The sequence below is a fragment of the Rhizobium sp. NLR10b genome (assembly GCF_019685435.1).
GTDB lineage: Bacteria > Pseudomonadota > Alphaproteobacteria > Rhizobiales > Rhizobiaceae > Rhizobium.
In genome coordinates, this window is sequence record NZ_JABDWV010000007.1 from 281,207 (window position 1) to 337,675 (window position 56,469).

General features: G+C 61.8%; 52 protein-coding genes and 1 pseudogene (2 of these 53 only partly in view). 38 read left to right on the forward strand and 15 right to left on the reverse strand.

Annotated features, from left to right (window positions below; genetic code table 11):
- Together HJB91_RS14130 and HJB91_RS14135 are read left to right on the forward strand one after the other, a co-directional pair.
- Positions 1–691 carry the 3' portion of a carbohydrate ABC transporter permease gene (locus tag HJB91_RS14130; RefSeq protein ID WP_210631417.1) on the forward strand. The gene continues 158 nt to the left of window position 1, outside the view, so the window shows 691 of its 849 coding nt (coding positions 159–849); its start codon lies off the left edge, out of view; its stop codon occupies positions 689–691.
- Between the two features lie 22 nt (positions 692–713).
- Positions 714–1,787, forward strand: a complete 1,074-nt coding sequence (locus tag HJB91_RS14135) for an ABC transporter ATP-binding protein (RefSeq protein ID WP_210631416.1) — start codon at positions 714–716, stop codon at positions 1,785–1,787.
- 114 nt (positions 1,788–1,901) lie between these two features.
- Here HJB91_RS14135 and kdgD read toward each other — a convergent pair whose 3' ends face one another.
- From kdgD to HJB91_RS14150, 3 genes are all read right to left on the reverse strand, one after another.
- Entirely contained in the window at positions 1,902–2,825 is a 924-nt protein-coding gene (gene kdgD, locus HJB91_RS14140) for a 5-dehydro-4-deoxyglucarate dehydratase (protein ID WP_221155033.1), read from the reverse strand.
- A 35-nt stretch (positions 2,826–2,860) separates the two neighbouring features.
- On the reverse strand, positions 2,861–3,835 hold the full coding sequence (locus HJB91_RS14145) for a mannonate dehydratase (protein ID WP_221146584.1): 975 nt from the start codon (positions 3,833–3,835) through the stop codon (positions 2,861–2,863).
- Between the two features lie 64 nt (positions 3,836–3,899).
- Positions 3,900–4,610, reverse strand: a complete 711-nt coding sequence (locus HJB91_RS14150) for a FadR/GntR family transcriptional regulator (protein WP_210631413.1) — start codon at positions 4,608–4,610, stop codon at positions 3,900–3,902.
- Positions 4,611–4,742: 132 nt separating this feature from the next.
- On the opposite strand from HJB91_RS14150, the gene HJB91_RS14155 reads away from it, so the two are divergent.
- Genes HJB91_RS14155 through HJB91_RS14175 form a run of 5 tightly spaced genes read left to right on the forward strand, consistent with a single transcriptional unit; the run spans position 4,743 to position 9,873 of the window.
- Complete coding sequence (locus HJB91_RS14155) at positions 4,743–6,338, forward strand: ABC transporter substrate-binding protein (protein ID WP_221155035.1); 1,596 nt, start codon at positions 4,743–4,745, stop codon at positions 6,336–6,338.
- Between the two features lie 20 nt (positions 6,339–6,358).
- Positions 6,359–7,387: an ABC transporter permease gene (locus tag HJB91_RS14160; RefSeq protein WP_221146586.1), complete on the forward strand. Its 1,029-nt coding sequence runs from the start codon at positions 6,359–6,361 to the stop codon at positions 7,385–7,387.
- Positions 7,384–8,286 carry an ABC transporter permease gene (locus tag HJB91_RS14165; protein WP_221155037.1) on the forward strand — a complete coding sequence of 301 codons (903 nt, stop codon included), beginning with the start codon at positions 7,384–7,386 and terminating at the stop codon, positions 8,284–8,286. The genes HJB91_RS14160 and HJB91_RS14165 overlap by 4 nt, the downstream gene beginning before the upstream one ends.
- Position 8,287: 1 nt before the next feature.
- Positions 8,288–9,133 carry an ABC transporter ATP-binding protein gene (locus HJB91_RS14170; protein ID WP_221146588.1) on the forward strand — a complete coding sequence of 282 codons (846 nt, stop codon included), beginning with the start codon at positions 8,288–8,290 and terminating at the stop codon, positions 9,131–9,133.
- Positions 9,130–9,873, forward strand: a complete 744-nt coding sequence (locus HJB91_RS14175) for an ABC transporter ATP-binding protein (RefSeq protein ID WP_221155038.1) — start codon at positions 9,130–9,132, stop codon at positions 9,871–9,873. The genes HJB91_RS14170 and HJB91_RS14175 overlap by 4 nt, the downstream gene beginning before the upstream one ends.
- A 22-nt stretch (positions 9,874–9,895) precedes the next feature.
- Here the strand turns inward: HJB91_RS14175 and HJB91_RS14180 are convergent, their stop codons facing one another.
- Entirely contained in the window at positions 9,896–10,426 is a 531-nt protein-coding gene (locus HJB91_RS14180) for an NADPH-dependent FMN reductase (protein ID WP_221155041.1), read from the reverse strand.
- A gap of 13 nt (positions 10,427–10,439) precedes the next feature.
- Positions 10,440–11,504 carry a LacI family DNA-binding transcriptional regulator gene (locus HJB91_RS14185; protein WP_210631406.1) on the reverse strand — a complete coding sequence of 355 codons (1,065 nt, stop codon included), beginning with the start codon at positions 11,502–11,504 and terminating at the stop codon, positions 10,440–10,442.
- 180 nt (positions 11,505–11,684) lie between these two features.
- Between HJB91_RS14185 and HJB91_RS14190 the strand changes: the two genes are divergently transcribed.
- The 5 genes from HJB91_RS14190 (at position 11,685) to HJB91_RS14210 (ending at position 18,722) form a co-directional block, all read left to right on the forward strand.
- Positions 11,685–14,204: a hypothetical protein gene (locus HJB91_RS14190; protein ID WP_221155043.1), complete on the forward strand. Its 2,520-nt coding sequence runs from the start codon at positions 11,685–11,687 to the stop codon at positions 14,202–14,204.
- Positions 14,205–14,269: 65 nt separating this feature from the next.
- A complete protein-coding gene (locus HJB91_RS14195) occupies positions 14,270–15,529 on the forward strand; it encodes an ABC transporter substrate-binding protein (RefSeq protein WP_221155045.1) in 1,260 nt (419 codons plus the stop codon).
- Between the two features lie 11 nt (positions 15,530–15,540).
- A complete protein-coding gene (locus HJB91_RS14200) occupies positions 15,541–16,578 on the forward strand; it encodes a carbohydrate ABC transporter permease (protein ID WP_210631403.1) in 1,038 nt (345 codons plus the stop codon).
- Positions 16,575–17,624 (forward strand): carbohydrate ABC transporter permease, encoded by a 1,050-nt coding sequence (locus tag HJB91_RS14205; RefSeq protein WP_221146593.1) that lies wholly within the window; start codon positions 16,575–16,577, stop codon positions 17,622–17,624. Before HJB91_RS14200 ends, HJB91_RS14205 begins: the two co-directional genes overlap by 4 nt.
- An 18-nt stretch (positions 17,625–17,642) precedes the next feature.
- Positions 17,643–18,722, forward strand: a complete 1,080-nt coding sequence (locus tag HJB91_RS14210; RefSeq protein ID WP_221146594.1) for an ABC transporter ATP-binding protein — start codon at positions 17,643–17,645, stop codon at positions 18,720–18,722.
- A gap of 540 nt (positions 18,723–19,262) precedes the next feature.
- On the opposite strand, the gene HJB91_RS31145 is transcribed toward HJB91_RS14210, so the two are convergent.
- Positions 19,263–19,445, reverse strand: a complete 183-nt coding sequence (locus HJB91_RS31145; RefSeq protein ID WP_221146595.1) for a hypothetical protein — start codon at positions 19,443–19,445, stop codon at positions 19,263–19,265.
- Positions 19,446–19,821: 376 nt separating this feature from the next.
- Between HJB91_RS31145 and HJB91_RS14220 the strand changes: the two genes are divergently transcribed.
- The 7 genes from HJB91_RS14220 (at position 19,822) to HJB91_RS14250 (ending at position 24,590) form a co-directional block, all read left to right on the forward strand.
- On the forward strand, positions 19,822–20,031 hold the full coding sequence (locus HJB91_RS14220; protein WP_064708964.1) for a hypothetical protein: 210 nt from the start codon (positions 19,822–19,824) through the stop codon (positions 20,029–20,031).
- Positions 20,032–20,040: 9 nt separating this feature from the next.
- The gene (locus HJB91_RS14225; RefSeq protein WP_210631398.1) at positions 20,041–20,415 is read left to right on the forward strand and encodes a GFA family protein; all 375 of its coding nucleotides are present in this window, start codon (positions 20,041–20,043) and stop codon (positions 20,413–20,415) included.
- A complete protein-coding gene (locus HJB91_RS14230; RefSeq protein ID WP_210631397.1) occupies positions 20,405–20,617 on the forward strand; it encodes a hypothetical protein in 213 nt (70 codons plus the stop codon). Before HJB91_RS14225 ends, HJB91_RS14230 begins: the two co-directional genes overlap by 11 nt.
- Before the next feature lie 11 nt (positions 20,618–20,628).
- Entirely contained in the window at positions 20,629–21,921 is a 1,293-nt protein-coding gene (locus HJB91_RS14235) for an efflux RND transporter periplasmic adaptor subunit (RefSeq protein ID WP_210631396.1), read from the forward strand.
- A gap of 12 nt (positions 21,922–21,933) precedes the next feature.
- On the forward strand, positions 21,934–22,650 hold the full coding sequence (locus tag HJB91_RS14240; RefSeq protein WP_210631395.1) for an ABC transporter ATP-binding protein: 717 nt from the start codon (positions 21,934–21,936) through the stop codon (positions 22,648–22,650).
- Positions 22,640–23,842, forward strand: coding sequence for an ABC transporter permease (locus HJB91_RS14245; protein ID WP_210631394.1), 1,203 nt, complete (start codon positions 22,640–22,642; stop codon positions 23,840–23,842). Before HJB91_RS14240 ends, HJB91_RS14245 begins: the two co-directional genes overlap by 11 nt.
- A gap of 133 nt (positions 23,843–23,975) precedes the next feature.
- On the forward strand, positions 23,976–24,590 hold the full coding sequence (locus HJB91_RS14250) for a GntR family transcriptional regulator (RefSeq protein ID WP_221155049.1): 615 nt from the start codon (positions 23,976–23,978) through the stop codon (positions 24,588–24,590).
- Positions 24,591–24,638: 48 nt separating this feature from the next.
- Here the strand turns inward: HJB91_RS14250 and HJB91_RS14255 are convergent, their stop codons facing one another.
- Positions 24,639–25,451: a ferredoxin--NADP reductase gene (locus HJB91_RS14255; RefSeq protein ID WP_064806129.1), complete on the reverse strand. Its 813-nt coding sequence runs from the start codon at positions 25,449–25,451 to the stop codon at positions 24,639–24,641.
- A gap of 353 nt (positions 25,452–25,804) precedes the next feature.
- Between HJB91_RS14255 and pcsA the strand changes: the two genes are divergently transcribed.
- From pcsA to HJB91_RS14325, 14 genes are all read left to right on the forward strand, one after another.
- Complete coding sequence (gene pcsA, locus HJB91_RS14260; protein ID WP_210631631.1) at positions 25,805–26,533, forward strand: phosphatidylcholine synthase; 729 nt, start codon at positions 25,805–25,807, stop codon at positions 26,531–26,533.
- A 10-nt stretch (positions 26,534–26,543) separates the two neighbouring features.
- Positions 26,544–27,524, forward strand: coding sequence for a quinone oxidoreductase (locus HJB91_RS14265; RefSeq protein WP_221124390.1), 981 nt, complete (start codon positions 26,544–26,546; stop codon positions 27,522–27,524).
- A 39-nt stretch (positions 27,525–27,563) separates the two neighbouring features.
- A complete protein-coding gene (locus HJB91_RS14270; RefSeq protein ID WP_221155051.1) occupies positions 27,564–29,132 on the forward strand; it encodes an ABC transporter ATP-binding protein in 1,569 nt (522 codons plus the stop codon).
- Positions 29,122–30,207 carry an ABC transporter permease gene (locus HJB91_RS14275; RefSeq protein ID WP_221155053.1) on the forward strand — a complete coding sequence of 362 codons (1,086 nt, stop codon included), beginning with the start codon at positions 29,122–29,124 and terminating at the stop codon, positions 30,205–30,207. Before HJB91_RS14270 ends, HJB91_RS14275 begins: the two co-directional genes overlap by 11 nt.
- Positions 30,204–31,124 carry an ABC transporter permease gene (locus tag HJB91_RS14280; protein WP_221155055.1) on the forward strand — a complete coding sequence of 307 codons (921 nt, stop codon included), beginning with the start codon at positions 30,204–30,206 and terminating at the stop codon, positions 31,122–31,124. The genes HJB91_RS14275 and HJB91_RS14280 overlap by 4 nt, the downstream gene beginning before the upstream one ends.
- Before the next feature lie 55 nt (positions 31,125–31,179).
- Positions 31,180–32,256, forward strand: coding sequence for a BMP family ABC transporter substrate-binding protein (locus HJB91_RS14285; RefSeq protein WP_221102539.1), 1,077 nt, complete (start codon positions 31,180–31,182; stop codon positions 32,254–32,256).
- Between the two features lie 144 nt (positions 32,257–32,400).
- A complete protein-coding gene (gene ytfQ / locus HJB91_RS14290) occupies positions 32,401–33,363 on the forward strand; it encodes a galactofuranose ABC transporter, galactofuranose-binding protein YtfQ (protein WP_168296910.1) in 963 nt (320 codons plus the stop codon).
- A gap of 120 nt (positions 33,364–33,483) precedes the next feature.
- Positions 33,484–35,007 (forward strand): galactofuranose ABC transporter, ATP-binding protein YtfR, encoded by a 1,524-nt coding sequence (gene ytfR / locus HJB91_RS14295; protein ID WP_221146597.1) that lies wholly within the window; start codon positions 33,484–33,486, stop codon positions 35,005–35,007.
- Positions 35,004–36,008 (forward strand): ABC transporter permease, encoded by a 1,005-nt coding sequence (locus tag HJB91_RS14300; RefSeq protein ID WP_210631386.1) that lies wholly within the window; start codon positions 35,004–35,006, stop codon positions 36,006–36,008. Before ytfR ends, HJB91_RS14300 begins: the two co-directional genes overlap by 4 nt.
- A 5-nt stretch (positions 36,009–36,013) precedes the next feature.
- A complete protein-coding gene (gene yjfF, locus HJB91_RS14305) occupies positions 36,014–36,982 on the forward strand; it encodes a galactofuranose ABC transporter, permease protein YjfF (protein WP_011425356.1) in 969 nt (322 codons plus the stop codon).
- 14 nt (positions 36,983–36,996) lie between these two features.
- A complete protein-coding gene (locus HJB91_RS14310) occupies positions 36,997–37,773 on the forward strand; it encodes a FadR/GntR family transcriptional regulator (protein ID WP_184456708.1) in 777 nt (258 codons plus the stop codon).
- Between the two features lie 83 nt (positions 37,774–37,856).
- Positions 37,857–39,218, forward strand: coding sequence for a bifunctional UDP-N-acetylglucosamine diphosphorylase/glucosamine-1-phosphate N-acetyltransferase GlmU (gene glmU / locus HJB91_RS14315; protein WP_221146599.1), 1,362 nt, complete (start codon positions 37,857–37,859; stop codon positions 39,216–39,218).
- 108 nt (positions 39,219–39,326) lie between these two features.
- Entirely contained in the window at positions 39,327–41,153 is a 1,827-nt protein-coding gene (gene glmS / locus HJB91_RS14320; protein ID WP_221155057.1) for a glutamine--fructose-6-phosphate transaminase (isomerizing), read from the forward strand.
- Between the two features lie 133 nt (positions 41,154–41,286).
- Complete coding sequence (locus tag HJB91_RS14325; protein WP_210631383.1) at positions 41,287–41,994, forward strand: DUF502 domain-containing protein; 708 nt, start codon at positions 41,287–41,289, stop codon at positions 41,992–41,994.
- Here the strand turns inward: HJB91_RS14325 and recG are convergent.
- Positions 41,991–44,096, reverse strand: a complete 2,106-nt coding sequence (gene recG, locus HJB91_RS14330; protein ID WP_210631382.1) for an ATP-dependent DNA helicase RecG — start codon at positions 44,094–44,096, stop codon at positions 41,991–41,993. The genes HJB91_RS14325 and recG overlap by 4 nt on opposite strands.
- A 92-nt stretch (positions 44,097–44,188) precedes the next feature.
- On the opposite strand from recG, the gene HJB91_RS14335 reads away from it, so the two are divergent.
- From HJB91_RS14335 to HJB91_RS14345, 3 genes are read left to right on the forward strand one after another with little or no spacing between them, the layout of a single operon-like run.
- On the forward strand, positions 44,189–44,494 hold the full coding sequence (locus HJB91_RS14335) for a succinate dehydrogenase assembly factor 2 (protein ID WP_210631381.1): 306 nt from the start codon (positions 44,189–44,191) through the stop codon (positions 44,492–44,494).
- Complete coding sequence (mfd, locus tag HJB91_RS14340) at positions 44,491–47,997, forward strand: transcription-repair coupling factor (protein WP_221155059.1); 3,507 nt, start codon at positions 44,491–44,493, stop codon at positions 47,995–47,997. Before HJB91_RS14335 ends, mfd begins: the two co-directional genes overlap by 4 nt.
- 12 nt (positions 47,998–48,009) lie before the next feature.
- On the forward strand, positions 48,010–48,468 hold the full coding sequence (locus tag HJB91_RS14345) for an OsmC family protein (protein WP_259672816.1): 459 nt from the start codon (positions 48,010–48,012) through the stop codon (positions 48,466–48,468).
- On the opposite strand, the pseudogene HJB91_RS14350 reads toward HJB91_RS14345, so the two are convergent.
- A pseudogene (locus HJB91_RS14350) lies at positions 48,395–48,844 on the reverse strand (DsbA family oxidoreductase); the annotation flags it as partial. The gene HJB91_RS14345 and the pseudogene HJB91_RS14350 overlap by 74 nt on opposite strands.
- 60 nt (positions 48,845–48,904) lie before the next feature.
- Entirely contained in the window at positions 48,905–50,707 is a 1,803-nt protein-coding gene (locus HJB91_RS14355) for an extracellular solute-binding protein (RefSeq protein ID WP_221155061.1), read from the reverse strand.
- 275 nt (positions 50,708–50,982) lie between these two features.
- Between HJB91_RS14355 and HJB91_RS14360 the strand changes: the two genes are divergently transcribed.
- Positions 50,983–51,636 (forward strand): invasion associated locus B family protein, encoded by a 654-nt coding sequence (locus HJB91_RS14360; protein ID WP_221155063.1) that lies wholly within the window; start codon positions 50,983–50,985, stop codon positions 51,634–51,636.
- Positions 51,637–52,009: 373 nt separating this feature from the next.
- Here the strand turns inward: HJB91_RS14360 and hspQ are convergent, their stop codons facing one another.
- The 4 genes from hspQ to HJB91_RS14380 all read right to left on the reverse strand — a co-directional run bounded on the left by hspQ (position 52,010) and on the right by HJB91_RS14380 (position 54,675).
- Positions 52,010–52,339: a heat shock protein HspQ gene (hspQ, locus tag HJB91_RS14365; RefSeq protein ID WP_210631375.1), complete on the reverse strand. Its 330-nt coding sequence runs from the start codon at positions 52,337–52,339 to the stop codon at positions 52,010–52,012.
- Between the two features lie 157 nt (positions 52,340–52,496).
- Positions 52,497–53,906: a type I glutamate--ammonia ligase gene (gene glnA / locus HJB91_RS14370; RefSeq protein WP_221155065.1), complete on the reverse strand. Its 1,410-nt coding sequence runs from the start codon at positions 53,904–53,906 to the stop codon at positions 52,497–52,499.
- A 78-nt stretch (positions 53,907–53,984) separates the two neighbouring features.
- Positions 53,985–54,323 (reverse strand): P-II family nitrogen regulator, encoded by a 339-nt coding sequence (locus HJB91_RS14375; RefSeq protein ID WP_003539626.1) that lies wholly within the window; start codon positions 54,321–54,323, stop codon positions 53,985–53,987.
- Positions 54,298–54,675, reverse strand: coding sequence for a hypothetical protein (locus HJB91_RS14380; RefSeq protein ID WP_221155107.1), 378 nt, complete (start codon positions 54,673–54,675; stop codon positions 54,298–54,300). The genes HJB91_RS14375 and HJB91_RS14380 overlap by 26 nt, the downstream gene beginning before the upstream one ends.
- Here HJB91_RS14380 and HJB91_RS14385 point away from each other — a divergent pair.
- A complete protein-coding gene (locus HJB91_RS14385) occupies positions 54,668–56,140 on the forward strand; it encodes an NAD(P)H-hydrate dehydratase (protein WP_221155067.1) in 1,473 nt (490 codons plus the stop codon). The genes HJB91_RS14380 and HJB91_RS14385 overlap by 8 nt on opposite strands.
- A gap of 21 nt (positions 56,141–56,161) precedes the next feature.
- Here HJB91_RS14385 and HJB91_RS14390 read toward each other — a convergent pair whose 3' ends face one another.
- Positions 56,162–56,469, reverse strand: partial view of a DUF72 domain-containing protein gene (locus HJB91_RS14390; RefSeq protein WP_221155068.1) — the end only. It continues 499 nt past the right edge of the window; 308 of the gene's 807 nt are visible here — the last part of the coding sequence; its start codon lies off the right edge, out of view; the stop codon is at positions 56,162–56,164.

Genomic DNA, 56,469 nt, shown 5'->3' on the forward strand with positions numbered 1-56,469 from the left:
CCTGCCGACGGAGTGGCAATGGGCGAACTATACCGACATCCTCTTCGGCGAGCGCTATTGGCTGCAGATCGGCAATTCGCTTGTCATCGCGGCGCTGACCGTGCTCTTGACGCTGATCGTCTCGTCGATGGCGGCCTTCGCCTTTGCCCATGTCCGCTTCTTCGGCTCGTCCTTCCTGCTCAATTATTTCCTGCTCGGGCTGATGTTTCCGGCCGCCACCGCGATCCTGCCGCTGTTCATCCGCATCCGCGATCTCGGCCTGTTGAACACCTATTGGGGCGTGGTTCTGCCGCAGGTCGCCTTCGGCCTCGGCATGAGCATCCTTCTGTTCAGAAACTATTTCCGCAATCTTCCGGAAGAGTTGTTCCAGGCGGCTTTCGTCGACGGCTGCGGTTATATGAGATTCTTCTGGCATATCTCGCTGCCGCTCTCCCGCCCGATCGTCGCCACCGTCAGCATCATCTCCTTCGTCGGCAGCTGGAACAGCTACATCCTGCCGCTGATCATGCTGAACTCGGAATCCAAATATCCCTGGCCGCTCGGCATCATGGTCTATCGCGGCGAATTCGGGACGGAATGGCAGCTGGTGCTCGCCTTCATCACCCTCACCATCCTTCCCACAATCATCGTCTTCTTCGTCGCCCAGAGACACATCATCGCCGGATTGACCGCCGGTGCCGTGAAGTCCTGAGCCGAACCATTGGAGCTGCATCATGGCATCCGTTGAGCTGAACAATATTCGCAAGGCCTATGGCGCCGTCGACGTCATCCACGGCATCTCGCTTCATATCGAGGATGGTGAATTCGTCGCCCTGGTCGGCCCGTCCGGCTGCGGAAAATCGACACTGCTGCGGATGATCGCCGGCCTCGAGGAGATCACCGACGGCGAGATCGCCATCGGCGGCAATGTCGTCAATGCGATGACACCGCGCGAGCGCAACATCGCCATGGTCTTCCAGTCCTATGCGCTTTATCCGCACATGACGGTGGCCGAAAACATGGGTTTCAATCTGAAGCTCGCCGGCGTTGCCAAACCCGAGATCGAGGCTCGTGTCGCTGAAGCCGCCCGCATGCTCGATCTCGCCAAGCTGCTCGACCGCAAGCCCGCCCAGCTTTCCGGCGGACAGCGCCAGCGCGTCGCCATGGGCCGCGCCATCGTCCGCAACCCGGCCGTCTTCCTGTTCGACGAGCCCTTGTCAAACCTCGATGCGAAACTGCGCGTGCAGATGCGTTCGGAGATCAAGACGCTGCACCAGAAGGTCAAGACGACGTCGATCTACGTCACCCACGACCAGATCGAGGCGATGACACTCGCCGACCGCATCGTCGTGCTCAATCACGGCAAGGTGGAGCAGCAGGGAACACCGCTCGAACTCTACCGGAAGCCGGCCAATCTCTTCGTCGCCGCCTTCATCGGATCGCCGGCGATGAACATGCTGGAGGGCACGGTAGACGGCGAAAATGGCGAGCCCGCTGCCCGCCTCGAAGACGGCACGGCGATCCGCATCGCGCCCGACCGCAAGGTCAAGGCCGGCCAGGCCGTGACTATCGGCCTGCGCCCCGAACATCTGGTTCCCGGCCTGTCGGGCGGCACGCCGCTTGCCGGCCGAACCATGCTGGTGGAACCGACAGGCGCCCAGACCCACGTGGTCTTCGACCTTGCCGGACAACAGGTGACCGCGATCGTCGACGGCGAATATCCCGCCCGCTACGGCGCCGTCTTCGAGGCCAGCATCGCCAGCGACCAGGTGCACATTTTCGACCGCGGGACTGGTGTGGCGCTGTAGCGAATCCTCGGCCCAGGAGATCGCCGAGAACAGCCCTTTATCCTAGATCTCTCCCCGTGAACGGCGCGAGGGGACGTGCCATGCGGTCCAGGCACGTCCTCAATCATTAACCTATTATTCCGCCGCGATCCGTTCCACGCCGTTGGCCTGGATGATCTTCTCCAGCAGCGCCAGCTCTTCCTGCGTGAGATCCGTCAAAGGCGGACGCACCGGCCCCGGATTCTGGCCGAGTACCCGAAGCCCGGCCTTGATGATCGAGACGGCATAGCCCTTTTTGCGATTGCGCAGGGCGACGAAGGGGAAGAAGAAGCCCTTCAGGATTTCGTCGACGGTCGCCTGGTCGCCGGTGCGCAAGGCGCCGTAAAAGCGCTGGGCGAGCGCCGGGACGAAGTTGAAGACGGCCGATGAATAGGTCGTCACGCCGGCGGCGAAATAGGCCTGGGCGTAGACTTCATGGGTCGGCATGCCGCCGACATAAACGAGGCGGTCGCCGAGCAGGGTGGTGATCTCGATCACCTTGTCGGCGTCGCCGACTCCATCCTTGAAACCGATCAGGTTCGGGCATTCGGCGGCCAGGCGGGCGATGCTGTCGGTGGTCAGCACGGCATTGTCGCGATTATAGACGATGACGCCGATGCCGACCGATTGGCAGACCGCCTTGACATGGGCGATCAGTCCGGCCTGTTCGGCAAACATCAGATAAGGCGGCAGAAGAAGCAATCCGTCCGCGCCGGCCCTCTCGGCCGCCTGTGCGATCTCGATGGCGAGCGACGTGCCGTAGCCGGTTCCCGAGATGATCGGCGTCTTGCCAGCCGATGCCTTGGCGGCTTTGACGACCTCAGGGATCTCGCTCGGATTGAGAGAGAAGAATTCACCGGTGCCGCCGGCGGCAAACAGAGCCGCGGCGTCGTAACCGGCAAGCCATTCGACATGGCGGCGGTATTTCGCCTCGTCGAATTTAAGCTGATCGTCGAAATGCGTGACCGGAAACGAGAGCAGGCCACTGCCGACGGCCTTCTTCAATTCAATCGGGTTCATCTTCAAGTCCTGTTCCTTAGGTGTTGAGAATCGTGTCAGGCGCTCTCGAGCACTTGCAGAAGTGCCGCGATGTAGCCGTAACAAAAGGCAAATGCGGTGGCGGACGGGTCCTTGCCGCTGACGGTCGGCACATGGTCGGGCATCAGCATGTACTTGTATCCGACCTCCTTGTAGATCCTGGCCGAGCGGACCATGTCCATGTCGCCCTCGTCCGGGAAGGTCTCCATGAAGGAGAGCTTGCCGCCGCGAATATTGCGGAAGTGGACGTTGAAGATCTTGTTGCGCTCGCCGAACCAGCGAATGATGTCGTCGATCTCTTCGCGCGGATTTTCGAGCATCTCGCCGACCGAGCCCTGGCAGAAATTGAGGCCGTGATAGGGGTTTTCGCGCATCTGCACGAATTTCTTCAGCCCTTCCACCGTGCCGAGCACGCGCGTGACGCCGCGATAGCCGGGCGGCGTGTAAGGGTCGTGCGGATGGCAGGCGAGCCTGACGCGATTGCTTTCGGCGACTGGCACGACCCGCTCGAGGAAGTAATCGATCCGTTCCCAGTTTTCATCCTCGGAGAGCACGCCGGCAAGACCGGGGGCTGCCTGCTGATCGGTCTTCTCCCAGCGGAAGCTCGCATTCATCGAGCCGCCGCGTCCCGGTTCGTCGGGCGTGCGGGGAATGCCGATCAGGTTGAGATTATATTTGACGGCCGGAATGCCGGCGGCCGCGACATTCTCGATCATCTGGCAGACCGCATCGATCTGCCGGACACGCTCAGGCCCGGCAAGCAGGATGTCGGGATAGGAAGCCTTCTCGATCGGCTGCGAGGGCAGGGGCAGCTGGATCATGTCGAGGATCAGGCCGAAGCTTTCGACCTTGTCGCGATGACGCTCGATATCGGCAAGCGTCCAGCTGCTCGGCGCTCCCGGCGGATCGGCGCTGATATGCTTCACTCCCAATTGCGCGAAGATCCGATAATCGTCATCGTCGCGCGCCGCCACCTGTGTTCCAAGATACATCAGAGACCTCTCCAGATTCAACAATGTCATATGACATAATATGAATTCCTGAGGGTGTCGAGCCCTATTGCTGTTCGGCGAGCATCCGATAACGGCGTTGGCTCGCCATCAGATGCGCGCGCATCGCCTGGCGGGCACGGTCGGGATCCTGATCGGCGATCGCCGACAGGATGTCCACATGCTCGGCATAGACCTTCTGCAGATACTCGCGGTCATTGGCGTCCGGCAGCGTCGGAAACTGCCCACGGGGGATGGCGCGCGGGCCGAAATGACGGAGAACATCGACATAGAACCGGTTGTTGGTGGCGGCGGCGATCGCCATGTGAAAGGCATAATCCGCCTCGACGGTCTGCTGTCCGCTTTCGATCAGTTGCGCCATTCGGCGGTTGGCCTCCCGGATCGCCGCTTCCTGCTCGGCCGTGCGGCGATAGGCGGCAATCGCTGCCGCTTCACCCTCGGTGGCCATGCGAAACTCCAGCAATTCCAAGGTTTCCGGGATGCTTTTGATTTCCACCGGCGTCAGCGACATGACCGAATGAACCTTCGGATCCGCAACGAACACGCCTTTGCCTTGGATCGGCCTAACGAAACCTGCAGCCCTCAAATCCGCAATCGCCTCGCGCACCACGGTGCGGCTGACGCCGAAGGTCGATTCGAGCTGCGGCTCGGTCGGCAGCTGGTCGCCAACGCGCAATTTCCCCGTCTCGATTTGTGCTCGCAGTTGATCGATGACCTGCTGCGCCAGTCTTTGCCGACCACGGCCAAGTGTCGTCATTCTCGTTTCCCCAGTTTCTGTGCCTCACGTCTTCCGCACGGGTCTTGCAAATCAAATCGGACTTCGATAAATCATAATACGACATACGGACGACATAATATGTCTCCTATAGTAATCCAGGGAGGAGTTACAATGAAGCATTTTTCGAAAGGCCTGTTCGTCGGCGCCGTCATCGGCGCGCTGACGATCGCTGCGCCGCTCTCGTACGCCGCCACCCCAAAGGACCAGCTTGTGCTCGGGACATCGCTGGCGCAGGTCCTGTCGCTCGATCCGCATCAGGCGACCGAGGGCAAGGCGGTCGAGATCATGTCGAATCTCTACGACCGGCTGGTCAACAGCACGCCGGATGGCAAGATCGTGCCGCAGCTGGCCGAAAGCTGGAAGGTCGATGACAAGGGCATCACCTTCACGCTGCGCCAGGCCAACTTCGCCTCCGGCAATCCGGTGACGGCGAAGGACGTCGTCTATTCGCTGGCACGGCTCCTGAAGCTCGACCAGGCTGCCGCCGCCAACCTCAAGCGCGTCGGCTACGACAAGACCAATGTCGACAAGCTCGTCACGGCAGTCGACGATAAGACGGTGCGCATTGATTTTTCCCGCCAGGTGACCGCCGAAATGCTGCTTTACCGGCTGACGACCTCGACCACCAGCGTCGTTGACAGCGTCGAAGTCGAGAAACATGTCGCTGACAATGATTACGGCAATGCCTGGATGCGCACGCATTCGGCCGGCTCCGGCCCGTTCACTCTGAACCGGTGGTCGCCGAACGAACTCGTGATTCTCGACGCCAACAAGGATTATGTCACCGGCGCTCCGAAGATGAAGCGCGTCATCGTCCGCCATGTGCCTGAAAGCCAGGTCGAGCGGCTGATGCTCGAACGCGGCGACATCGATATCGCCAGCGCCATGACCGCAGCCGATCTCGCCACCTTCAAGGACAAGCAGGGCTTTACCATCCAGCGCATTCCCACGGGCGGCTTCTACGTGCTGTCGATGAATGCCGGCAACCAGTACCTGTCCAACCCGAAGGTTCGCGAGGCCATTGCCTACGGCATCGATTATAAGGGCATTGAAAAGACCATCATGGGGCCCTACGGGCGGGCGAGAAACGTTCCGGTTCCGGAGAATTTTGAGTCTGCGATCCCGAACCCCGACTGGCATCTCGATGTCGAAAAGTCCAAGCAGCTGTTGGCCGAAGCAGGGTTCAAGGACGGATTCTCGCTGACGCTGAAGACGATCGCGCAGACGCCGCGCATCGATCTTGCCACGGCTATCCAGGCGTCGCTTGCCCAGGTCGGCATCAAGATCGACATCCAGCAGGGCAACGGCTCGGAAATCATTGCCGCCCACCGCGCCAGGGATTTCGATCTGCTGATCCCGCAGACCAGCGCCTACATGCCGAACGTGCTCGGCTCGATGGAGCAGTTCTCCTCCAATCCCGACAATTCGAAGGAAGCCAACAACGCCGGCAACTTCGTCTGGCGCTCGGCCTGGGACATCCCGGAGCTGACGGCTCTGACGGCCAAGGCGTCGGTGGAGCCGGACGCCAAGAAGCGCGGCGAGCTCTATGTCGAGATGCAGAAGATGTTCGTCGAACAGAAGCCGGCGGTGCTGCCGATGTTCGAACGCTTCGAGCCGATCGTCCTGTCGAGCAAGGTGCAGGGATATGTAGGGCATCCGACCCAGCTGACGCGTCTCGAGAACGTCACGAAGTCTGAAGCCCAGTAATACTCCCGAGGCAGCCGATCATGAAGGAACTCTCTGTAGCCGAATTTGGCCGACGCCTGGCGCATCTGCTCGTCAGCCTGTTCATCCTCTTATGTGTGACCTTCGTGATCGGCCGCGTCCTGCCCACGGATCCCGTCGGCGCGATCGTCGGCGAACTCGCCGATCCCGCCGCCTATGCGGCGATGCGGACGCGTCTGGGGCTCGATCTGCCGATCTATCAGCAGTTCTTCCTCTATCTGAACGGGTTGGCGCATGGTGATTTCGGCACGGCCGTGCTCACCGGCAATCCCGTCTCTTCGGACCTCGCTCAGGCCTTTCCGGCGACATTCGAACTTGCGACGCTGGCGGTGATCATTTCGACCTTTGTCGGTGTTCCGCTCGGCCTGGTCGCGGCACTGTTTCGCGACAGCCCGATCGACAAGGTCGCCCGCGTCGTCTCCCTCGTCGGTCATTCGATCCCGGTGTTCTGGTTCGGCATCGTCGGCCTCGTCATCTTTTATGCCGGCCTGAACTGGGTCGGCGGGCCCGGCAGGATCGATGTGTTTTACGAAGGCCTCGTCACCCCGCAGACCGGCCTGCTGCTGGTCGACAGCCTCCTGCAGGGCGAGACGGAAATCTTCTGGAATGCGCTCGGCCATATCATCCTTCCGGCCATCATCCTCGCCTATGCCGCGATGGCCTACATCACCCGCATGACCCGCAGTTTCACGCTCGAGCAGTTGAGCCAGGATTATGTCATCGCCGCCCGCGCCAAGGGTGTCAGCCCGATCGGCACGATCCTGCGCCATGTCCTGCCGAATATCGCGGTGCAGCTCATCACCATCCTTGCCATTTCCTATGGCGGGCTGCTCGAAGGCGCAGTCGTCACCGAGATCGTTTTCTCCTGGCCGGGGATCGGCCAATATATGACGAACGCGCTGATGATCGGCGACATGAACGCAATCGTCGCAGCCACCATCATCGTGGGATTCATCTTCATGTTCCTGAACTTCCTGGCCGATGTTGCCTACGCCTTGCTCGATCCGCGCATGCGGGAGGCAGCCCGATGAGTGGCGCCGTCCACAGCGAGATCCGCATCCGTCCGCCGAGCATCCCAAGCCGCGTTGCCGCCTCGTTCGGGCGCGCCGGCCGCAAGCTGGCCGACGAGCCGCTCGGCCTTGCCGGCTTCGTCATTCTCGGGCTCCTTTGCGTAGTTGCGATTTTCGCGCCGCTTCTGGCCCCCTACGATCCCACTATTCAGTCGCTTGGCGATGCTTTGCAGCCTCCGAGCGTTGCCCATCTCGCCGGCACGGACGAATTTGGCCGGGACATTTTGAGTCGCCTGATCTTCGGCACGCGCATCACCATCCAGACCGTGTTGTCGGTCTCCCTGATCGTCGGCCCGATCGGGCTGCTGATCGGCGTCGTCGCCGGCTTCTTCGGCGGCAATACCGATGCTTTCCTGATGCGCGCCACCGATATCGTGTTGTCCTTTCCATCGCTGATTCTGGCGCTTGCCTTTGCTGCCGCCCTGGGCGCCGGCCTGGGCACGGCCATCATCGCCATCTCGCTCACCGCATGGCCGCCGATTGCAAGGCTTGCCCGCGCCGAGGCGCTTGTCGTCAGAAATGCCGACTACGTGGTCGCCGCCCGCCTTTACGGCGCTTCGCCCCTCCGCATCCTGCTTCTCTATATCGCGCCGATGTGTATTCCGTCGGTCATCGTGCGCCTGACGCTCAACATGGCGGGCATCATCCTGACGGCGGCCTCGCTCGGCTTCCTCGGCCTCGGCGCCCAGCCGCCGGCACCGGAATGGGGCGCGATGATTTCCAACGGCCGCAAATTCATGCTCGATTATTGGTGGGTCGCCGTCATGCCCGGTATCGCCATCCTGCTGACGAGCCTTGCCTTCAACATCGCCGGAGATGCTCTGCGCGACATTCTGGACCCCCGCCATGCAAGGTCGTGACATGCAAGATCGTGATCAGCAGCCCGTTCTTTCGGTCAAGGAGATGAGCGTCCGTTTCGGGCGCGGCGCCGTGCCCGCCGTCTCCAATGTCAGTTTCGACGTCGGGCGCGAACGTGTGGGAATCGTGGGCGAATCCGGTTCCGGCAAGTCGACCACCGGTCGTGCCGTCATGCGTCTTCTGCCGCCGGCCGCCATCGTCTCCGCCGGGCGCATGGATCTTGCCGGCAGCTCGCTGCTTGCAAAGACCGAGCGCCAGATGGGCGCGCTGCGCGGCAAGGACATCGCGCTGATCATGCAGGATCCGCGCTATTCCTTGAATCCGGTGCTGTCGATCGGCAAGCAGATCGCCGAGGCCGCCCGCCTTCATCTCGGCCTGCGCGGCAAGCCAGCGCAGGATGCGGCTCGCGCCATGCTCGAGCGGGTGCGCATCACCGATCCCGAGCGGGTCATGGCGCTTTATCCCCACCAGATCTCGGGCGGCATGGGCCAGCGGGTGATGATCGCCATGATGCTGCTGGCGCGGCCGAAGCTTGTGATCGCCGACGAGCCGACCTCGGCGCTCGATGTCAGCGTTCGCAAGGACGTGCTGCTGCTGCTCGACGAGCTGGTGCGCGAGAACAATTCGGGCCTGCTGTTGATCAGCCACGACATTCGCATGGTCGCGGCCTTCTGCGAGCGTATCATCGTCATGTATGCCGGACGGATCGTCGAAACGCTGACCAGCCTTGCAGAGGCCCGTCATCCCTATACGCGCGGGCTAATAGCAGCGCTGCCCGATCCGAAAAATCCGGTTCGCCGGCTTGCCGTTCTCGACCGGGCGAAATTCGATCCGGAGGCGGCGCAATGATCAAAGTCCGTGACCTCGATGTTGTCTTCACCTCGGGCAAATCAAGCAACCATGTCGTCAGGGGCATCAGTTTTCAAGTCAATCAGGGCGAGACGCTCGGTATCGTCGGCGAATCCGGCTGCGGCAAATCGACGGTGCTGCGCTGCCTCGCCGGCATGGAGGCTGGTTGGACCGGTCAGATTGAGCTTCGCGGCAAGCCGATCCGCAAGAAGCGCTCCCACGAGGAACTGACCTCAGCCCAGATGGTGTTTCAGGATCCTTACGGCTCCCTGCATCCGCGCCATCGCATCGGCACCGCGCTTGCCGAACCGCTGCGCGCCATGCGCCATTCCGACATCTGGTCGAAGGTCGAAAGGGCTTTGATCCAGGTGGGCCTGCCGGCAAGCTTCGCCAACCGTTTCCCGCACGAACTTTCCGGCGGCCAGCGGCAGCGCGTGGCGATCGCCCGGGCGCTGATCCTGTCGCCGCCGATCCTGCTGCTCGATGAGCCGACATCGGCGCTCGACGTCTCGATCCAAGCCGAAATCCTCAACCTGCTTGCCGACCAGCGCGAGGAGAAGGGACTGACCTATCTGCTCGTCAGTCACGACCTCGCGGTCATCGCCCATATGTGCGACCGGGTGCTGATCATGAAACACGGCGGCTTCGTCGACGAACTCACAAAGGCGGACCTGCAGGCCGGCACGACGCATGATGCCTATGCGCAGGAGCTGTTCGAGGCGAGCTTCTTGGAGGCTTGACGGGTCGTTGCGCCGCCGAGACTCACGCTGGGCTGCAATAGCGGGCGAAAGCCTCGAGGAAACGGCGCATCTCCTGCTGATGCCGAGGCGCGGAAAGATGCTCGGCAATTTCTTCCGGGGAAAGCTTCATCAGATGGAAGCGAAGGAAGAGATGCTCGTTGAAGCGCTCGCTCAGCGTGGCGAGAACGGTGCGAAGCTGCTGCAGCATGTCGTCGCCGCGATGCGACGCGTGCGCAAGCACGATCGGTTTGCCGATCACTTCGTTACGGGAGACGAGCCAGTCGATGGCGTTCTTCAGCCCGCCGGGGATTGACCTGATATATTCGGGGCTCGCCAGGATCAGTCCATCCGCATCCGTGATCGCCTTTGCAAGAGCCGCCACTTCGGAAGGAGGCTCGGGAAGTTCGAGATCGGGCGAGAAGACCGGGAGCTGGCCAACACGATCATAGACCGAGAGCGTATGCGCCGGCCCGGCAGCCGACTGGAGGGCATATAGCACGGCGGTATTGGTCGAGGCTCTGCGGGCGCTTCCGGATATTGCCAGGAATTTCATGACCGGCATAACCTCACGCGATTGGCTTGATGTGATCCGCGGCAGCCGGATGGTGGACGGCTGCGACGCTGCTTCTTTCGACGACATGGCAGGCAAGCTCGACACGGCGGCACGGCAAGGCGAGGCCAAGCATCATGTCGCGCAAGAGGTCGAGCGCGGTGGCGCCGAGTTCGCGCATCGGGATGTGCACCGTCGACAATGGCGGATTGAGAAAGGCCGATTGCGGCAGGTCGTCTATGCCCATGACGGAGACATCCTGCGGCACGGCATAACCCATCGCCTGCAGCCCGCGCACGGCGCCGTTGGCGAGACTGTCGCCCGCCGTCAGAACGGCGGTGAAGCAAAGGCCCTTGTCGCCGACGAGACGGGTGATCGCCTCGGCGCCGAGTTCCGGCAACCAGTCCTCGACCTCGAGCACCAGGTCGGCATCGGCCGTCAGTCCATGATGCTGCAGCGCGTCGCGCCAGCCCTCCAGGCGCCGCTCGATGGTCCGCCGTCCCGGCCGCAGCATGAACAGGATGCGTTGATGGCCGGCCTCGATCAACCGCTCGGCGGCAATGAACGCGGCCGATCGGTTGCAGGGCGTCACGCTCGAAAGCCGCATGTAAGGGTCGTCGCTGTTGACGAGCACGACGGGCTTTCCGAGATTGGCGGCCGCCGTCAGCATGTCCTCCTCGTCGACTGTCAGGATCAGCATGCCGCCGAAACTTGCATCATTGCGCATCTCGGCGATGACGCGGGTTTCATCAGCCTTGTCGGTGACCGGGCGCATTGCCATTTCGATGCCGAGGGCGGACGCGCGCGCGTTCAATCCTTCGAGCACGTGGAGCGTGAACTGGTTGCGGACATAGTCGATCATTGCCGCGCCGGATGCGACGAGCATGACCTTCTTGCCGGCGACACTCGCCGGCAGCGCGTAGCTGACAGCGCTCGCCGTTTCCAGCACCAGCTTGCGGATCTCGGGCCTGACGCCCTTTTCGCCGGCGAGCGCGCGCGACACCGTGCTGATCGACACGCCGCACCGGGCGGCGATGTCGTCCAGGCGTGTGCGCCTGCCCTTTTTCTGCTCCGCAGCCATCTCATCTCCTCGCTCGAACGAAGTATGCAAAAATCTTTCAGATTGCGCAAACGGAATGGCTATGCACAATTGACGTGTCAGCGACAGGCGCAGAGCAGGGAGGCTTTGAAGATGCGGTTTGACGGCAAGTCCACGCGTCGGCGTTTTGCTCGGCGTGTTAAAGCTCAAGCGGGCTGAAGCATGGCCGCCGAAGAATCCTATCTCCGCCGCAAGACCGGGAAACAGAGCCCGATCGTCTACTGGCAACTCGGCCCCCTCGCGCAGGCACGCTACGATGTCGCCGACCGGCCGATGGAAGGGAGCATGGATCCGTTTTTCTTCGTCACCAAGACGAAGAATTTCATTCCGCATGAATATCCCTGCCGCACCGAATTCAAGGCATCCTTTTCCGGCCGAAGACCGCAGCCGGCGACCGAATTCGAGGCCGTCCGCTGGTGGCTTCCCTTTTCATCGCCGCGCGTCGATCTCTCCGGCTTCTGGTTTCGCCCGACGCGCATCGGCTGCTGGGCGCGCACCTTCCTCGATGCGCAGTCGGCGGGACCAGCCACGCTGCGCCTGTCGACCTGCGGCGGCGCCGTCCTCTTCGTCAATGGGGCCGAGCGGGGCTTCATGGCGCCTTACGTGCGCAATCTGGAAGCCCAGCAGACCTTCGAAGTGGAGTTGACGGCGGGGCTCAACGAGATCCGCATCTATTTCGACGATCTCGCCGAGCGCGACGCCCGCTTCTATTTCCAGCTGGATTATCTCGATGGACCGGAGGTCGAAACATCGGTGCCTGTTCCCATCGCCGCCGGTGACGCGGACGGGCTGGAGGCAATCCTCGAAGGCATGCGCTTCGACCGCGCCGCCTATCTCGGCGAGGACGTGACGATCCTGTTTCCCGCGCCGCTGCCGGTGGCGTTGAGCTGTCATGTCGAGATCGAAGGCGACTTCATGTCGGTCGAGCGCTTCGACTATGATTTCGCGCTGGAAAAAGGCGCGACCCAGCTGGAACTCGGCCCCTCGGCTGATATGCCCGCTGATTTCCGCCATTTCCGGATCACGTTTAAAACGGGCGGCCTATCGCTCGGCCGCACGCTCGGCGTCGAAATCTGTCACGTCCAGCGCCAGGGGCAGGCGCCCGCCGCGCTAGACGATCGCGTCGCCGAGGCGCTTGCCGAGGTCGCCGCCCATTCCGAGCCCGATACGGTCTGCGCCTTCGCGCGGCTGGCCTTGGGGCAGGGCGGCGAAGAGACCGAGGCGATGATATCGGCGATGTTGCCGGTGATCGAGGATTGTCACGATTGCGCGGACTTCGTGCTGGTGCCGCTGCTGTTTGCCTATACCCGCTGGAGCGACCTCTTGTCGGAAGGGCTGCAGCAGCGGATCGAGCACGCCGTTCTCAATTACCGCTATTGGATGGACGAGCCCGGCAACGACGTTCAGTGGTATTTTTCGGAAAACCACGCGCTGCTCTTCCACACCGCCGCCTATCTCGGCGGCAGGCTGTTCCCTGATGCCGTCTTCGTCCGTTCCGGCCGTACCGGCGCCGAGCAGATGAAGGTCGGCGACGAGCGGGTTCGCGCCTGGCTCGATCATTTCGAGCGCTGGGAGATGGCTGAGTGGAATTCCGTTCCCTATTTCCCGATCGACCTCAAGGGGCTGACGGCGCTTGCCGCCTGCGCGCCGGATGAGACGATCCGTGCTCGCGCCAATGCCAGCATCGTCCGGCTGATGGAGATCGTCGCCCGCTCGGCCCATCATGGCATGCTGACCGGCAGCCAGGGCCGCTCTTATGAACATACACTGCGGCCGGGGCGCTCGGTCGAGCTGTCGGCCATTGCTCGGCTGCTCTGGGGGCGCGGCTGGTACGGCCGTCGCGTCCACGCGCTGCCGCAGCTTGCCGTCTGCATCCGCGATCATGGCCTCCGTTTCCCGGAAGCGCTTGCTGAAATCGCCGCGCACCACTCCGACGACGCGCAGGAATGGACCTTTTCTCAGGGCGAGAACCGTTTTGCCGCCCTCTACCATTATAAGACACGCGACACCGCGATCGGCACCATCGCCCACTACCGCCCCGGCGCCTGGGGTTATCAGGAGACGGTTCTGCATTTGCGTTTGGGCGAGCGGCCGGAAGCGCAGATCTGGATCAACCATCCCGGCGAAACCATCCAGTTCGGCTACGGTCGGCCGAGCTTCTGGGGCGGCTGCGGAACGCTGCCGCGCGTGCATCAATATCGTGACCTCGCCATTCTCGATTTCGACATCCACGAGGGCCAGCCGGATTTCACCCATGCCTGGTTCCCGCTCGAGGCCTTCGACGAGAAGCTGGTCGACGGCAAGCTGGCGCTCGCCCGCTCCGGCAATGGGCTTGCGATGCTGATCGGCAACGGCCTGCTCGAACCGGTGAAACACGGGCCGACGACGGATGTCGAGTTGCGCCTGGCCGGCCGCACGGGGCGCTGGATTGTCCGTCTCTCCGATCTCGGGCGCGAAGACGGCCTCGAAGGGATGCGGGCGCGCTTCGCCACGCTTACAGCCCGTCGCAACAATGAGGGTGCGCTGATCATCGTCGATCCGGAATATGGTCAGGTCGTCTTCGAAGAGGACGGTACCGTGCGCGCCGAAGGCCGTATTCTGAGACCCTCGGACTGGTCGGTGCGGGGAGAAGCGGTACATCTGGAGATAGCGGGCAGGCAGCGGCGGCGCGCTGCCTCGTAGACGAGATGTCCGGCCGGTGGAGGACCCGGCCGGCGCAGGAATTCAGCGGTCAAGAGGAGGAGACTATGACCAGAATGAAATCGATCGCCGCAGCTTTTGCTGCGGTTCTCTTGAGTTCCGTTGCCGCCCAAGCCGGCGACGTGCGCATCATGTGGTATTCGGATGGCGGCGAAGGCGAGGTGATCAAGGATCTGCTGGCGCGTTTCTCCAAGGCCAATCCTGATGTCAACGTCATCCTCGACGAAGTCTCCTACGACGTCGTCAAGGAACAGCTGCCGGTGCAGCTGGAAGCCGGGAAGGGACCTGACATCGCCCGCGTCACCAATCTGAAGGCGCAGGCGCAGCACTGGCTCGACCTTCGCCCGCTCCTCGCCGATGCGAAATATTGGGACGAGAATTTCGGCGCTCAGGCCGATTGGATGCGTCCTGACGGCTCGAACGCCATCACCGGCTTCATGACCCAGCTGACGCTCACGGGCGGCTTCGTCAACAAGACGCTGTTCGAGCAGGCCGGCGTCGAAATTCCCGGCCCGAAAGCCACCTGGGACGACTGGGCGGCGGCGGCCAAAAAGGTCGCCGACAGCCAGAAGGTCTTCGCCATGGCGATCGACCGTTCCGGCCACCGCGTCTCAGGCCCGAATATCTCCTATGGCGCCAACTATATCGCCGCCGACGGCAAGCCGGCGCCCATCGATCAGGGCGCCAAGGAATTCCTCAGCCGCTTCGTCAAATGGAACGAGGACGGCACCGTCAACAAGGACGTCTGGGTCAGTGCTGCCGGAAGCACCTATCGCGCTGCGGCCGAGGACTTCATCAATGGCGGTCTCGCCTATTATTATTCCGGCAGCTGGCAGGTTTCGGGCTTCGCGCAGAAGATCGGCGACAGTTTCGACTGGATCATGGCCGGAAGCCCCTGCGGCACGGTGGCCTGCAGCGGCATGCAGGGCGGCGCCGGTCTCGTCGCCGTAAAATACACCAAGAACCCGAAGGACGTCGCCAAGGTGATGGACTACCTGGCAAGCGCCGACGTGCAGAAGGAATTTGCCGAGCGCAGCCTGTTCATTCCGGCGCACAAGGGCGTGGCCGCCGGCCAGGTGGACTTCAAGACCGATAATCCGCATGTGAAGGCGGCGCTGAAAGCTTTCGTTGAATCGGCCGGCCAGACGGCCCCTGCTGCGATGAAATTGCCGGGCTGGAAGTGGTCTGACGCCTATTACAGCGCCATCGTTGCGCGCATCAGCCAGGTGATCGCCGGCGAGATGAAGCTCGACGACGCCTACGCCCGCATCGACGAGGACATCAAGGCCAAGGTCGGCGGCAACTGACGGACGAACGAATGGCGGAGAAGACGGTTTCTTCCGAACCTGCGGCGAAAGCCGGTCTGCAGCAGGCGCTCCTTGCGCCTGTCAGGCTCGCCATGGGGATCGTCGATATCCCGATGCGCGCCTGGCAGAAGCTGACGGGGGTGAACGGCATGGCCGGTGTCTTCCTGGCGCCCAACATGCTGATCTTTTCCATCTTCGTCCTCCTGCCGCTGGTCATCAACTTCATTTATTCGACGACGAGCGGCGGCGCCATCTTCCTGCCAAACAGGACCTATGTCGGCGCCGAGCAGTACCGCATCCTCTTCGATTGCCGCTCCTATCTCGACCCCTCGACCTGTGCGGCCGACACCTTCTGGGCCGCGGTGCGCAACACCGCGGTCTTCGTCGTCTTTCAGGTTTCGGCCATGCTGGTCGCGGCACTCGCAACGGCGTTGATTCTCAACCGCGAGCTTTCCAATCGTGGCTTCTGGCGCGCCGTCTTCTTCTTCCCGGTGCTGCTGTCGCCCGTCGTCGTCGGCCTGATCTGGAAGTGGATCCTGCAGCGCCAGGGCCTGCTGAACTATGCGCTGAGCCCCTTCGGCTTCGAGCCCTTCTCCTGGCTCAGCGATCGTTTCTGGGCGTTCTTCTTCGCCGTTTTCGTCTCGGTGTGGGCGCACATGGGCTTTTATGCGCTGATCCTGCTCGCCGGCCTGCAGGCGATTCCGAGGGATCTCTATGAGGCGGCGGCGATGGACAAGGCGAGCCCCACCCGAATTTTCCGGCGCATCACCCTGCCGCTCTTGATGCCGAACCTCATCGTCGTCCTGGTCCTGGCGCTGATCCGCGCCGTGCAGATCTTCGACGAGGTTTTCGTGCTCACCGGCGGCGGGCCCGGCACCAGCACCATGTACATCACCCAGTTTATTTACGAGACCGGCTTTGCCAGTTCGCTGCGCAATCCGGGGCTCGCATCGGCCGCCTCGATCCTGATGGGCATCGTGCTCGTCATCCTGACGCTGATCCAGCTTGCCGCAAGCAGCCGCAACGAGAAGAAGGGGAAACGCCAATGAGCGCTGTCGGCGCCTTCCTGCTACGTCGCCGTGGCCGCGGCTGGCACTGGACGGATGTCGTCACCTGGATCTGGCTGATCTCAGGCGTCATCCTGATGTTCGGCCCGGCCATCTGGCTGGTCTTCTCCTCCTTCAAGACGCCGGCGGCGCTCGCCGAGTTCCCGCCGTCCGTCCTGCCTTATGTCACCGAGCAGGCCGTGGTGCCGGGATACGACAAGCCGTTGCCGCTCTATAACGTGACGATGCCGGATGGCAGCACCCGTGTGCTCGCCGAAGTGCGCCGCATTGGCATCATGGGCCAGATGGTCGATCCGAAACAGCCTGATGAAATCGTCAAGGTCAACATCAAGGACCGCACGCCGGTGCGTGAGGTCGAATTCGCGACCAACAACTACACCGAGCCTTTCCAGCGCTTCGACTTCTTCCTGTTCCTGCGCAACTCGGTCTTCGTGACGGTGGTGGCGACGGCCATCACCCTGTTGGTCAATTCGATGGCCGCCTTCGCGCTGTCGAAATACCAGTTCCCCGGCCGCACCGCCGTCATGCTGATGATCCTGGCAACGCTGATGGTGCCGCTCTCGGTGATCGTCGTGCCGCTCTATTCGGTCATCGGCAGCTTGAACCTCTTCGACAGCCTCTGGGGCGTCATCCTGCCGACCGTCGCCACGCCGACGGGCGTCTTCCTGTTGCGCCAGTACATGCTGACGATCCCCGACGAGCTGATCGACGCCGCGCGCATGGACAAGGCCAGCGAATGGCAGATCTACTGGCGCATCATCCTGCCGCTGTCGGCACCGGCGCTGGCGGTACTGGCGATCTTCTCGGTGGTCTGGCGCTGGAACGATTTCCTCTGGCCGCTGATCGTGCTGTCGCGCAAGGAACTCTACACGCTGCAGGTCGGCCTCAACGTCTATGCCGGCGAGCTCAATGTGCAGTGGCACTATATCCTCGCCATGACCGTCGTCTCGATGATCCCCGTCGTGCTGATCTTCGTTTTCCTGCAGCGCTTCATCACGACGGGTATCGCCGGCTCGGGGCTGAAATAATAGGAAACAGGAGAGCGCATGAGCGGACTCGAGCTCAGGAACATCGTCAAGAATTTCGGCGTCGTCGAGGTGATCCGCGATGTCTCGCTTGAGGTCAACGACGGCGAGTTCGTCGCTTTCGTCGGCCCGTCCGGGTGTGGAAAATCGACGTTGCTGCGCCTGATCGCCGGTCTCGACAAGCCGACGGGCGGTAGCATCGCCATCGACGGCAAGGACGTCACCGCGATCGGTGCGGCCGACCGCGGCCTTGCCATGGTCTTCCAGTCCTATGCCCTTTATCCGCATATGAGCGTGCGGGAAAACCTTGCCTTCGGCTTGGAGAACACCAAGGTGGCCAAGGCCGAGATCGAAGCACGCATCGCTGACGCCGCGCGCATGCTGGAGATCGAGCCGTTTCTGCAGCGCCGCCCCGGCCAGCTCTCCGGCGGCCAGCGTCAGCGCGTCGCGATCGGCCGCGCCATCGTGCGCCGGCCGGATGCCTTCCTGCTCGATGAACCGCTCTCCAATCTCGATGCCGAACTTCGGGTGAGCATGCGCGCCGAACTCGCCGCTCTGCACGCCCGCCTCAAGGCGACGATGATCTACGTTACCCATGATCAGGTCGAGGCGATGACGCTCGCAAACCGGATCGTCGTGCTGAGAGGCGGCAGGATCGAACAAGTGGGGACGCCGCTTGAACTCTACAACAAGCCGGCAAACCGCTTCGTCGCCGGCTTCATCGGCGCGCCGCACATGAATTTTCTGGAAGCCTCGATCGTCGGCCATGACGGCGGTTTCGCGCAAGTCGAAACCGTGGGCGGCCATCGCCTTTCCGTCGTCGCCAGGGAGGCGCGCCCGGCGGGCGAGAGGGTCAGCATCGGCATCCGGCCACAGCACATCACACTTGCGGATGCAGCCGCCGCAGGCAGGCTGGACTCGCGGATCACCCTTGTCGAGGAGCTGGGTTCTGAAACCGTCGTCCATACCGAAGCCGCCGGCAAGAAGCTGATCGCCGTCTTTGCCGGCCAGCAGAAGATGAAATCGGGCGACAGCCTGCCGCTCCATCTCGACCCCGAGGTTCTGCACCTTTTCGGCGAGGACGGCCGGCGTCTGTCTTGATGCTTCAGCGTCCGTCCACAAGGGCGCCATTCGTCAAATCGCAGCTTCGCTCTGCCGTCCGCAAGAGAGCCAAAGTCTCAGAGCGAAGTAAGCGCAGGCAATTAGCGATGACGGCACGGCAAAAATGAAAAAAACAGACAAAAGACGAAGATCAATCTGGCCAATATAATAAAGATAAAACCAAAGAAAAAACAAATGTTAGCGCTGACCAGAAAAATGGACGTGAATGTACTTGTTTATATTTTAAAATATATAAGAAATATATCCCGGCCATGACTGGTATGGAAAAAACAAATTTTAAAAATAATGTTATCAGTCCGATGTTTCCAAAAAACATAGGGACATGGGCCAAAGTCATGCCCACAAAATACGATTGAAAGAGCAGGCCTCTCTGAGGCATTCCGAGATTGAGTTTCTTCATATTCGTGTTCGAGTCGCGTTATAGTCTATGATGCTATCTAAATGCCGACCAGCTTCAAGGTCACAAAAAAGCCCGCGCCGGAATGGAGGGCGCGGGCCAAGTTTAATGTCATCACAGCCTTAGTGGCTGTTCTTGTGGCTTTGTTGACCAGCCTTTACATGCTGCTCATGGCTGCCGCCGCGGGATCCGCTGGACTGCGCGTCACGGCCGCCTGAAGAGGCGCTGCGGGAATTGGAGTCGTTCTTGTGACTCTGCTGCCCAGCCTTGACGTGCTGTTCATGCGTTCCACCTTGGTTTGCCATTTGGTTTCTCCTTGGTTTTGAACTGAGGCCACGTCGACCTCGAGTTCACAACCTCGCTCCGGCGCATGCGTTCCGCATTTTAATATTTCGTGATCTCGCCGGAAAATGAGGATGAGGAAGCGGACCGGGCGGGTCGGGAGCTCGCCTGCCATTTCGTTGGCCATCGGGAGAAAGCGGAAAAATCCCGGTGTTCTCCAGCGCCGCCGCGTCCGCTTGGCGCGGCCCGCAGCCTCGCTTCGACAACCGTCCCTCGACAAAAAGGTTCCAGGAAATCAGCCGCATCCGTTCCGGTTCACGGCTCTGTTGAGGCCGCTCGACTCTTTTCAAATAAATGGTCCGCTCTAACTTACAGGGGAGCTGAGGAAAGGAGAAAACCATGACCGACGCACCGAAAACGGCGACCCCGGCGCGAAGAGTGTTGCGTGGCCGCCCCTACAGCATGAGCGAATTTGCCAGAAAATACCGGTTGGACGACAAGGAGGCCAAGCGCCTCTATGACAAATTTGGCCCCTCCGCCACCGAGCTCGACCTGTTGATGGCTGCCAAGCGCCGTCCGCCGCGGCTCCCCACCAAGCTCGACTCCTGACGGCCGTCCATGAGGATCAGGACGGGAAGCTGCCTTTGCGGAGCGGTCGCCTACCGGGTGGAAGGCGAGCCGCTTCGCGTCGGCCTCTGCCACTGTGCTGATTGCCGCAAATCGAGTGGTTCCGCCTTCGTCTTCTTCGCGCTCTGGTCTCGCTCGGCTTTCTCCCAAAGCGGCGAGATTGCCACTTTCGCTGGCCGCAGCTTCTGTCCCACCTGCGGCAGCAGGCTTTTCTGCCTTCAGGAGGCGGCGGTGGAAATCCGCCTCGGCTCGCTCGATAGCCCGCCGACGGATCTTGAGCCGGACCATGAAGTCTGGATCAAGCGGCGCGAAGCGTGGCTGCATCCGCTGCCGGGTGCCGGGCAATATGCCGAGGATGCCGATTGACGGTCGGCAATTGCTGCCTGTCGGGAGCGCGAAAGCGCTGCAGATTTTTGCGCGAGAGGCGCCGCTGGGCGGAAACTTGAGTTTTCTTACCAATATTTCATTTCACCTGTCCGCAATTCCGTGCCAGTTCGGCGGCAACGCTAATTCCCGGTTCATCTGCGGTGTGATTATTTCATTGCAGGCCGATGCGGCCACTGACTGATCGAGGATGACATGAACAAGATCGTAAGCGGCGACGAAACCGGAGCAAAGGCCGGCGCGACGCCCGATCTCGCCGCGGTGCTTGCCGCTTCGGGACGGCAGAACAGGCGGAGCCGCTGGCGCGCCCGCCTGCTCGTTGTGCTGATCCTCCTCGCTGCCGCCGCGGCGGCCGCTTACTTCTACATCGGCCGAGGGCAAAGTGAGGTGAGCTACACCACGCAGCCGGCAAAACGCGGCGACCTGACGGTGCTTGTCACCGCCACCGGTTCGGTGCAGCCGACCGAGCAGGTGGACATATCGAGCGAGCTTTCGGGCACCGTACGCGACGTCAACGTGGATTATAACAGCATGATCAAGGCGGGCGACGTGCTGGCGCTGCTCGACACCAACAAGCTCGAGGCGGATGTGAAGAGCTCGCGCGCCAAGGTCAATTCGGCCAAGGCAAACGTCGCCAAGGCCAATGCCGATCTCGAATCGGCGAGCACCTCGCTCGAGCGGTTGAAGAGCCTGGTCAGGAGCAACGTCTCCACCCAGCAGAGCCTCGACGATGCCACTTACAAATATGATTCCGCCGTGGCCGCCAAACAGATCAACGAAGCCGAGGTGCTGGCCTCGGAGGCCGACCTGCAGCTTGCCGAGGTCAATCTCGCCAAGGCAAAGATCGTCTCGCCGATCGACGGCGTGATCCTCACCCGGTCCGTCAATCCGGGCGCCACGGTTGCCGCCTCGCTTTCGGCGCCCATTCTCTTCACCATCGCCGGCGATCTGAAGAAGATGGAGCTGCAGGTCGATGTCGACGAGGCCGATGTCGGCAAGATCGCCGTCGGCCAAAAGGCGATATTTACCGTCGATGCCTATCCCGACCGGTCCTTCCCGGCCGAGATCGAGCAGATCCGCTTCGCCTCCGAAGTGGTCAACAACGTGGTGACCTACAAGGCGGTGCTCTCGGTCGACAACGCCGACCTGCTGCTGCGCCCCGGTATGACGGCGACCGCCGATATCACCGTCGAGGCCGTCAAGGATACGCTGATGGCGCCGAACGCGGCGCTGCGTTATGCCCCCCCGCAGGCGGAACGGCGCGGCCGCGGCATTCTCGGGATCTTCGGGCCGCCACGCCGGCGCGGCGGTAATTCCGGTGAGGTGCTGACGGGAGCGCAGCGCCGCGTCTGGGTGCTGCGCAACGGCCGCGCCACGCCCGTCGTCATCCAGGTCGGTTCGTCCGACGGCCAGTTCACTCAGGTGGTCTCCGGCGAACTCAAGGAAAATGACGCATTGGTGACTGACGCCACGGTGCGGACGAATTAGGCGGAGAGACGGATGGCAAGCCCGCCGCTCATCGAATTCAGGAAGGTCTCGAAGATCTACGGCGAGGGCGAGGCGGCGATCCGCGCTCTCGACCATGTCGATCTTGCGATCGATGCCCATGAATTCGTCGCGATCATGGGGCCGTCAGGCTCCGGAAAGTCGACGGCGATGAACATTCTCGGCTGCCTCGATGTGCCGACATCGGGCGACTACATCTTCCAGGGCATCCCGACCAGCGGCTTCGACCGCAGCCAGCTGACGCTATTGCGCCGCCACATGCTCGGCTTCGTTTTCCAGGGCTTCAACCTCTTGTCGCGCACCTCAGCCGCAGAGAATGTTGAGCTGCCGCTGATCTATCGCGGCATGGCAGTGCGTGAACGGCGCGAAAAGGCGCGCGAGGCGCTGGCGCTGGTCGGCCTGTCGGGCCGCGAGCATCACAAGACGCAGGAGCTCTCAGGCGGTCAACAGCAGCGCGTCGCCATCGCCCGCGCCATCGTTACCGAGCCGGCGCTGCTCCTCGCCGACGAGCCGACCGGCAATCTCGACACGAAGACCAGCTTCGAGATCATGGAACTGATGACGCGGCTGAACCGCGAGCACGGCATCACCATCGTCATGGTCACGCACGAGTCCGATATCGCCGCCTATGCCGGGCGGCTGCTGCGCTTCGTCGACGGCCAGCTGGAGAGCGAGGTCGAGCAGGCCAGGAGGACGGATCATGTTCTTTGAGACGTTGAAGCTGGCGTTGCGTGCCATCAACCGCAACATGCTGCGCTCCTTCCTCACTGTGCTCGGCGTCGTCATCGGCGTTGCCGCCGTCATCGCGCTGGTGACGATCGGCAACGGTACGACCGCGCAGGTCTCGACCGAACTGTCGCGGCTCGGCACCAACATGCTGTTCGTTCGTCCCGGGCAGTTCGGCCCCGGCCGGGTGAGTTCCGAGGCCAAACGCTTCAGCCTCAAGGATGTCGCCGCCATCCGCGACCAGATCGGCGGCTTGAGGGCGGTGGCGCCGCTCAACCAGTCAACGGCAACGGTGATTTTTGGCGGCCAGAACCATTCGACCAGCGTCTCCGGCACCACCAACGATTATTTCGTCGCGCAGGACTGGAACCTGGCGCTTGGCCGCAATTTCACCCCCGCCGAGGAGCGCGGTCAGTCCCGCTGCATCATCGGTGAGACAGTGCGCTCGCAACTCTTCGGAGCCGCCGATCCGCTCGGCCAGCAGATCCGCGTCGGCAAGGTTTCCTGCCCGGTCATCGGGGTGCTGGCCAGGCGCGGCCAGTCCGGCATGGGCACCGACCAGGACGACGTGGTCATCATGCCGGTCAAGGTGTTCCAGCGGCGCATCAGCGGCAACAGCAACGTGCCGCAGATCATCATTTCGGCGCGCGATGGTGTCTCGACAGCCAAGGTGCAGGCCGATGTCGAAAATCTGCTGCGTGAGCGCCGCAAGATCATTCCCGGCCGCCAGGACGATTTCAACGTCAACGACATGACGCAGATCGCCGAGGCGATGACCGGCACGACGACACTCTTGACCGGCCTGCTCGGCGCCGTCGCCGCGATCAGCCTGCTCGTCGGTGGCATCGGCATCATGAACATCATGCTCGTCTCCGTCACCGAGCGAACCCGCGAAATCGGTATCCGCCTGGCGATCGGCGCGCTCGAAAACCAGGTGCTCACCCAGTTCCTGGTCGAGGCGGTGGCGCTGTCGCTCTTCGGCGGCATCACCGGCATCGTGCTCGGCCTGAGCCTCGGCCTGGTGGCGGTCACCCTCCTGAAAGTCCCCTTCGTCTTCAGTCCGATGATGGTCGCCGTCGCCTTCCTCTTCTCCGCGGCAATCGGTATGATCTTCGGCTATTTTCCGGCGAGACGGGCAGCGCAGCTCAATCCGATCGAGGCGTTGCGACACGAGTGAAGGGCGGACGCGCGGTTCGGTCGTGCGGACCTGCGAATTTGGGTTTCACTCCTTGGATGTCTGCGTCGCCTTGTCTTCGACTTTTTACCGTGGCAGAATGTGATATATCAGGCCGGCTACGGGATTATCGGCAGTGCAGACGTCACAAAGCCACCTTGCCTATCTAGCACTCGAGCACCTGATCGTTACGCTGGCGCTGAAGCCTGGCGCACTTGTCACCGAAAAGCAGCTGATCGATATGGCGGGCCGCGGGCGCACGCCGGTGCGCGAGGCGATTCAGAAGCTCGCCTGGCAGGGGCTGATCCTGGTGAAGCCGCGGGTTGGGCTGCAGGTTGCCGAGATCGCACCGGAGGATCATGGCAATGTCATGCAGGTCCGCCGCGAGCTGGAGCCGATTGCGGCAAGCCTGGTTGCCGAGCATGCCACGGACGAACATCGTGAGCGCCTCAGCGATTGCGCCGACGCGATGGAGAAATGCGTCGTGACCGGCGATCTCACCGGCTTCTTCGCCGCCGACAAGGCCTTTGACGAAATTCTCGAGAACGCGTGCCCGAACGGCTTCATCATGGCCGCACTCGGTCCGGTGCAGGCGCATGCGCGCCGCCTCTGGTATTCCACAGCAAGCCCCGAGCGCATGGACCGCGCCATCGCGCTGCATGTCGCCGTCATCCGCGCCATTCGGCAGGGCAGGCCGGATGAGGCGCGTGGGGCGATGGCGGTGCTGATCGACTATCTCGCCCGCAAATAAAAACGGCCCCGTTTCCGGAGCCGCTTGCATTTGATCGTTGAAAGAGTGTCAGCCGACGAAAGCGCGTTCGATGACGAATTCGGCGGGCTTGCTGTTGGCGCCTTCATTGAGGCCAGCCTTTTCGAGCAGTTCCTTGGTATCCTTCAGCATGGCCGAGGAGCCGCAGATCATGCCGCGGTCGATTGCCGGATCGAGCGGCGGAACGCCGAGATCGGTAAACAGCTTGCCCGACGAGATCAGGTCGGTGATGCGGCCACGATATTCGAAATCCTCGCGCGTGACGGTCGCGTAATGGCGCAGCTTGTCGCCGACCACTTCCTTCAGCAGTTCGTCATTCTGGATCTCGTGCACGAGATCGAAGCCATATTTCAGCTCGGCGACGTCGCGCGTCGTGTGAGTGAGGATGACTTCCTCGAACTTTTCATAGGTCTCGGGGTCGCGGATCAGGCTGGCGAACGGCGCAACACCGGTTCCGGTCGAGAACATGTAGAGACGGCGGCCAGGGGTCAGCGCGTCGAGCACCAGCGTGCCCGTCGGCTTCTTGCGCATCAGCACCTGATCGCCGGGCTTGATCGCCTGCAGATGAGAGGTGAGGGGACCGTCCGGCACCTTGATCGAGAAGAATTCAAGCTCCTCGGCCCATGCTGGGCTGGCGATCGAATAGGCACGGAAGACCGGCTTGCCCTCGACCATCAGCCCGATCATCGCGAATTCGCCGGAACGGAAACGGAAGCCCTGCGGCCGGGTCATCGTGAAGCGGAAGAGCCGGTCGGTGTAATGCGTCACGCTCAGCACCGTCTCGGCATAGACGCCGGCGGGGATGGACGAGGCGAAGTCTTCGGTCTTTGCAGGCGCGTTCATTTCGGTAGCGGATCCCGTATTCGTCGGATGAACTGTCGGATTGGGAGCGAGATATTACAAATCCGGCCGGAATTAAAGGCATTCCATTCCACGCGACGCTTCAGAAGGGAAATATGCATGTCATGGTCAGGATTCAATGGCGAGCGGCGAATGTCATATTTCCCGCTGGCGAAGCCGGGCAAAGGATGCATATTAGAGCGGCGGACCGCAGCCGAATGCTGATTTTCGGCAAAAGCGGTGCGACAACAAAGACCTACGGCGTCGAACCCAGCCCGATTCAGGAGCAGGGTCCGGTGATGATGGCGAAAAAATACACGCTTGCCGGGGCGAGCGCGACAAGCGGTCGGGGGACTATGAAGATCTTCAACTACAAGCGTGTTCCTTACGCCGAGATGCGCGCCTTTTCCGTCCATATCCTGACGGCGTCCGGCTCGTTCCTTGCCTTTCTCGGCGTCGTCGCCGCGGCCGAGCATCGCTTCATCGACATGTTCTGGTGGCTGGGTCTGGCGCTTCTGGTCGACGGCATTGACGGGCCGATTGCCCGCAAGGTGCGGGTCAAAGAAGTGCTGCCGAACTGGTCCGGCGATACGCTCGACAATATCATCGATTACGTCACCTATGTGCTGCTGCCGGCCTTCGCCCTCTATCAGAGCGGCATGATCGGCGAGCCCTGGTCCTTCGTCGCAGCCGGCATGATCGTCGTCTCTAGCGCCATCTATTATGCCGATATGGGCATGAAGACCGAGGAGTATTTCTTCTCCGGCTTTCCCGTCGTCTGGAACATGATCGTCTTCACGCTGTTCGTCATCGATGCGAGCGCCACGACGGCGCTAGTCGTCGTGACGATTTCGGTGGTGCTGACCTTCCTGCCGATCAATTTCCTCCATCCCGTCCGCGTCAAAAGGTTGCGCCCGCTCAATCTCGGCGTCTTTTTCCTGTGGTCGGCGCTCGGCGTCTATTCGCTGCTGATGCATTTCGAGATGCCGGAATGGGCGCTCATTCTCTTTATCGTGACCGGGCTCTATCTTTACGTCATCGGCGCGGTGCTGCAATTCTTCCCCTCCCTTGGACGCGAAGCTTAGGACAGGCAATATGACGAAGACGCATGCGATTTCATTCTCGCAGACGGGCGGACCTGATGTTTTCGACTACGTCGAAATCGATCTTCCGCCACCCGTGACAGGCGAGGTGCAGATCCGGCAGGCGGCGATCGGCCTCAACTTCATCGATGTCTACTTTCGCAACGGTTCCTATAAGGTGCCGCACCTTCCATTTGTCACCGGCAAGGAGGGCGCCGGAATCGTGACGGCGGTCGGACCTGATGTTGCCGATTTCAAGCTTGGCGATCGTGTCGCCTATGCCAGCGCTGACGGCGCCTATAGCGTCGAGCGCAATATCGAGGCGCGCCATCTGGTGCATGTGCCGGACGGCATCGAGCTGGAAATGGCGGCGGCGATGATGCTGAAGGGCATGACCGCCGAATATCTCCTGAACCGCACGTTCAAGGTGGGCCATCAGACGGTTCTGCTGTTCCATGCCGCCGCCGGCGGCGTCGGCCTGATCGCCGGCCAGTGGGCGAAGGCGCTCGGTGCCACGGTTATCGGCACGGCGGGCTCGGAGGACAAGATCAAGCTGGCGCTGGCCCACGGCTACGACCATGTGATCAACTACAAGAGCGAGGATTTCGTCGGGCGCGTCCGCGATATAACGGGCGGCAAGGGCGTCGATGTCGTCTATGATTCGATCGGCCGCGATACTTTTCCACAGTCGCTCGATTGCCTGAAGCCGCGCGGCCTTTTTGCCTCCTTCGGACAGTCTTCCGGGCCGATCGAGAATTTCACCCTCGCCATGCTGGCTCAGAGGGGATCGCTCTTTGCGACTCGCCCGACGCTCTTCACCTATATCGCCACGCGGGGGGAATTGGACGACAGTGCAAAGGCGCTATTTGATGTTGTGCAAAGCAACAAAGTGCGTATCAATGTCAACCAAACCTATCCGCTGCGTGAGGTTGGGCGAGCTCACGCGGATCTGGAAGCAAGAAAAACAACAGGAACGACGCTGCTGATTCCATGAGATCCGAACGGACCGGTCGGCAGAAGAAATGAGGGGAACGTGTCTGCATTGAATGTGCCGGATCCCGGTGCGTTGTTGTCCGTCCAGAAGCTGACGAAGTTTTTCGGTGGCTTTGCCGCCTGCATTGACATCGATCTCGACATTGCGCCGGGCGAGATTCATGCGCTTCTCGGCGAAAATGGCGCAGGCAAATCCACATTGGTCAAGATGCTGTTCGGCGTGCTGGAGCCGACGCACGGGCAGATCCTGTGGGAAGGAAGCCCTGTCGTCATCGCCTCTCCGGGCGAAGCCCGCAAGCAGGGCATCGGCATGGTTTTTCAGCATTTCTCGCTGTTCGAGGCCCTGACAGTGGCCGAAAACATCGCGCTGTCGCTCGATGACGCCATTCCGATCGATCGGATCGCCGAGGAGGCGAGGGCGCTGTCGCTCGCCTACGGCCTGCCGCTCGATCCGCATGCCCATGTCGCCGATCTCTCCGTCGGCGAGCGCCAGCGCATCGAGATCGTCCGCGCGCTACTGCAGAACCCGAAGCTCATCATTCTCGACGAGCCGACCTCGGTGCTGACGCCGCAAGAGGCCGACAGGCTGTTCGAGACGCTGTTCAAGTTGCGCGCCGAGGGCCGTTCGGTTCTTTATATCAGCCATCGTCTGGAGGAGGTGCAGCGCATCTGCGATCGCGCCACCGTGCTGCGCCATGGCCGGGTGACCGGCGCCTGTGATCCCAGGCAGGAAACGCCGGCCTCGCTCGCCCGCATGATGGTCGGCAGCGAGGTGGCGACCGTCACCCATCCCGAGCGCAGCGACAGGGGCGAGGTGCAGCTTGCCGTTACCAACCTGTCGGTTTCCGCGCGCACGCCTTTTGCCATGCCGCTGCGCGATGTCTCCATGACGGTGCGATCGGGCGAAATCCTCGCGATTGCCGGCGTCGCTGGCAACGGCCAGAGCGAGCTGTTCGACGCGCTGTCCGGTGAATATCCGGTTGCCTCAGCCGAAGCGATCATCATCCGCAAGAAGCCGGTGGGCACTCAGGGCATTACCGCCCGTCGCCTGCTCGGCGCCGGTTTCGTGCCGGAGGAGCGGCACGGGCACGCCGCCGTTTCCGCCATGAAGCTGTCCGACAATCTGGTGCTGGCCCGCAGCCAGTCGGATCGCAAGGCCTTTCTGGGCGTGCTCGGCATCATCAGGCAGGGCGCGGTAAAATCTGCGGCGCGGCGCATTTCCGAAGCAATGGATGTCCGCAAGAGCGGTGACGATCCCGCCGCCGGTTCGCTCTCCGGCGGCAATCTGCAGAAATTCATCGTCGGCCGCGAGCTCGACCGCCAGCCGGCCGTCCTCGTCGTCAACCAGCCGACCTGGGGCGTCGATGCGGGGGCCGCAAGCCGCATTCGCCAGGCGCTGGTCGATCTTGCAAAGGCCGGCTCCGCCGTCGTCGTCATCAGCCAGGACCTCGACGAAATCTTCGAAGTGGCAACCGATATCGCTGTCATCTCCGAGGGGCGCGTTTCCCGGCCCTATCCGGCCGGCGAACTCACCCGCGAAAAGATCGGCCTGCTGATGGGCGGCCTGCATGAAGGCAGCTCGGCCGCGGAGACTGCCCATGCGCATTGAACTGGAAAAACGTCCCGACGTCTCGAAGCTCTTCGCCTTCGTCTCGCCGCTCCTGGCCCTTGCCCTGACGCTCGCCCTCGGCGCCGTCATGTTCGCTATGCTCGGCAAAAACCCCGTCGAGGCGCTCGATGCATTCTTCGTCGAGCCGCTACTCGAGGTCTGGTCGCTGCACGAGCTGGCGATCAAGGCAGCACCGCTGATCCTGATCGCCGTTGGCCTTGCCGTCAGCTACCGCTCGAACAACTGGAATATCGGCGCCGAGGGGCAGTTCACCATTGGCGCCATCACCGGCTCCTACCTGCCGATTGTCTTTTACGACTGGCATTCGCCGCTCGTCCTGCCGCTGATGCTGCTGCTCGGAGCGCTTGGTGGCGCGCTTTTTGCCGCCATTCCGGCGCTGTTGAAGGCCCATTTCAACACCAATGAGATCCTGACATCGCTGATGCTGGTCTATATCGCCCAGCTCTTCCTCGATTGGCTGGTGCGCGGCGCCTGGCGCGATCCGCAGGGCTTCAACTTCCCGGTGTCGCGGGATTTCGCGCCGGAAGCGGTGCTGCCGGCGATCTGGGAGGAATCGGGCCGGGCCCATTGGGCCTTCATCTTCGCCATCATCGCGGCGATCGGCGTCTGGTTCATGCTGCGTTATACGCTGAAAGGTTTCCAGATCGTGGTGCTCGGCCAGTCGGAGCGGGCAGGGCGCTTTGCCGGCTTCTCATCGAAGAAGATGATCTGGTTCAGCTTTCTGTTCTCGGGCGCGCTTGCCGGCCTTGCCGGGATATCAGAGGTCTCCGGCTCAATCGGCCATCTGCAGCCGGCGATCTCTCCGGGCTACGGCTTCACCGCCATCATTGTCGCCTTCCTCGGCCGGCTCAATCCGCTCGGCATCATCGCGTCCGGCCTGGTGCTGGCGCTGACCTATCTCGGCGGCGAGGCGGCGCAGCTGTCGCTCGGCGTCTCCGACAAGGTCACCCGCGTCTTCCAGGGGCTGCTGCTCTTTTTCGTGCTCTCCTGCGATACACTGATCTACTACAAAGTCCGTATCGTCTGGTCGCGGCTGAGGAGCGGTGCGGCATGAGTATTTTTGAAGCCATTCTGCTGACCGTCATCACTGCCTCGACGCCGCTCGTCATCGCCGCGCTCGGCGAACTGGTAGCGGAACGCTCCGGCGTTCTCAATCTCGGCGTTGAAGGCATGATGATCATGGGCGCGGTCGCCGCTTTTGCCGGCGCGCAAGCGTCGGGCTCGCCCTATGTCGGGATCATCTGCGGCATAGTGGCGGGTGCGCTGTTCTCGCTGCTGTTCGCCTTCCTGACGCTGACGCTGGTGGCCAACCAGGTGGCGACGGGACTGGCGCTTACCCTTCTCGGCCTCGGCGCATCCGGCATGCTCGGTGAGCCCTATGTCAGCGTTCCCGGCATTCGCCTCGAAGAGATCGTCATTCCCGTCCTGTCGGATATTCCTGTTATCGGCCATGTTCTGTTCAGGCAGGATCTGATCTTCTACCTGTCGATTGCGCTTGTGATCGGCGTCAGCTGGTTCCTGTTCCGCAGCCGGGCCGGGCTGAAACTGAGAGCGATCGGCGACAGTCATATGTCGGCCCATGCGCTCGGCATCGGTGTCATCCGCACGCGCTATTTTGCGGTGATGTTCGGTGGCGCCTGCGCCGGTCTTGCCGGCGCGCAGCTCTCGCTCGTCTACACGCCGCAATGGGCGGAGAACATGTCGGCCGGCCGCGGCTGGATCACCCTGGCGCTTGTCGTTTTCGCCTCCTGGCGTCCATGGCGGGTTTTTGCCGGCGGTTATCTCTTCGGCGCGGTGACCATATTGCAGCTGCACGCACAGGCCTTCGGTCTCGGGATACCCGCGCAGTTCCTTTCGATGCTGCCCTATGCCGCGACTATTGTGGTTCTCATCATCATTTCCCATAATCGGCGCACGACGTTGATCAACACGCCCGCGTCGCTCGGAAAAGCCTTCGTGCCGGAGCGATAAAGCAACAAGATCAAAGACGGGTTTCCGGAATAACTTCAAACCAACAGGGGTAACCATGAAGAAGTTCGCATTCGCACTCGCCGCCTCGGCTGCTGCCGTGATCGGCATTTCCTCCGCCGCTCAGGCCGCGGACAAGACGAAGGTCTGCTTCGTCTATGTCGGTTCGCACACCGATGGCGGCTATTCGCAGGCCCACGATCTCGGCCGCCAGCAGGTCCAGGCCGAATTCGGCGACAAGATCGAAACGCCTTATCTCGAGAACGTGCCGGAAGGCCCGGACGCCGAGCGCGCCATCGAGCGTCTGGCCCGGTCCGGCTGCAAGCTGATCTTCACGACGTCCTTCGGCTTCATGGATGCGACGGTGAAGGTCGCCGCCAAGTTCCCGAAGGTCAAGTTCGAGCATGGCACCGGCTACAAGACCGGCCCGAATCTCGCGACTTACAACTCGCGATTCTATGAAGGCCGCTATATCCTCGGCCAGATCGCCGCCAAGACCTCGAAGAATCACGGCGCCGCCTACATCGCCTCCTTCCCGATCCCCGAAGTGGTCATGGGCATCAACTCCTTCGAGCAGGGCGCCAAGTCGGTCGACCCCAGCTTCAAGCTGAAGGTCATCTGGGTCAATACCTGGTTCGACCCCGGCAAGGAAGCCGATGCGGCCAAGGCGATGGTCGACCAGGGGGTCGACGTCTTGACGCAGCACACCGATACGACAGCGCCGATGCAGGTTGCCGAAGAACGCGGTATCCATGCCTTCGGTCAGGCGTCCGACATGATCGCAGCCGGCCCGAAGGCGCAGCTGACGGCGATCGTCGACACCTGGGGCGCCTACTACTCCAAACGTGTTCACGCGCTCCTGGACGGCACCTGGAAGTCCGAACAGAGCTGGGACGGCCTGAAAGACGGCATCCTGAAGATGGCGCCCTACACCAACATGCCTGACGACGTGAAGAAGATGGCCGAGGAAACCGAAGCCAAGATCAAGTCGGGCGAGCTGCATCCCTTCACCGGCCCGATCAACAAGCAGGACGGCACGCCCTGGCTGAAGGCCGGCGAGAAGGCAGATGACGCCACGCTGCTCGGCATGAACTTCTATGTCGAAGGCGTCGACGACAAGCTGCCGGCGCAATAATTCCGCAGGCTTTCTGCAACTTTCAAGGGCGTCCTGGCGGGCGCCCTTTTTTTCTTCTGTAACGTTAAAAAAAGCGATTTACAAAAGTAATACTATATGATTTTTTGACCCTGCGCCGCGAAGGAGCGGCATTGGGAGGATATCATGAAATTGAAGACTGCACTTTTGAGTGCCACGATTTTGGCTGCCTGCATGTTCGGTTCGGCTTCGGCCGGCGGCTTGACCGTTGGCTTCTCGCAGATCGGCTCGGAATCGGGCTGGCGTGCGGCTGAAACCACCGTCACCAAGGAACAGGCCAAGAAGCGCGGCATCGATCTGAAGTTTGCCGATGCGCAGCAGAAGCAGGAAAATCAGATCAAGGCTTTGCGCTCCTTCATTGCTCAGGGCGTTGATGCCATTCTGATCGCTCCGGTTGTTGAAACCGGCTGGGACGACGTTCTGAAGGAAGCCAAGGAAGCCAAGATCCCGGTCATCCTTCTCGACCGCACCATCAAGGCTCCGGACGATCTGTACCTGACGGCCGTTACGTCGGATCTCGTTCACGAAGGCAAGGTCGCAGGCGACTTCCTGGTGAAGACCGTCGGCGACAAGAAGTGCAACGTCGTCGAACTGCAGGGCACAACCGGTTCGTCGCCGGCGATCGCCCGCAAGAAGGGCTTCGAAGAGGCTCTCGCCGGCCATGACAACCTCAAGATCGTTCGCAGCCAGACCGGTGACTTCACTCGCACCAAGGGCAAGGAAGTCATGGAAAGCTTCCTGAAGGCCGAGAATGGCGGCAAGGATATCTGCGCTCTCTATGCTCATAACGACGACATGGCTGTCGGCGCCATCCAGGCGATCAAGGAAGCCGGCCTGAAGCCCGGCAAGGATATCCTCGTCGTCTCCATCGACGCCGTTCCGGATATCTTCAAGGCGATGTCCGAAGGCGAGTCCAATGCCACCGTCGAGCTGACGCCGAACATGGCCGGCCCCGCCTTCGATGCCCTCGAAGCCTATCTGAAGGACAAGAAGGCCCCGCCGAAGTGGATCCAGACCGAGTCCAAGCTCTACACGCCTGCCGACGAGCCGATGAAGGTCTACGAAGAGAAGAAGGGCCAGGGCTACTGATTTGAACCTGGAACCGCACTGGCTCATAATGGGCCGGTGCGGAACTGCCGGTGCCGGATCGGGCGTCAGCCCGGTCTTGGTGCGGGCGCACGGCGCAAATATCAGGACACAGCAGCCCTCATGGTTCACAATAACGAGAATATTCTCGCAGCCTCGGCCATATCCAAGTTTTTTCCCGGCGCTGTCGCCTTGGACAAGGTTGATTTCACGCTACGCCGCGGTGAGGTCCATGCGCTTCTCGGCGAAAACGGCGCCGGCAAATCGACGCTGATCAAGTGCATCACGGGCGCCTATCATCGCGATGGCGGCAGCCTGATGCTCGATGGCGAGGAAATCAATCCGGCCAATACGCTCGCCGCCCAGAAGCTGGGTATCGGCACCGTCTATCAGGAGGTCAACCTCCTCGCCAATCTGAGTGTCGCCGAAAACCTCTTTCTCGGACGCCAGCCGAGGCGTTTCGGCATGACCGACGTGCGCGCGATGAACCGCAAGGCGCGCGAACTGCTTGCCGGCTACGGCATCGATATTGACGTCACCGCCGAACTCGGACGTTTCTCCGTCGCCGTCCAGCAGGTCGTCGCCATCGCCCGCGCCGTCGATCTCTCCGGCAAGGTGCTGATATTGGACGAGCCGACGGCGAGCCTCGACAACCAGGAAGTGGCGCTGCTCTTCCGCATCATCGGGGACCTGAAGAAACGCGGGCTCGGCATCGTCTTCATCACCCATTTCCTCGAGCAGGTCTATGCGATCAGCGATCGCATCACCGTGCTGCGCAACGGCAAGCTCGTCGGCACCCGCGACGCCGCCGAACTGCCGCGCCAGGGCCTGATCGCCATGATGCTCGGCCGCGAACTCGCCCAGGCTGAAGAGGCGGTCGGGGAGCGCAGCATTGCAGCCGGCGAGGTCCGGTATCGCTTTTCCGGCTACGGCAAACGCGGCAAGGTCAAGCCCTTTGATCTCGATGTCCGCGCCGGCGAGGTGGTCGGCGTAGCCGGGCTGCTCGGCTCCGGGCGCACCGAAACCGCCGAATTGTTGTTCGGCGTCGAACATGCCGACAGCGGCAGCGCGACGATCGACGGCCAGCCCGTCACCCTTTCCAGCCCGCGCGCTGCAATCGAGAAGGGTTTCGGCTTCTGCCCCGAGGATCGCAAGACCGATGGCATCGTCGGCGACCTGTCGATCCGGGAAAATATCGCGCTGGCGCTGCAGGCCCGCCGCGGCTGGACCCGGCCTCTGTCGCGCGCCGAGCAGAATGCGCTCGCCGACCGCTACATCAAGGCGCTCGACATCCGCACCACCGACCGCGAAAAGCCGATCCGTCTGCTTTCCGGCGGCAATCAGCAGAAGGCGATCCTTGCCCGCTGGCTGGCGACCAATCCCAAATTTCTCATCCTCGACGAGCCGACCCGCGGCATCGATGTCGGCGCCCATGCCGAGATCATCCGGCTCATCGAACAGCTCTGCGCCGAAGGCATGTCATTGATCGTAATTTCCTCGGAACTTGAAGAGCTTGTCGCCTATAGTTCACGTGTCATCGTGCTTCGCGACAGGCAGCATATCGCCGAATTGACGGGCGAGCGCATCACCGCAGCCGGCATTGTCGATGCCATCGCCGCCGCCGAGCACAAGAAGGAGGATGCATGAAGTCCTCTCGCAATGCGCTGGCCTATCGCCTGGCGCCGCAACTGATCGCGCTCGTTGTCATTCTTCTGTTGAATTTCATAACGTCGCCGCAGTTTTTTAATGTCGTTGTTCAAAACGGTCGCCTGTATGGCAGCCTGATCGATGTGCTCAATCGCGGCGCGCCGGTGGCTTTGTTGGCGATCGGCATGACACTGGTGATTGCCACCAAGGGCATCGACCTTTCCGTCGGCGCGGTCATCGCCATTTGCGGCGCCGTCGCTGCATCGTCGATCGTGTCCGGAAATTCAGTCGCTTACACAATTCTCCTGACACTGACGATCGGGCTTGCCTGCGGCGTCTGGAATGGTTTCCTGGTGGCGATCCTCAACATCCAGCCGATCATCGCCACACTGGTGCTGATGGTCGCCGGCCGCGGCATCGCCCAGCTCATCACAGAAGGCGCGATCCTGACATTCAACGATGACGGCCTGATCTTCTTCGGCAGCGGCTCGATGGCGCTCCTGCCGATGCCGGTTGTCATCTGGCTGCTCGTCGGCCTGCTCGTCATCCTGCTCGTTCGCCGCACCGCGCTCGGCATGCTGCTCGAGGCCGTCGGCATCAACCGCCGCGCCAGCACGCTCTCCGGCATTCAAACGCCGGTGCTGCTGATGGCGGTCTATATGCTGAGCGGGCTTTGCGCCTCGATCGCGGGCATTATCGTCGCGGCCGACATCAAGGGCGCCGATGCCAACAACGCCGGTCTCTGGCTGGAGCTTGATGCTATCCTCGCCGTCGTCGTCGGCGGCAATTCGCTGCTCGGCGGAAGATTCAGTATTGTCGGGTCGCTGATCGGCGCGATGATCATCCAGGCTGTGAATACCGGCATCCTGTCTTCCGGATTCCCGCCCGAGTTCAACCTGATCATCAAGGCGGTCATCATCATCGTGATCCTCGTCATTCAGTCGCCGGCGGTGCAATCGTTCGCCATCTTCGCCAGCCGCCGGCAGGGCGGAAGGGAGTAGCCGAAATGAACTCCAAATATCTGCCGCTGCTCGCGACCATCGTCATCTTCGTGCTCGCCTATGCCGGCTGCACGCTGCAATATCCGAACATGCTGTCGACGCGCGTCATCGGCAATCTTCTGACGGATAATGCCTTTCTCGGCATTGCCGCCGTCGGCATGACCTTCGTTATCATCTCCGGTGGCATCGATCTGTCGATCGGTTCGATCATCGCCTTCACCGGCGTCTTCCTCGCGGTGATCCTGCAGAACACCTCGATCCATCCGCTGCTTGCCTTCGCGCTGGTGCTTGTCATCACCACCGCCTTCGGCGCCATCATGGGCGCGATCATCCATTACCTCGAAATGCCGGCTTTCATCGTCACGCTCGCCGGCATGTTCCTGGCGCGCGGTATCGCCTTCGTGCTGTCGATCGACAGCATTCCGATCAACCACGACTATTATTCGACGCTGACGAGCCTCTATTGGCGGCTGCCCGGAGGCGGACGGCTGACGCTGATCGGCGCCGTCATGCTTCTGGTCTTTGCCGCCGGCATCTTCATCGCCCACCGTACCCGCTTCGGCACCAACGTCTACGCGCTCGGCGGCGGGCCGCAGACGGCGCGGCTGATGGGCGTGCCGGTCGGCCGCACCACGATCCAGATCTATGCGCTGTCGGGTTTTCTCGCCGGTCTATCCGGAATCGTTTTTTCGCTGTACACATCTGCCGGATATTCTCTTGCTGCAGTCGGCGTCGAACTTGACGCCATCGCTGCAGTGGTCATTGGGGGGACGCTGCTGACCGGAGGAGCGGGCTTCGTGGCGGGAACCTTGATCGGGATTCTGATCCAGGGGCTCATTCAGACCTACATCACCTTCGACGGCACGCTGTCGAGCTGGTGGACGAAGATTCTGATCGGCCTGCTGCTGTTTGCATTCATTCTGATGCAGAAGGCGATCCTGTTCCTTTCCAGCCTGAACAAGAGGTATGCCTGAGGGGGGCGGCTCGCTTGCGCAACAAATTCATCGAGACACGCAAGACGGGGCGCCGAACCCGGACGAGCCATGCACAGGTGGTCGACGAGCTCGGCAAGGCGATCGTCGCCGGCACCTATCCGGTCGGTTCGATCCTGCCGGGCGATACGGAACTGGCGCAGCGCTTCAAGGTATCGCGCACAGTCTTGCGTGAAACGATGAAGACGCTCGCCGCCAAGGGCATGGTCGTCGCCAAGGCGCGGGTCGGCACGCGGGTGACCGAGAAGAACCTCTGGAACATGTTCGACAGCGAAATCATCGCCTGGCACTTCGATAATGGTGTGACGGAAGAATTCCTGCTGCAGCTTTACGATATCCGCCTTGCCGTCGAACCCTTCGCCGCCGGTCTGGTCGCCGAGCGGGCCAGCGCCGAAGAGATCGAGACGCTTCGCGAACTGGCGCAGGAAATGGCGGCGAGCGGGCATACGGCCGACAGCCTGGCGCTCGCCGACCTGCGCTTTCACCTGGCGATCGCCGAAGCCTCGCACAATCCCTTCATGCGCACCCTCGGCAGCCTCATCGAAGCGGCTCTGGTCGGCATGTTCCGCATCAGCACGCCGCCCTCCGAAAACGGGTTCGCCAATATCGCCGATACCCATATGCGCATCGTCGATGCCATCGTTTCCGGCGACAGCGCCGCGGCGCGGCGTGCGATGGAAGTCGTCATCGTCGACGGCCGCGATCACGTGCACGAAGCTTTCGCGGCCCACGGCTCTCCTGTCGTCCTGGGACCGATTTCGCCCGCAATCTAGTCCTGAAATCGATTTCCGATTTCAGGAATTATGCAGTATGAGGCAGAAAAGCCGCCTCATCGCGCGGATTCGCGGAGCAGATCATGGAACGTACTTGTCTTGCCGTCATCCTTGCCGCCGGTGACAGCACGCGGATGAAATCCTCAAAATCGAAAGTGCTGCATCCGGTCGCCGGCCGTCCGATGATCGCCCATGTCGTCGAGGCGGTCTCCTCCGCCGGCATCTCCTCCGTCGCCCTCGTCGTCGGCCGCAACGCCGAGGAGGTGGCAAAGGCCGCAAGCATCGACGGCGTCGGGATCGAAGCCTATCTGCAGCAGCAGCGCCTCGGCACCGGCCATGCGGTGCTGGCAGCGCGCGAGGCCATCGCCAAGGGCTATGACGATATCCTCGTTACCTATGGTGACGTGCCGCTGCAGACCGAGGGGCCGCTCAAGGCCGCCCGTCAGGGACTCGCGGAAGGCAGCGACGTGGTCGTCATCGGTTTCCATACCGACAGACCGACCGGCTATGGCCGCCTGCTCGTCAAGGACGGCGAACTCATCGCCATCCGGGAGGAGAAGGACGCCACCGACGCCGAACGCACTGTGACATGGTGCAACAGCGGACTAATGGCGATCAACGGCCGCAAGGCACTCGACCTGCTCTCGCGCATCGGCAATGCCAATGCCAAGGGCGAATTCTATCTGACCGATCTCGTCGAGATCGCCCGTTCGCTCGGCGGCCGCGTCACCGCCGTCGACGCGCCTGAAATCGAGATGACCGGCTGCAACAACCGTGCCGAACTCGCCGTCATCGAACGCTTCTGGCAGGAACGTCGCCGGCGCGAAATGATGCTGTCAGGCGTTACGATGATTGCGCCGGAAACGGTGTTCCTCTCCTACGACACTGTCATCGGCCAGGATGCGTTGATCGAGCCGAACGTCGTCTTCGGCCCCGGCGCGGTGATCAACAGCGGCGCCATCATTCATGCCTTCTCGCATATCGAAGGCGCGCATGTCAGTGAAGGCGCGACCGTCGGCCCCTTTGCGCGGCTGCGGCCGGGTGCCGATCTCGCCATGGGATCGAAGGTCGGCAATTTCTGCGAGGTCAAGAACGGCCGGATCGGCGAGGGCGCCAAGGTCAACCATCTCACTTATATCGGCGATGCGGTTGTCGGCGCCGGCAGCAACATCGGCGCCGGTACGATCACCTGCAATTATGACGGGGTCAACAAGAGCGAGACGGTGATCGGCGAAAACGCCTTCATCGGCTCCAATTCCTCGCTGGTCGCGCCGGTGACGATCGGCGACGGCGCCTATATCGCCTCCGGTAGCGTCATCACCGTCAACGTCCCAGCCGATGCGCTGGCGCTCGGACGCGCTCGTCAGGAAATCAAGCCCGGCCGCGCGACGCTGTTGCGCGAGCGCGCGCTCGCCATCAAGGCGGCCAAGAAGGCGAAGGCTTGAGCAGCTTTGCGTAACCGGCGGAAATTGAAAGTGACCGTCGAGGCCATTGAGAAATAAGCGGAAACCGTTAGGAGTGGCCTCATTATCAGAGGCTTATGGGGATATTGCATGTGCGGTATTGTGGGGATCGTCGGAACTCAGCCTGTTGCCGGGCGCCTGGTCGATGCGCTGAAGCGTTTGGAATATCGCGGTTATGATTCTGCCGGTGTCGCCACCATCCACGAGGGGGTGATGGATCGCCGCCGCGCCGAGGGCAAGCTCTTCAACCTGGAAAAGCGCCTCGACGTCGAACCGCTGCCCGGCACGGTCGGTATTGCCCATACGCGCTGGGCAACCCACGGCGTGCCGAACGAGACAAATGCCCATCCGCATTTCGTCGAAGGCGTCGCCGTCGTTCATAACGGCATCATCGAGAATTTCTCCGAGCTTCGCGACGAATTGAGCGAAGCGGGCGCGGTCTTTGTAACCCAGACCGATACCGAGGTCGTCGCGCAACTGATGGCGAAATCTCTGCGCGAAGGCCTGGAGCCGCGCGCTGCCATGCTGAAGATGCTGAACCGGGTAACCGGTGCCTATGCGCTGGCCGTGATGCTCAAAGCCGATCCCGGCACGATCATGGCCGCCCGTTCCGGCCCGCCGCTTGCCGTCGGCTATGGCCGCGGCGAGATGTTCCTCGGCTCGGACGCGATCGCGCTTTCGCCCTTCACCAACGAGATCACCTATCTGGCCGATGGCGATTGCGCCGTTATCACGCGGGAAGGCGTCGCCGTGCTCGATTTTGCCGGAAAGCCGGTCAAACGCGCCCGCCAGATCTCGCAGGCGACCGCCTATGTCGTCGACAAGGGCAATCACCGCCATTTCATGGAAAAGGAAATCTACGAGCAGCCGGAGGTGATCTCACACGCGCTCAGCCATTACGTGGATTTTGCCGAGAACACGATCGGCGCCAATGCCGCCGTAATCGATTTCAAGGCGGCGAGCGGCTTGGCGATCTCGGCCTGCGGCACCGCCTATCTCGCCGGCCTTGTCGGCAAATACTGGTTCGAGCGTTATGCCCGACTGCCCGTTGAGATCGACGTCGCCTCCGAATTCCGCTACCGCGAAATGCCGCTCTCGCCATCGCAGGCCGCACTCTTCATCTCCCAGTCCGGCGAAACCGCCGATACGCTGGCATCGCTGCGTTATTGCCGCGACAACGGGTTGAAGATCGGCGCCGTCGTCAATGTCCGCGAATCGACGATCGCCCGCGAATCTGACGCCGTCTTCCCGATCATGGCCGGGCCCGAGATCGGCGTCGCCTCGACCAAGGCCTTCACCTGCCAGCTTGCCGTGCTGGCGTCGCTGGCGATCGGCGCCGGCAAGGCGCGCGGCACGGTGAGCGCCGAGGAGGAGAGGGCGCTGGTGCGCCATCTCGCCGAGATGCCGCGCATCATGAGCCGGGTGCTGAACCTGATCCAGCCGCAGATGGAAAGCCTGTCGCGCGAACTGTCGAAATGCAGGGATGTGCTCTATCTCGGCCGCGGCACCAGCTTCCCGCTCGCCATGGAGGGCGCGCTGAAGCTCAAGGAAATTTCCTATATCCACGCCGAAGGCTATGCTGCCGGCGAACTGAAGCACGGGCCGATCGCGCTGATCGATGAGAACATGCCTGTCATCGTCATCGCCCCCTACGACCGCTTCTTCGAAAAGACGGTCTCGAACATGCAGGAGGTCGCAGCCCGCGGCGGCCGCATCATCTTTATCACCGACGAGGCGGGTGCGGCGGCCTCAAAACTGCCGACCATGGCGACGATCATCCTGCCTGTCGTCGACGAAATCATCGCGCCGATGATCTTCTCGCTGCCGATCCAGCTGCTCGCCTATCACACCGCCGTGTTCATGGGCACCGACGTCGATCAGCCCCGCAATCTGGCAAAATCCGTGACTGTGGAATAAGCCGGCAAGGTCGGATCTTGGCGCCGAAACATATTGTGCGGCGCCTGGAATTCTGGCAATTTTACCATATGGACGAGGGGGAAGGGCCGGAGTTCCGGCCCGTCCAGGACTGAGATGGAGTTCATCAGTAGAGATGACCGACAATGCCCCCAGAATGCCTGTCGCGACCCGGTTGCGGAACAATTTTCTAGCAGGGCTGATCATCTGCGCGCCGATCGCCATCACCATCTGGTTGACCTGGACCTTCATCCATTGGTCGGACAGCTGGGTCAGGCCCTATATTCCGGCGCGCTGGAACCCGGAAAGCTATCTCAACTTCGCCATTCCCGGCTTCGGCTTGCTGATTGCCGTCGTGCTGATCACCGTCGTCGGCTTTCTCGGCAAGAACCTGATTGGCCAGAGCATCGTCCGGTTCGGCGAATCGATCGTCCATCGCATGCCGTTGGTGCGCACGATCTACAGAAGCGTGAAGCAGATTTTCGAAACGGTGCTGAAAGAACAGTCGAACTCCTTCAAGAAGGTCGGCCTCATCGAGTATCCGGGTCCCGGCCTTTGGGCGCTGGTCTTCGTCGCCACCGACGCCAAGGGCGAGATTGCCTCGAAGTTTAACGCCATGGGTCAGGATATGGTGGCCGTCTTCCTGCCGCCGACGCCGGTGCCGACGGCCGGTTTCCTCATTTTCGTGCCGCGCGAAAAGATCGTCATGCTCGATATGAGCCCGGAAGACGCCGCCAAGTACCTGATATCAGGCGGCCTCGTGGCTCCCGAGCATAGACCGTCCGAGCCGAAGCAGAAGCATTTGCCGCGGCCGAAGCCGGTGGCGGTTTCGAAAGCCGATTAACCGGCCCTCAGGAATCGGATCGCCTCGTCGCGCCGGAACAGATAGAGCAGGGTGCGGATCGCCTGTCCTCTTTCGCTGGTTAGTTCCGGATCGCGCTCGATCAGATAGGCCGCATCCTTGCGGGCGATCTCGAGCAGGTCGGCATGCGCCTCGAGGCTGGCAATGCGGAAGCCCGGCGTGCCGGATTGGCGGGTGCCGAGCAATTCGCCTTCGCCGCGCAGTTTCAAGTCTTCCTCGGCAATACGGAAACCATCCTCCGTCTCGCGCATGATCGACAGCCTGGCATGGCCGGTTTCGCCGAGCGGTCCCTTATAGAGCAGGATGCAGGTCGAGGCCTCGTCGCCGCGCCCGACACGGCCGCGCAGCTGATGCAGCTGCGCCAGGCCGAAACGCTCTGCATGTTCGATCACCATGATCGTCGCATCCGGCACGTCGACGCCGACCTCGACGACGGTGGTGGCGACGAGAAGACGGGTCTCGCCATTCTTGAAGGCCATCATCGCCGCATCCTTCTCCGCGCCGCTCATACGGCCATGGATGAGGCCGATATCGGGGCCGAGCGAGGAGACGAGCGTCGCATGCCGCTCCTCTGCCGACATCAGGTCGAGCTCTTCGGATTCTTCGACCAGCGGGCAAATCCAATAGGCCTTCTTACCTTCAGCGATCGCGCTCCGCAGCCGTCCGACGATTTCGCCGGTCCGCTCCATCGGCACGGTGATCGTCTGGATCGGCTTGCGGCCGGCGGGCTTCTCGGTGAGTTTGGAAACATCCATGTCGCCGAAGGCGGCGAGAACCAGAGTGCGCGGGATCGGCGTCGCCGTCATCACAAGCATATGCGGCGAGATGCCCTTTGCCGTCAGCCGCAGGCGCTGGTGAACGCCGAAACGGTGCTGCTCGTCGACGACGGCGAGCATCAGGTTTGCGTAACTGACGCTCTCCTGAAACAGCGCATGTGTGCCGATGATGATCTGCGCCGCGCCGGAGGCGATGCGCTCCAGGATTTCCTCCCGTTCGCGTCCCTTGGTGCGCCCGGTCAGCACCTCGATGTCGAGTCCGGCAGAGGCGGCGAATTTCGAGATGGTCGCGTGGTGCTGCCGCGCCAGGATTTCCGTCGGCGCCATCAGCACCGCCTGGCCGCCGCTCTCGATCACCGCCGCCATCGCCATCAGCCCCACCAGCGTCTTGCCGGAGCCGACATCGCCCTGCAACAGCCGCAGCATGCGCTCGTGACCGGCCATGTCGTTCAGAATCTCGGCGATCGCATCGTTCTGGCTTGACGTGAGCGAGAAGGGCAACGCCTTCACGATCTTGCTGCTGACCGCACCGGTCGCATGCACCGGCTGGCCCGCCACTTTGCGCAGCCTCTGGCGCACCAGGCTGAGCGACAGCTGGCCGGCCAGAAATTCATCATAGGCGAGCCGCCTTCGGGCAGGGGCCTGCGGATCGACATCCAATGGATCGCGCGGTTCGTGCAGCATATGGAAACTGTCACGGATCGTCGGCAGGCCCTGCTTCTGCGTCAGCGTCAGGTCGATCCATTCCGGCATCTCCGGAAAGCGCGGCAGGGCGGTGTCGATGATCTTTCGCAGCGTTTTCGGCGAAAGCCCGGCCGTCAGCGGATAGATCGGCTCGACGAGCGGCAGGCTCTCCGTCTCCTCCGCTTTGACGATATAGTCGGGATGCACCATCGAGGCGCGGCCGTTGAACCAGTCAATCTTGCCGCTGACCGTCACCTCCGCATCGATGGGTAGCTGCTTTTCCAGCCATGCCGCCTGGCCGCGGAAGAAGACCAGCGTCAACTCGCCGGTCTCGTCATGCAGGAAAACGCGGTAGGGAACATTGCTTTTGCCCCGCGGTGGCACCTGGTGTCGGTCGACGCGCGCGGTGATCGTGACGATCGCACCCTGTGGCGCGCGGGCGATCCCCGGCTGGTTGCGCCGGTCGATCAGCGAGAACGGCGCATGGAACAGAAGATCGATGACCCGGCAATCCTCCACCGTCTCGCGCCCGAGCAGCTTAACCAGCAGTTCGGCGATCTTCGGGCCGACGCCCGGAAGGCCCGAAACGGGAGAAAACAGAGGATCGAGAATGGCGGGGCGCATGCGGCCAAAATGCGATGAACAATGCGGCCTTGGCAAGGCTGACAAGCCGCTTTCGAGGGTCTATAGAGGCGCATCAACAGGAAGGTAATGCCATGACAGGTGTCACGCTCACGAGTGCCGGTCTCGACCCGCGCCGCCGCCGAATCCTCTTCCGCTGCTGGCACCGCGGCATCCGCGAAATGGATCTGGTCTTCGGCCAGTTCGCCGAAGCCGAGATCGCGACGCTTTCGGAAGCCGAACTCGACGAGCTCGAGACGATCATGGCCGAAGAGGACAATGATCTCGTCCGCTGGATCATGGGAACATGGCCGGTGCCTGAGCGTTTCCAGACACCGATGTTTGCCCGCCTCGCCGCCTATACGCCCGATTTCGACAAGCCCCTCAGGACGCCGGAATGATCCCTGGTTTCGATGCGAAGAAGCTCGCGGCCATTGCCGAGCCGCTGACGATCGGCAATGTGCCTACTGGTCTCGAACCGCTGCTGCTCGCCGAGCTTGCCCGAGCGGGAGAACCCGTCGCCTATGTCATGTCGGACGGCCATCGTATGGCCGATCTGGAACAGATGCTCGGCTTCGTCGCCCCCGACATCCCGGTTCTCACCCTACCGGCCTGGGACTGTCTGCCCTATGACCGCGTTTCGCCGAGCGCCGATACCTCGGCCCGCCGGCTCGCCGCGTTGGGCGGCCTCATCGCGCATCGCAAGAAGCCGCATGCCGCGATCGTGCTCGTCACCGCCAACGCCATGCTGCAGAAGGTGGCGCCGCAGGATGTCATCGAAAGTCTGAGTTTTTCGGCCCGTCCCGGCAATCAGCTGCGCATGGACGATCTTGCCGGGCGCCTGGAGCGCAATGGCTTCGATCGCGTCGCAACGGTTCGTGAAGTGGGCGAATACGCAGTACGCGGCGGCATTCTCGACGTCTTCGTGCCGGGTTCGGAAGAGCCGGTGCGCCTCGATTTCTTCGGCGATACGCTGGAGAGTATCCGCAGCTTCGATCCGGCGAGCCAGCGCACGACGGGCCAGGTGCGTTCCCTCGATCTGAACCCGATGAGCGAGGTGACGCTGACCCCGGATACGATCAGCCGCTTCCGCAAGAACTATCTCTCCGCTTTCGGCGCGACAACGCGTGACGATGCGCTTTATCTCGCCGTCTCCGAAGGCCGCCGCTATCCCGGCATGGAGCATTGGCTGCCGCTCTTCTACGAGAAGCTCGATACCGTCTTCGATTACCTCAGCGGCTTCCGCATCGTTACCGACCATACGGTGCGCGAGGCGGCGGAGGAACGTTCCAAGCTCGTCCTCGATTATTTCGACGCCCGCCTGAATTCCGGCCAACCGGCCAAGGGCCAGATGGCCCAGGGCACGCCTTACAAGCCGGTGACGCCGGGCCAGCTCTATCTCGACAGCAAGCTTTTTGCCAAAACGCTCGACGCGCTCGGCGCGATCCGCATCACCCCGTTCAACGAGCATGAGGGCGAGGCGAGGCGGGTAATCAATGTCGAAGCCCGCCAAGGTCAGCGCTGGGCTCGCGCCAATGCCGAAGGCGGCGGTGATGCCGAACGCATCAACATCTTCGACGTCGTCGTCAAGCATATAGCCGACCGCCGCGCCGCCGGCGCGAAGGTGCTCGTCACCGCCTGGACCGAGGGCTCGCTGGAACGCCTGCTGCAGGTGCTGAACGAACACGGGCTGGAAAAGGTCAAGCCGGTCGAGGCGCTGAAGGATCTCGGCTCGCTGGCGAAAGGCGAGGCCGCTGCTGCGGTGCTCAATCTCGAATCCGGCTTCGAGGCGGGCGAGCTCGTCGTCATCGGCGAGCAGGATATTCTCGGCGACCGCATGGTTCGCCGCTCCAAGCGCCGCAAGCGCGCCGCCGATTTCATCGCCGAGGTTGCCGGCCTCGACGAAGGTTCGATCGTCGTCCACGCCGAACATGGCATCGGCCGATTCATCGGCCTCCGGACGATCGAAGCGGCGGGCGCCCCGCATGCCTGCCTCGAACTGCAATATGCCGACGAGGCCAAGCTCTTCCTGCCGGTTGAAAACATCGATCTTCTCTCGCGCTACGGCGGCGAGGGCACTGATGCCCAGCTCGACAAGCTCGGCGGCGGCGCCTGGCAGATGCGCAAGGCCAAGCTCAAACGGCGCCTGCTCGACATGGCCGATGCGCTGATCCGCATCGCCGCCGAGCGCCTGACGCGTCATGCGCCTGTTCTGACGGCGCCGGATGGCCTGTATGACGAGTTTGCCGCCCGCTTCCCCTATGACGAGACCGAAGACCAGGACAACGCCATCGACGCCGTGCGCTCTGATCTCGGCGCCGGCCGGCCGATGGACCGCCTCGTCTGCGGCGATGTCGGTTTCGGCAAGACCGAGGTGGCCCTGCGCGCTGCCTTCGTCGCGGCGATGAACGGCGTCCAGGTCGCCGTCGTCGTACCGACGACGTTGCTCGCCCGCCAGCATTTCAAAACCTTTTCCGAGCGTTTTCGCGGCCTGCCGGTGCGCGTTCAGCAGGCATCGCGCCTCGTTGGCTCGAAAGAACTGGCGCTGACCAAGAAGGAAGTCGCGGAGGGCAAGACCGATATCGTCGTCGGCACCCATGCGCTGCTTGGCGCCGGCATCAAATTCGCCAATCTCGGCCTGCTCGTCATCGACGAGGAACAGCATTTCGGCGTCAAGCACAAGGAGCGGCTGAAGGAGCTGAAGAGCGACGTGCATGTGCTGACGCTGTCGGCAACGCCGATCCCGCGCACACTGCAGCTTGCCATGACCGGGGTGCGCGAACTGTCGCTCATCACCACGCCGCCTGTCGACCGCATGGCGGTGCGCACCTTCATCTCGCCGTTCGACAGCCTGGTCATTCGCGAGACATTGATGCGCGAGCACTATCGCGGCGGCCAGAGCTTCTATGTCTGCCCGAGGCTTGCCGATCTCGCGGATGTGCACGCCTTCCTGCAGTCCGACGTGCCGGAGCTGAAGGTCGCCGTCGCCCATGGCCAGATGCCGGCCGGCGAACTCGAAGACATCATGAACGCCTTCTATGAAGGCCGCTATGACGTGCTGTTGTCGACCACCATCGTCGAATCCGGCCTCGACGTCCCCACGGCCAATACGCTGATCGTCCACCGCGCCGATATGTTCGGCCTCGCGCAACTCTATCAGCTGCGCGGCCGTGTCGGCCGTTCGAAGGTGCGCGCTTTCGCGCTCTTCACCCTGCCGGTCAACAAGGTGCTGACGGCGACGGCCGAGCGCCGGCTGAAGGTGCTGCAGTCGCTCGATACGCTCGGTGCCGGCTTTCAACTCGCAAGCCACGACCTCGATATTCGCGGCGCAGGCAACCTGCTCGGCGAGGAGCAGTCAGGCCACATCAAGGAGGTCGGCTTCGAACTCTATCAGCAGATGCTGGAAGAGGCGGTCGCCGAGGTCAAGGGTGTCGACGAAATCCACGATACCGGCTGGTCGCCGCAAATTTCGGTCGGCACCACGGTGATGATCCCCGAGAATTACGTGCCGGACCTGCATCTGCGCATGGCGCTCTACCGCCGTCTCGGCGAAATCACCGACCTCAAGGAGATCGATGGCTTCGGCGCCGAGATGATCGACCGCTTCGGGCCGATGCCGATCGAAGTCCAGCATCTCCTGAAGATCGTCTACATCAAGTCGCTCTGCCGCACCGCCAATGTCGAAAAGCTCGATGCCGGCCCGAAGGGCGTGGTCGTGCAGTTCCGCAACAAGGAATTCCCGAACCCGGCGAATCTCGTCGGCTATATCGGCAGGCAGGGCACGATGGCGAAGATTCGTCCCGATCACAGCCTGTTCTTGACCCGCGACCTGCCGACGCCTGAGAAGCGCTTGCAGGGCGCGGCAGTCATCATGACGCAACTGGCCGAGATGGCCAAGCAATAGAGGGAGACGGCTATGGCGACACATGCCGCGAGGATTGCCTGGCAGCGCAACGGCGAGATCTTCACCGACAACCGCTACAGCCGCGTCCATCGCTGGACCTTCGACGGCGGCATCGAGGTGAGGGCGTCCTCATCCTCGCATGTGGTTCCGTTGCCCTATTCCGCCGAGGATGCGGTCGATCCGGAGGAGGCTTTCGTCGCCTCGCTCTCCAGCTGCCACATGCTCTGGTTCCTGTCGATTGCTGCCAAGCAAGGCTTTTGCGTCGACAGCTACACCGATGCCGCCGAGGGCGTCATGGAGAAGAACAGCGAAGGCCGTCTTGCCATGACCGTGGTGACGCTAAGGCCGCATGTCGTCTTCAGCGGCGAAAAGCAGCCTTCGCTCGGCGAGCTCGACGGCCGGCTTTCTCGGCGATATCGAGCAGCACCGCGTGGTCGCCGACATTGCGGCCTTCCTCGAAATTCGCCTTGAACAGCGCCGTAACCACCTTGTCCTGCTTCTCGCGGCCCTCGATCATCGCCCAGTGGATCAGCCGGTGGGCGTCAAGCGTGTTCGGGCCGATGTTGATCGCCTCGAAATCGAAGGCGATGCCGACCTCGCGGCCGTAGTCGGTGAGCATCTTGTGCGCCTGCGCCACGCGCTCCTCGCCGCCGAGCTTCTGAGCGAGCGCCTTCTTCTGGTCGACGCCTTCCTTGGGATAGTCGGGATTGAGCCGGTACGGCCGCCAGTTGATGTCGACGCCGATCTCGTCCTGCACTTCGGCGATGGCGAGCTCCAGCCGCGCCTTGCCGAGATAGCACCAGGGGCAGACGACATCCGAGACGACGTCGATGGTGATGCGCTCCATGATGATGTTCCTTCTGTGTGTCTCCGGAAGAGACATAGGGCCAAAGTGTTGCGGCCGCTTCTATTGGGCGCTTGTATCCCACCAGACCGGCAGCTGGTAACCGTAAAGCGGTACCGTGTCGGGATGGCCGATGCGCTTGCTGCGGGCAACCCATTGCTGGTCCATATGATAGAGCGGCAGCACGTAATGGCTGGATAGTAGCAACCGGTCGTAAGAGCGCACCGCGGCAGTGAAATCCTCGTTCGAGCGTGCTCGCAATACGTGATCGATCAGCGTGTCGAGATCGGGATCATTGGCGCCGGCAAAGCTATCCTTGCCCTCCTGAGTGCGCGCTGCCGAAGACCAGCGGCCGAGTTGTTCGGTTCCGGGCGACAGCGACGAAGTATAGGACTTGATGATCATGTCATAATCGAAGCTGTTCGTCCGGCTCTGATACTGCGAATCATCGACTGTGCGAATCGAAGCCGCAATGCCGATCGTCTGCAGCGAACGCTGATAGGCGACGGCAAGCTTCTCCTGGTCGGCATTCTGCGTCATGATCTCGAAGGCGAGCTGGCGGCCGGAGGCGTCGACCATCTTGCCGCCCTGGATCGTATAGCCGCCCTGTTTCAATAATCCGACCGCCTGCTTCAGCACGTTGCGGTCACGGCCGGAGCCGTCGGTAACCGGCAGCTTATAGGTGCCGTCGAGAATTTCGGGTGCGATTTTGTCCTTGATCGGCCCGAGCAGCGCAAGCTCGGCCGCATTGGCGGGGACGCCGAAGCTCGAGAGTTCCGAGTTCTGCCAGAAGCTCTGCGTGCGCTTATAGGCGCCGGAATAGAGATTCTTGTTCGCCCATTCGAAATCGAACACCAGCGACAAGCCTTCGCGCACCCTCGGATCGGTAAAGATCGGCCGGCGAGTATTGAAGACGAAGCCGAGCATGCCGCTTGGCAGTTTCGGCGTGAACACATCCTTGATGACGGTCCCGGAGGTGGCGGCGGGGAAATTGTAGGCATTGGCCCAATGGCCGGGATTTCCGTCAGGATAGAGGTCGATATCGCCCTTCTTGAAGGCTTCGAACAGCGTTGTGTCCTGCAGGAAATACTGAACCGTGATCTGATCGTAATTGTCAGTGCCGACCTTCGCGGGAATGTCCTTACCCCAGTAATTTGGATCTCGCTCATAGGTGATGCTCTCGCCGGGTTTCACCGTCTTCACCTTGTAGGGACCGGAACCGACCGGCGGCGTCAGCGAGGTGCGGTCGAAGGTTTCCGGATCGACCAAATGTTTCGGCAGCACCGGAAAAAGACCAAAAATCAGCGGCGTCTCGCGGTCAGCCTTCTCATTGAAAGTGAAGCGCACGCTGCGTTCGCCAACCTTCTCCATCTTAGCGACGACTTTTAAGCGTTCGGAATAGGGCACGCGTCCCTTGTCACGCATCAGCTCGAAGGTGAATATGACGTCCTCCGGCATCACCGGCTGACCGTCGGACCATTTCGCCTTCGGATTGAGGTTGAACTGGATGAAGCTCCTGTCGTCGTCCCATTCGACCGTTTCGGCAAGCAGGCCGTAAAGTGTGAATGGCTCGTCACGGGAGCGCTGCATCAGCGATTCGTAGACGAGGTTTCCATATTCCGGATCCCACATGCCGCGCGCCGTCGTGCGCATGCTCTTCAGGATGAACGGATTGAGGTTGTCGAAGGTACCGACGACGCCATAGGTGATCTTGCCGCCTTTTTTTACGTCGGGATTGACGTAGGGAAAGTGCTTATAGTCAGGCGGCAAGGCCGGCTCGCCATGCATCGCGATGCCGTGCAGCGGCTCTGCGGCGACGGCGCTGCATAGCAAGGAGAGGACGACGGTGACGATGATCCGGAGCATTCGGCAATCCTTGATCCGCGAAAAATAAGTGCATGATTCATCGCGAGATTAGCATGGGGTCGACCGATTCCAACACGCAGGCGCGATTTCTTTGGCCTGTCGATGAAATTGCCAAAGAAAAGCTGGATATCTTGAACGCTGCGATGTAACAGGTGAACCCGAAGTTTCGGGGTCATGCATTTGCCTTATTTTTCCATGAGGTGGAGTGCCGAACGACCCGATGGTTGGGGTGGCACGTCGCTGCTCCGAACGGATATCAGGAGACGGAATTCGTTATGATGTTCAAGTCTGAAAAGAAAATGCGGGCAGCACTGTCCGTTCTGGCAGTGATGTTCGGCGCCGCTTCGGCTCCGATCTCCTCCTTCGCCCAGGATGCGGCGGCACAGGGCCCAGCCCAGGGCGTCGGCTCGCCCAAGCTCGGCTGGTACAAGACCTGCAGCAAGCAGGAAGATAACGACGTTTGCGTTGTCCAGAACCTGATCCTCGCCAATGGCGGCCAGCTCGTCACGGCCGTCGGCCTTATCTCGGTTACCGGCAAGATCAACCGCAAGCTCCTGCAGGTTTCGGTCCAGAGCGCGCGTCTCATCCCGCCTGGCATCAGCATGCAGATCGACGGCGGCAAGGGGCAGAAGCTCGATTATGTCATCTGCCTGCCGGACAAGTGCACGGCTGAAGTTCCGTTGACCGACGCGATGATCGCCAGCCTCAAGAAGGGCAGCGACGTGGTCTTCACCTCGATCAACTTCCGCCGCGCTCCGAATCCGATCAAGATCTCGCTCGAAGGCTTCACCGGCGCTTATGACGGCGAACCGGTTTCCGAATCCAAGCTCGCCGACACCCAGCGTAGCCTGCAGGAAAGCATGCAGAAGAAGGCCGAGGAAACTCGCAAGAAACTGGAAGACGCCCAGAAGGCAGCCAAGGCGCAGTGATCCTGCCGCCATTTTGAATAGAAACCCGGCTTCAGGCCGGGTTTTTTTATTGGTAAGCCTCTATCTCCTCGGCCTTGAGCCATGGCTGTCTGGTTCGCACCGGCGATTTGCCCCTCACCCTAACCTCCCCGTTCTGACGGCGAGAGGGGACGTGCCCTGCGAGGCGTTGAGGGGGACCGAGAGCTTGCGGCATGTCCCGTCTACCCGCGATCGGGAGAAGGTGGCGGCAGCCGGATGGGGGCCTTGCCAGCCAAAGCAAAAGAGAAATTGGCGGGAATTGTCAGCAGTTTAACCTGGCAACTGGATTTCGCGTCAAAAGAAAAGGCCTCGCTGGGAGAGGCGAGGCCTTGATTGACCGATCCGCACGTCTGATCTAGTGAGCGAAGCTCATCTTGGGCTTGAACTGCCCCGACGGCGCCTGATCGAAGATCTGGTAAATCTGCGGGTTGCGAAGCGGCGTGCCGCTTTCGTCGTTCACCAGGTTCTGCTCGGAGACATAAGCGACATATTCGCTTTCCTCGTTTTCGGCGAGCAGGTGGTAGAAGGGCTGGTCCTTGCTCGGCCGCACCTCGGCCGGAATGGAATTCCACCATTCCTCCGTATTCGCGAATTCCGGATCAACGTCGAAGATGACGCCGCGAAACGGAAAAACCTTGTGCCGGACCACTTCGCCGATACTGAACTTTGCTATTCTTTCTTTCATGGTACGACTTCCTTTCATCACCAAATTTGGTGATTGGTGCGGTGCAAATCAAGATTTTTGCACCAGCGCGTCACATGAACGTCATATCCTCCTTCTGCCGTTCATGACCGGGGAGGTGAAAGTCCCGGCGGACCGGGACTTTCCGTGTTACGGCCGATCAGGCCGAATAATACATGTCGTATTCGACCGGATGCGGCGTCATTTCGAAACGCATTACTTCTGCCATTTTCAGCTCGATGAAGGCATCGATCTGGTCATCGTCGAAGACGCCGCCTGCTGTCAGGAACTTGCGGTCCTTGTCGAGGCTTTCGAGCGCTTCGCGCAGGCTGCCGCAGACGGTCGGGATTTTCTTCAGTTCCTTCGGCGGCAGGTCGTAGAGATCCTTGTCCATGGCCTTGCCGGGATGGATCTTGTTCTTGATGCCGTCGAGGCCGGCCATCAGCATGGCGGCGAAGGCGAGATAGGGGTTGGCGCTCGGATCCGGGAAGCGGACTTCGACGCGCTTGGCCTTCGGGTTGGAGCCGAACGGAATGCGGCAGGAGGCCGAACGGTTGCGCGCAGAATAGGCGAGCAGGACAGGCGCTTCATAACCCGGGACGAGACGCTTGTAGGAGTTCGTCGACGGATTGGTGAAGGCATTGATCGCCTTGGCGTGCTTGATGATGCCGCCGATGTAGAACAGGCAGGTCTCGGAGAGGCCGGCATATTCGTCGCCGGCGAAAGTTGGCTTGCCGCCCTTCCAGATCGACTGGTGCACGTGCATGCCCGAGCCGTTGTCGCCGAAGATCGGCTTCGGCATGAAGGTCGCGGTCTTGCCGTAAGCGTTGGCCACCTGATGCACGACATATTTGTAGATCTGCATCTTGTCTGCGTTGCGCACCAGCGTATCGAACTTGATGCCGAGTTCGTGCTGGGCGGCGGCGACTTCATGGTGGTGCTTTTCGACGACAACGCCCATCTCGGAGAGCACCGTCAGCATTTCCGAACGCATGTCCTGGGCGCTGTCAACAGGCGGAACCGGGAAATAGCCGCCCTTGACGCGCGGGCGGTGACCGAGGTTGCCGGTTTCGTAATCGGTGTCGTCGTTCGACGGCAGTTCGGTCGAATCGAGCTTGAAGCCGGTATTATAGGGATCGGCCTTGTACTTGACGTCGTCGAAGACGAAGAACTCGGCTTCCGGGCCGACAAAGATCGTGTCGCCGATGCCTGATGCCTTGAGATAGGCTTCGGCCTTCTTGGCAGTGCCGCGCGGATCGCGGTTATAGGCTTCGCCGGAGACAGGATCGAGAATGTCGCAGACGATGACCATGGTCGACTGAGCGAAGAACGGGTCCATATGCACCGTTTCGGTGTCGGGCATCAGCACCATGTCGGACTCGTTGATGGCCTTCCAGCCACCGATCGAAGAGCCGTCGAACATCACGCCGTCAGCGAACATGTCCTCGTCGACGCTGGCAACGTCCATTGTGACATGCTGCAGCTTGCCCTTCGGGTCGGTGAAGCGCAGATCGACGAACTTGACGTCGTTTTCCTGGATCTGCTTCAGAATTTCGCTTGCGGTCGCCATTAAATACCTTCCTCCAATTTGTGATAACAATAGGTGGGCGCGATGACGCTATCGGACTTTGCGCGCTTGGCAAAGTGGTCAGATGGCATCGATGCCGGTCTCGCCGGTACGGATGCGGATAACCTCTTCGACATTGGATACGAAGATTTTGCCGTCGCCGATGCGACCGGTTTGAGCCGCCTTGCGGATCGCGTCGATGACCGCCTCGGCGTTCTCGTCGGCCAGCACCACCTCAACTTTCACCTTCGGCAGGAAGTCGACGACGTATTCGGCGCCGCGGTAGAGTTCCGTGTGGCCCTTCTGACGACCGAAGCCCTTGGCTTCCGTGACTGTGATACCCTGCAGGCCGACTTCCTGAAGGGCTTCCTTCACTTCGTCCAGCTTGAAGGGCTTAATGATCGCTTCGATCTTTTTCATGAGAAAATGTCTCTCCGCTTCTCCTGTTATGGCAGGGATGTTCCCGCTCGCGGATATGATGCAGATATCGTGCCAGTTTGAAATCCGTCTTATCGAAAAAAGACGTCGATTTTGCCGAAACCGGCGCGTCTGCGGGGAATTTGATGTCGATTTGGTGAACGGAAAGGTGGAAAAACATCAGCCATCGAAGAAAATTCGTCGCAATATCGAAAAACCCGGCTTTTCCTTCAGTTGCGAAAGCAGGTTGCAAGGCGATTAAATAATAGGCGAATGCATAAATTTCGATCTTCTTCGCGCCAATGCAGACGGTTGTTTTTTGTGCGTTTTTTGAATTGAATAGGCGGATGAGCAACCATCTCCCCCACCTTCTGGTAACGCCTGCCGAAATGAGCGCCATCGATGTGGCCGCGGCTGCTTCGGGAATCGATTCCTTCGGCCTGATGGAAAGAGCAGGGGCTGCCGCCGCGGCCGCCGCGCTCAGGCTTCATCCCGGGGCGTTGCGTTTCGTAGTGCTCTGCGGTCCCGGCAACAATGGGGGTGATGCCTATGTTGCGGCAAGGCATCTGCGAGAGAGCGGAGCGACCGTGGCGCTTTTCCATCTCGGCGATCCCACAAAGCTGAAGGCTGACGCTGCCCGCGCTCGGGCCGGCTGCGCGTTGAAGGGGCAGGAGCTCGGCCTATACCGGCCGGAAGCCGGCGATGTCGTCATCGACGGTCTGTTCGGAGCAGGGCTCGGGCGCGCGGTGCCGGCCGATGTGGTTGACTTGATCAAGCGCGTCGCCGAGGCCGGTATCGCGGTGCTCGCCATCGATCTGCCCTCCGGCGTGGATGGCCGCACCGGCAAGGTGCTGGGTGCTGCCTTCCAGGCTCGCAACACCATCACCTTCATGACCCGCAAGCCCGGCCATCTTCTGATGCCGGGCAGGGAGCTTTGCGGCGAGTTGGAGGTCTTCGACATCGGCATTCCCGCCCGGATCATCCGGGCTGAGGCGGGCGGCGCTATCGCCGAGAACACACCTGACGCCTGGAAGGGCGTGCTGCCGGCCGAGCAGCTGGAAACCCACAAATACAAGCGCGGTCATATGGTCGTTTTTTCGGGCGAGGCCGACAAGACCGGGGCTGCGCGCATGTCGGCGGTCTCCGGCCTGAAGGCCGGCGCCGGCCTGGTAACGATCGCCGCACCCGGTGCAGCGATAGCCGCCAATGCCGCGCATCTCACAGCCGTCATGCTGCATGCAGTCGACGACGAGGCAGATCTGGCAGAGTGGCTGTCCGACAAGCGGCTGCAGACCTTCGTCCTCGGCCCCGGCTTCGGTGTCGGCGCGAAAGCCCGCGGCTTCGTCACCGCGCTTGCCGATCGCCGGCTGGTGCTCGATGCCGACGGCATCTCTTCCTTCAAGGACGATCCGCAACAGCTTTTCGACCTGTTCCGCGGCGAGCCGCGTCTGGTGCTGACGCCGCACGAGGGCGAATTTTCGCGGCTTTTTCCGGATATATGCGGCGACGAAACACTGGGGAAGGTGGACAAGGCGGTGGCGGCTGCCCGCCGCGCCAATGCCGCGATCGTCTATAAGGGCGCCGATACCGTCATCGCCTCGCCGGACGGGCGCGCGCTCATCAACACCAATGCGCCTGTCTGGCTTGCCACCGCAGGTTCCGGCGATGTGCTTGCCGGCATCATCGGCGGACTGCTTGCCCAGGGCCTGCCGACTTTCGAGGCTGCGGCAGCCGGCGTGTGGCTGCACGGAGAGGCTGGCCAGCGCGCCGGCAAGGGGCTGACGGCGGAAGAGCTCGCGGTCGAGGTCTTGCCGCTTTAGCTCGGGCTAAGTCCTAACCGCCTATTTCGCCAGCAACTGCTGCAGGGCGATCGCCCCGTGCGGCGCATTGACCTTGCCCTCGTGGATCATGAAGGCGAAGACGTCGCGCGGCTCCGCCTTCACCTGGCGCTTCCCGTCGATCAGCGGCAGATCGTCCGGGACCTTGCCCTCGGCCCAGGTCTCGAGCCGCTTTGCCCAGGCCTTCAGATCCTTATCGGGATAGCAGGTCGGGATGTCATCCGATCCCTTCTGCAGCCTGGCATAGACGAAATCGGCCGTCACATCGGCGATCATCGGATATTCGAAATGTTCGGCACAAACCGGCGCCA

Excerpts from the sequence above, each read along its gene's own strand:
- HJB91_RS14240 (WP_210631395.1), top strand. The coding sequence starts at position 21,934 with ATGGCAAGCCCGCCGCTCATCGAATTCAGGAAGGTCTCGAAGATCTAC.
- HJB91_RS14275 (WP_221155053.1), top strand. The coding sequence starts at position 29,122 with ATGCGCATTGAACTGGAAAAACGTCCCGACGTCTCGAAGCTCTTCGCC.
- ytfR (WP_221146597.1), top strand. The coding sequence starts at position 33,484 with ATGGTTCACAATAACGAGAATATTCTCGCAGCCTCGGCCATATCCAAG.
- HJB91_RS14235 (WP_210631396.1), top strand. The coding sequence starts at position 20,629 with ATGAACAAGATCGTAAGCGGCGACGAAACCGGAGCAAAGGCCGGCGCG.
- pcsA (WP_210631631.1), top strand. The coding sequence starts at position 25,805 with ATGAAGATCTTCAACTACAAGCGTGTTCCTTACGCCGAGATGCGCGCC.
- HJB91_RS14190 (WP_221155043.1), top strand. The coding sequence starts at position 11,685 with ATGGCCGCCGAAGAATCCTATCTCCGCCGCAAGACCGGGAAACAGAGC.
- HJB91_RS14345 (WP_259672816.1), top strand. The coding sequence starts at position 48,010 with ATGGCGACACATGCCGCGAGGATTGCCTGGCAGCGCAACGGCGAGATC.
- HJB91_RS14265 (WP_221124390.1), top strand. The coding sequence starts at position 26,544 with ATGACGAAGACGCATGCGATTTCATTCTCGCAGACGGGCGGACCTGAT.
- HJB91_RS14245 (WP_210631394.1), top strand. The coding sequence starts at position 22,640 with ATGTTCTTTGAGACGTTGAAGCTGGCGTTGCGTGCCATCAACCGCAAC.
- HJB91_RS14220 (WP_064708964.1), top strand. The coding sequence starts at position 19,822 with ATGACCGACGCACCGAAAACGGCGACCCCGGCGCGAAGAGTGTTGCGT.
- HJB91_RS14180 (WP_221155041.1), bottom strand. The coding sequence starts at position 10,426 with ATGAAATTCCTGGCAATATCCGGAAGCGCCCGCAGAGCCTCGACCAAT.
- HJB91_RS14375 (WP_003539626.1), bottom strand. The coding sequence starts at position 54,323 with ATGAAAAAGATCGAAGCGATCATTAAGCCCTTCAAGCTGGACGAAGTG.
- glmS (WP_221155057.1), top strand. The coding sequence starts at position 39,327 with ATGTGCGGTATTGTGGGGATCGTCGGAACTCAGCCTGTTGCCGGGCGC.
- HJB91_RS14195 (WP_221155045.1), top strand. The coding sequence starts at position 14,270 with ATGACCAGAATGAAATCGATCGCCGCAGCTTTTGCTGCGGTTCTCTTG.
- HJB91_RS14170 (WP_221146588.1), top strand. The coding sequence starts at position 8,288 with ATGCAAGATCGTGATCAGCAGCCCGTTCTTTCGGTCAAGGAGATGAGC.
- yjfF (WP_011425356.1), top strand. The coding sequence starts at position 36,014 with ATGAACTCCAAATATCTGCCGCTGCTCGCGACCATCGTCATCTTCGTG.
- glnA (WP_221155065.1), bottom strand. The coding sequence starts at position 53,906 with ATGGCGACCGCAAGCGAAATTCTGAAGCAGATCCAGGAAAACGACGTC.
- HJB91_RS14200 (WP_210631403.1), top strand. The coding sequence starts at position 15,541 with ATGGCGGAGAAGACGGTTTCTTCCGAACCTGCGGCGAAAGCCGGTCTG.
- HJB91_RS14230 (WP_210631397.1), top strand. The coding sequence starts at position 20,405 with ATGCCGATTGACGGTCGGCAATTGCTGCCTGTCGGGAGCGCGAAAGCG.
- HJB91_RS14145 (WP_221146584.1), bottom strand. The coding sequence starts at position 3,835 with ATGTATCTTGGAACACAGGTGGCGGCGCGCGACGATGACGATTATCGG.
- HJB91_RS14385 (WP_221155067.1), top strand. The coding sequence starts at position 54,668 with ATGAGCAACCATCTCCCCCACCTTCTGGTAACGCCTGCCGAAATGAGC.
- HJB91_RS14155 (WP_221155035.1), top strand. The coding sequence starts at position 4,743 with ATGAAGCATTTTTCGAAAGGCCTGTTCGTCGGCGCCGTCATCGGCGCG.
- HJB91_RS14335 (WP_210631381.1), top strand. The coding sequence starts at position 44,189 with ATGACAGGTGTCACGCTCACGAGTGCCGGTCTCGACCCGCGCCGCCGC.
- ytfQ (WP_168296910.1), top strand. The coding sequence starts at position 32,401 with ATGAAATTGAAGACTGCACTTTTGAGTGCCACGATTTTGGCTGCCTGC.
- HJB91_RS14300 (WP_210631386.1), top strand. The coding sequence starts at position 35,004 with ATGAAGTCCTCTCGCAATGCGCTGGCCTATCGCCTGGCGCCGCAACTG.
- HJB91_RS14205 (WP_221146593.1), top strand. The coding sequence starts at position 16,575 with ATGAGCGCTGTCGGCGCCTTCCTGCTACGTCGCCGTGGCCGCGGCTGG.
- hspQ (WP_210631375.1), bottom strand. The coding sequence starts at position 52,339 with ATGAAAGAAAGAATAGCAAAGTTCAGTATCGGCGAAGTGGTCCGGCAC.
- recG (WP_210631382.1), bottom strand. The coding sequence starts at position 44,096 with ATGCGCCCCGCCATTCTCGATCCTCTGTTTTCTCCCGTTTCGGGCCTT.
- HJB91_RS14285 (WP_221102539.1), top strand. The coding sequence starts at position 31,180 with ATGAAGAAGTTCGCATTCGCACTCGCCGCCTCGGCTGCTGCCGTGATC.
- HJB91_RS31145 (WP_221146595.1), bottom strand. The coding sequence starts at position 19,445 with ATGGCAAACCAAGGTGGAACGCATGAACAGCACGTCAAGGCTGGGCAG.
- HJB91_RS14210 (WP_221146594.1), top strand. The coding sequence starts at position 17,643 with ATGAGCGGACTCGAGCTCAGGAACATCGTCAAGAATTTCGGCGTCGTC.
- HJB91_RS14165 (WP_221155037.1), top strand. The coding sequence starts at position 7,384 with ATGAGTGGCGCCGTCCACAGCGAGATCCGCATCCGTCCGCCGAGCATC.
- HJB91_RS14225 (WP_210631398.1), top strand. The coding sequence starts at position 20,041 with ATGAGGATCAGGACGGGAAGCTGCCTTTGCGGAGCGGTCGCCTACCGG.
- HJB91_RS14160 (WP_221146586.1), top strand. The coding sequence starts at position 6,359 with ATGAAGGAACTCTCTGTAGCCGAATTTGGCCGACGCCTGGCGCATCTG.
- HJB91_RS14150 (WP_210631413.1), bottom strand. The coding sequence starts at position 4,610 with ATGACGACACTTGGCCGTGGTCGGCAAAGACTGGCGCAGCAGGTCATC.
- mfd (WP_221155059.1), top strand. The coding sequence starts at position 44,491 with ATGATCCCTGGTTTCGATGCGAAGAAGCTCGCGGCCATTGCCGAGCCG.
- HJB91_RS14255 (WP_064806129.1), bottom strand. The coding sequence starts at position 25,451 with ATGAACGCGCCTGCAAAGACCGAAGACTTCGCCTCGTCCATCCCCGCC.
- glmU (WP_221146599.1), top strand. The coding sequence starts at position 37,857 with ATGGAACGTACTTGTCTTGCCGTCATCCTTGCCGCCGGTGACAGCACG.
- HJB91_RS14175 (WP_221155038.1), top strand. The coding sequence starts at position 9,130 with ATGATCAAAGTCCGTGACCTCGATGTTGTCTTCACCTCGGGCAAATCA.
- HJB91_RS14355 (WP_221155061.1), bottom strand. The coding sequence starts at position 50,707 with ATGCTCCGGATCATCGTCACCGTCGTCCTCTCCTTGCTATGCAGCGCC.
- HJB91_RS14185 (WP_210631406.1), bottom strand. The coding sequence starts at position 11,504 with ATGGCTGCGGAGCAGAAAAAGGGCAGGCGCACACGCCTGGACGACATC.
- HJB91_RS14280 (WP_221155055.1), top strand. The coding sequence starts at position 30,204 with ATGAGTATTTTTGAAGCCATTCTGCTGACCGTCATCACTGCCTCGACG.
- HJB91_RS14135 (WP_210631416.1), top strand. The coding sequence starts at position 714 with ATGGCATCCGTTGAGCTGAACAATATTCGCAAGGCCTATGGCGCCGTC.
- kdgD (WP_221155033.1), bottom strand. The coding sequence starts at position 2,825 with ATGAACCCGATTGAATTGAAGAAGGCCGTCGGCAGTGGCCTGCTCTCG.
- HJB91_RS14325 (WP_210631383.1), top strand. The coding sequence starts at position 41,287 with ATGACCGACAATGCCCCCAGAATGCCTGTCGCGACCCGGTTGCGGAAC.
- HJB91_RS14360 (WP_221155063.1), top strand. The coding sequence starts at position 50,983 with ATGATGTTCAAGTCTGAAAAGAAAATGCGGGCAGCACTGTCCGTTCTG.